49 protein-coding genes and 2 tRNA genes (1 of these 51 running past the window's edge) are annotated in these 56,064 nt (G+C 42.5%); 30 read left to right on the forward strand and 21 right to left on the reverse strand.

Features of this window, described 5'->3' with window-relative positions; translation table 11 throughout:
- A protein-coding gene (locus tag ALKIM_RS0107670; RefSeq protein WP_026474124.1) for a PspC domain-containing protein crosses the window boundary here: on the forward strand, positions 1 to 581 show its 3' portion. It extends 370 nt beyond the left edge of the window; only the last 581 of its 951 coding nucleotides appear in the window; its start codon lies beyond the left edge, outside the window; the stop codon is at positions 579 to 581.
- A gap of 67 nt (positions 582 to 648) precedes the next feature.
- Complete coding sequence (locus tag ALKIM_RS0107675; protein WP_026474125.1) at positions 649 to 2,058, forward strand: PspC domain-containing protein; 1,410 nt, start codon at positions 649 to 651, stop codon at positions 2,056 to 2,058.
- Between the two features lie 183 nt (positions 2,059 to 2,241).
- On the opposite strand, the gene ALKIM_RS0107680 is transcribed toward ALKIM_RS0107675, so the two are convergent.
- The 3 genes from ALKIM_RS0107680 to ALKIM_RS19865 form a co-directional block, all read right to left on the reverse strand.
- Positions 2,242 to 3,483 carry a DUF418 domain-containing protein gene (locus ALKIM_RS0107680; RefSeq protein WP_084555835.1) on the reverse strand — a complete coding sequence of 414 codons (1,242 nt, stop codon included), beginning with the start codon at positions 3,481 to 3,483 and terminating at the stop codon, positions 2,242 to 2,244.
- A 154-nt stretch (positions 3,484 to 3,637) separates the two neighbouring features.
- Positions 3,638 to 4,249, reverse strand: a complete 612-nt coding sequence (locus ALKIM_RS0107685) for a class I SAM-dependent methyltransferase (protein ID WP_026474127.1) — start codon at positions 4,247 to 4,249, stop codon at positions 3,638 to 3,640.
- Positions 4,250 to 4,283: 34 nt separating this feature from the next.
- The gene (locus tag ALKIM_RS19865; RefSeq protein ID WP_157363832.1) at positions 4,284 to 4,436 is read right to left on the reverse strand and encodes a hypothetical protein; all 153 of its coding nucleotides are present in this window, start codon (positions 4,434 to 4,436) and stop codon (positions 4,284 to 4,286) included.
- Between the two features lie 176 nt (positions 4,437 to 4,612).
- Here ALKIM_RS19865 and ALKIM_RS0107695 point away from each other — a divergent pair, with 176 nt between their 5' ends.
- Positions 4,613 to 5,029 (forward strand): Dabb family protein, encoded by a 417-nt coding sequence (locus ALKIM_RS0107695; RefSeq protein WP_026474128.1) that lies wholly within the window; start codon positions 4,613 to 4,615, stop codon positions 5,027 to 5,029.
- Between the two features lie 112 nt (positions 5,030 to 5,141).
- On the opposite strand, the gene ALKIM_RS0107700 is transcribed toward ALKIM_RS0107695, so the two are convergent.
- Positions 5,142 to 6,344 (reverse strand): L-lactate MFS transporter, encoded by a 1,203-nt coding sequence (locus ALKIM_RS0107700; RefSeq protein WP_026474129.1) that lies wholly within the window; start codon positions 6,342 to 6,344, stop codon positions 5,142 to 5,144.
- Positions 6,345 to 6,589: 245 nt separating this feature from the next.
- On the opposite strand from ALKIM_RS0107700, the gene ALKIM_RS0107705 reads away from it, so the two are divergent.
- Positions 6,590 to 7,408 carry a metallophosphoesterase family protein gene (locus tag ALKIM_RS0107705; RefSeq protein ID WP_044117809.1) on the forward strand — a complete coding sequence of 273 codons (819 nt, stop codon included), beginning with the start codon at positions 6,590 to 6,592 and terminating at the stop codon, positions 7,406 to 7,408.
- Positions 7,409 to 7,459: 51 nt separating this feature from the next.
- Positions 7,460 to 8,125 carry a hypothetical protein gene (locus ALKIM_RS0107710; protein WP_235714394.1) on the forward strand — a complete coding sequence of 222 codons (666 nt, stop codon included), beginning with the start codon at positions 7,460 to 7,462 and terminating at the stop codon, positions 8,123 to 8,125.
- Here ALKIM_RS0107710 and ALKIM_RS0107715 read toward each other — a convergent pair.
- Positions 8,106 to 8,840, reverse strand: coding sequence for a response regulator transcription factor (locus ALKIM_RS0107715; protein ID WP_026474132.1), 735 nt, complete (start codon positions 8,838 to 8,840; stop codon positions 8,106 to 8,108). The genes ALKIM_RS0107710 and ALKIM_RS0107715 overlap by 20 nt on opposite strands.
- On the reverse strand, positions 8,803 to 10,086 hold the full coding sequence (locus ALKIM_RS0107720; RefSeq protein WP_026474133.1) for a sensor histidine kinase: 1,284 nt from the start codon (positions 10,084 to 10,086) through the stop codon (positions 8,803 to 8,805). Before ALKIM_RS0107720 ends, ALKIM_RS0107715 begins: the two co-directional genes overlap by 38 nt.
- Before the next feature lie 177 nt (positions 10,087 to 10,263).
- On the opposite strand from ALKIM_RS0107720, the gene ALKIM_RS0107725 reads away from it, so the two are divergent.
- The 3 genes from ALKIM_RS0107725 (at position 10,264) to ALKIM_RS0107735 (ending at position 12,548) form a co-directional block, all read left to right on the forward strand.
- On the forward strand, positions 10,264 to 10,488 hold the full coding sequence (locus ALKIM_RS0107725) for a hypothetical protein (RefSeq protein ID WP_026474134.1): 225 nt from the start codon (positions 10,264 to 10,266) through the stop codon (positions 10,486 to 10,488).
- Positions 10,489 to 10,778: 290 nt separating this feature from the next.
- Entirely contained in the window at positions 10,779 to 11,777 is a 999-nt protein-coding gene (locus ALKIM_RS0107730; RefSeq protein WP_026474135.1) for a methyl-accepting chemotaxis protein, read from the forward strand.
- 129 nt (positions 11,778 to 11,906) lie between these two features.
- Positions 11,907 to 12,548, forward strand: a complete 642-nt coding sequence (locus ALKIM_RS0107735; RefSeq protein ID WP_044117811.1) for a class I SAM-dependent methyltransferase — start codon at positions 11,907 to 11,909, stop codon at positions 12,546 to 12,548.
- A 1-nt stretch (position 12,549) separates the two neighbouring features.
- Here the strand turns inward: ALKIM_RS0107735 and ALKIM_RS0107740 are convergent, their stop codons facing one another.
- From ALKIM_RS0107740 to ALKIM_RS0107755, 4 genes are all read right to left on the reverse strand, one after another.
- Positions 12,550 to 13,374: a hypothetical protein gene (locus ALKIM_RS0107740; protein WP_026474137.1), complete on the reverse strand. Its 825-nt coding sequence runs from the start codon at positions 13,372 to 13,374 to the stop codon at positions 12,550 to 12,552.
- A gap of 130 nt (positions 13,375 to 13,504) precedes the next feature.
- Positions 13,505 to 14,530, reverse strand: coding sequence for a branched-chain amino acid aminotransferase (locus ALKIM_RS0107745; RefSeq protein WP_044117812.1), 1,026 nt, complete (start codon positions 14,528 to 14,530; stop codon positions 13,505 to 13,507).
- 118 nt (positions 14,531 to 14,648) lie between these two features.
- Positions 14,649 to 16,490 (reverse strand): ATP-binding protein, encoded by a 1,842-nt coding sequence (locus tag ALKIM_RS17970; protein WP_052345475.1) that lies wholly within the window; start codon positions 16,488 to 16,490, stop codon positions 14,649 to 14,651.
- A 271-nt stretch (positions 16,491 to 16,761) separates the two neighbouring features.
- A tRNA-Leu gene (locus tag ALKIM_RS0107755) sits at positions 16,762 to 16,845 on the reverse strand.
- Between the two features lie 414 nt (positions 16,846 to 17,259).
- Between ALKIM_RS0107755 and recO the strand changes: the two genes are divergently transcribed.
- From recO to ALKIM_RS0107770, 3 genes are all read left to right on the forward strand, one after another.
- Positions 17,260 to 17,985, forward strand: coding sequence for a DNA repair protein RecO (recO, locus tag ALKIM_RS0107760; protein ID WP_044117813.1), 726 nt, complete (start codon positions 17,260 to 17,262; stop codon positions 17,983 to 17,985).
- Positions 17,986 to 18,607: 622 nt separating this feature from the next.
- Complete coding sequence (locus ALKIM_RS0107765) at positions 18,608 to 19,747, forward strand: aminotransferase class I/II-fold pyridoxal phosphate-dependent enzyme (RefSeq protein WP_026474140.1); 1,140 nt, start codon at positions 18,608 to 18,610, stop codon at positions 19,745 to 19,747.
- Between the two features lie 82 nt (positions 19,748 to 19,829).
- Positions 19,830 to 19,901: transfer RNA gene (locus ALKIM_RS0107770), tRNA-Arg, on the forward strand.
- Between the two features lie 235 nt (positions 19,902 to 20,136).
- On the opposite strand, the gene ALKIM_RS0107775 is transcribed toward ALKIM_RS0107770, so the two are convergent.
- The 3 genes from ALKIM_RS0107775 to ALKIM_RS0107785 form a co-directional block, all read right to left on the reverse strand.
- Positions 20,137 to 21,534, reverse strand: a complete 1,398-nt coding sequence (locus ALKIM_RS0107775) for an ABC transporter substrate-binding protein (RefSeq protein WP_084555836.1) — start codon at positions 21,532 to 21,534, stop codon at positions 20,137 to 20,139.
- Between the two features lie 123 nt (positions 21,535 to 21,657).
- Positions 21,658 to 23,124, reverse strand: a complete 1,467-nt coding sequence (locus ALKIM_RS19235; protein ID WP_052345476.1) for a methyl-accepting chemotaxis protein — start codon at positions 23,122 to 23,124, stop codon at positions 21,658 to 21,660.
- 503 nt (positions 23,125 to 23,627) lie between these two features.
- Positions 23,628 to 24,038, reverse strand: a complete 411-nt coding sequence (locus ALKIM_RS0107785) for a PAS domain S-box protein (RefSeq protein ID WP_026474142.1) — start codon at positions 24,036 to 24,038, stop codon at positions 23,628 to 23,630.
- Positions 24,039 to 24,401: 363 nt separating this feature from the next.
- On the opposite strand from ALKIM_RS0107785, the gene ALKIM_RS0107790 reads away from it, so the two are divergent.
- Entirely contained in the window at positions 24,402 to 24,929 is a 528-nt protein-coding gene (locus tag ALKIM_RS0107790) for a hypothetical protein (protein ID WP_026474143.1), read from the forward strand.
- A 2-nt stretch (positions 24,930 to 24,931) separates the two neighbouring features.
- Here the strand turns inward: ALKIM_RS0107790 and ccsA are convergent, their stop codons facing one another.
- A complete protein-coding gene (gene ccsA, locus ALKIM_RS0107795; RefSeq protein WP_026474144.1) occupies positions 24,932 to 28,042 on the reverse strand; it encodes a cytochrome c biogenesis protein in 3,111 nt (1,036 codons plus the stop codon).
- A gap of 79 nt (positions 28,043 to 28,121) precedes the next feature.
- The gene (locus ALKIM_RS17980; protein WP_044117814.1) at positions 28,122 to 28,529 is read right to left on the reverse strand and encodes a GxxExxY protein; all 408 of its coding nucleotides are present in this window, start codon (positions 28,527 to 28,529) and stop codon (positions 28,122 to 28,124) included.
- Positions 28,530 to 28,759: 230 nt separating this feature from the next.
- On the opposite strand from ALKIM_RS17980, the gene ALKIM_RS0107805 reads away from it, so the two are divergent.
- The 7 genes from ALKIM_RS0107805 (at position 28,760) to ALKIM_RS0107835 (ending at position 36,260) form a co-directional block, all read left to right on the forward strand.
- Positions 28,760 to 29,986, forward strand: coding sequence for a hypothetical protein (locus ALKIM_RS0107805; RefSeq protein ID WP_026474145.1), 1,227 nt, complete (start codon positions 28,760 to 28,762; stop codon positions 29,984 to 29,986).
- Between the two features lie 201 nt (positions 29,987 to 30,187).
- Positions 30,188 to 30,652: a DUF4268 domain-containing protein gene (locus tag ALKIM_RS0107810; protein WP_026474146.1), complete on the forward strand. Its 465-nt coding sequence runs from the start codon at positions 30,188 to 30,190 to the stop codon at positions 30,650 to 30,652.
- A gap of 20 nt (positions 30,653 to 30,672) precedes the next feature.
- Positions 30,673 to 31,692 (forward strand): agmatine deiminase family protein, encoded by a 1,020-nt coding sequence (locus ALKIM_RS0107815; RefSeq protein ID WP_044117815.1) that lies wholly within the window; start codon positions 30,673 to 30,675, stop codon positions 31,690 to 31,692.
- Between the two features lie 182 nt (positions 31,693 to 31,874).
- Positions 31,875 to 32,669, forward strand: a complete 795-nt coding sequence (locus ALKIM_RS0107820) for a hypothetical protein (protein WP_044117816.1) — start codon at positions 31,875 to 31,877, stop codon at positions 32,667 to 32,669.
- 11 nt (positions 32,670 to 32,680) lie between these two features.
- The gene (locus tag ALKIM_RS0107825) at positions 32,681 to 34,357 is read left to right on the forward strand and encodes a hypothetical protein (RefSeq protein ID WP_157363834.1); all 1,677 of its coding nucleotides are present in this window, start codon (positions 32,681 to 32,683) and stop codon (positions 34,355 to 34,357) included.
- 184 nt (positions 34,358 to 34,541) lie between these two features.
- A complete protein-coding gene (locus ALKIM_RS0107830; RefSeq protein WP_026474150.1) occupies positions 34,542 to 35,426 on the forward strand; it encodes a carbon-nitrogen hydrolase in 885 nt (294 codons plus the stop codon).
- Positions 35,427 to 35,453: 27 nt separating this feature from the next.
- Positions 35,454 to 36,260 carry an HAD family hydrolase gene (locus ALKIM_RS0107835; protein WP_044117817.1) on the forward strand — a complete coding sequence of 269 codons (807 nt, stop codon included), beginning with the start codon at positions 35,454 to 35,456 and terminating at the stop codon, positions 36,258 to 36,260.
- 2 nt (positions 36,261 to 36,262) lie between these two features.
- On the opposite strand, the gene ALKIM_RS0107840 is transcribed toward ALKIM_RS0107835, so the two are convergent.
- Both ALKIM_RS0107840 and ALKIM_RS0107845 read right to left on the reverse strand, forming a co-directional pair.
- On the reverse strand, positions 36,263 to 36,928 hold the full coding sequence (locus ALKIM_RS0107840; RefSeq protein WP_052345477.1) for a DUF6048 family protein: 666 nt from the start codon (positions 36,926 to 36,928) through the stop codon (positions 36,263 to 36,265).
- The gene (locus tag ALKIM_RS0107845; protein WP_044117818.1) at positions 36,897 to 37,361 is read right to left on the reverse strand and encodes a DUF6452 family protein; all 465 of its coding nucleotides are present in this window, start codon (positions 37,359 to 37,361) and stop codon (positions 36,897 to 36,899) included. Before ALKIM_RS0107845 ends, ALKIM_RS0107840 begins: the two co-directional genes overlap by 32 nt.
- Positions 37,362 to 38,063: 702 nt before the next feature.
- Here ALKIM_RS0107845 and ALKIM_RS0107855 point away from each other — a divergent pair.
- Both ALKIM_RS0107855 and ALKIM_RS0107860 read left to right on the forward strand, forming a co-directional pair.
- Positions 38,064 to 39,392, forward strand: coding sequence for a M16 family metallopeptidase (locus tag ALKIM_RS0107855; RefSeq protein ID WP_026474155.1), 1,329 nt, complete (start codon positions 38,064 to 38,066; stop codon positions 39,390 to 39,392).
- A gap of 49 nt (positions 39,393 to 39,441) precedes the next feature.
- Positions 39,442 to 41,499: a M16 family metallopeptidase gene (locus tag ALKIM_RS0107860; RefSeq protein ID WP_026474156.1), complete on the forward strand. Its 2,058-nt coding sequence runs from the start codon at positions 39,442 to 39,444 to the stop codon at positions 41,497 to 41,499.
- A 98-nt stretch (positions 41,500 to 41,597) separates the two neighbouring features.
- Here ALKIM_RS0107860 and ALKIM_RS0107865 read toward each other — a convergent pair whose 3' ends face one another.
- A complete protein-coding gene (locus tag ALKIM_RS0107865; RefSeq protein ID WP_026474157.1) occupies positions 41,598 to 41,849 on the reverse strand; it encodes a DUF2007 domain-containing protein in 252 nt (83 codons plus the stop codon).
- A gap of 514 nt (positions 41,850 to 42,363) precedes the next feature.
- On the opposite strand from ALKIM_RS0107865, the gene ALKIM_RS0107875 reads away from it, so the two are divergent.
- The 9 genes from ALKIM_RS0107875 to ALKIM_RS0107915 all read left to right on the forward strand — a co-directional run bounded on the left by ALKIM_RS0107875 (position 42,364) and on the right by ALKIM_RS0107915 (position 52,761).
- Entirely contained in the window at positions 42,364 to 43,752 is a 1,389-nt protein-coding gene (locus ALKIM_RS0107875) for an MATE family efflux transporter (RefSeq protein WP_026474159.1), read from the forward strand.
- Positions 43,753 to 43,756: 4 nt separating this feature from the next.
- Positions 43,757 to 44,155, forward strand: a complete 399-nt coding sequence (locus ALKIM_RS0107880; protein WP_026474160.1) for a VOC family protein — start codon at positions 43,757 to 43,759, stop codon at positions 44,153 to 44,155.
- 29 nt (positions 44,156 to 44,184) lie between these two features.
- Positions 44,185 to 44,958 carry a class I SAM-dependent methyltransferase gene (locus ALKIM_RS0107885; RefSeq protein ID WP_026474161.1) on the forward strand — a complete coding sequence of 258 codons (774 nt, stop codon included), beginning with the start codon at positions 44,185 to 44,187 and terminating at the stop codon, positions 44,956 to 44,958.
- A gap of 71 nt (positions 44,959 to 45,029) precedes the next feature.
- Positions 45,030 to 46,388: a dGTP triphosphohydrolase gene (gene dgt / locus ALKIM_RS0107890; protein WP_026474162.1), complete on the forward strand. Its 1,359-nt coding sequence runs from the start codon at positions 45,030 to 45,032 to the stop codon at positions 46,386 to 46,388.
- Between the two features lie 46 nt (positions 46,389 to 46,434).
- Positions 46,435 to 47,202, forward strand: a complete 768-nt coding sequence (locus ALKIM_RS0107895) for a sensor histidine kinase (RefSeq protein ID WP_026474163.1) — start codon at positions 46,435 to 46,437, stop codon at positions 47,200 to 47,202.
- Positions 47,186 to 47,884: a LytR/AlgR family response regulator transcription factor gene (locus tag ALKIM_RS0107900; RefSeq protein WP_218916684.1), complete on the forward strand. Its 699-nt coding sequence runs from the start codon at positions 47,186 to 47,188 to the stop codon at positions 47,882 to 47,884. Before ALKIM_RS0107895 ends, ALKIM_RS0107900 begins: the two co-directional genes overlap by 17 nt.
- A gap of 244 nt (positions 47,885 to 48,128) precedes the next feature.
- Entirely contained in the window at positions 48,129 to 48,290 is a 162-nt protein-coding gene (locus ALKIM_RS19870) for a hypothetical protein (protein WP_157363838.1), read from the forward strand.
- Positions 48,291 to 48,417: 127 nt separating this feature from the next.
- The gene (locus ALKIM_RS17985) at positions 48,418 to 50,448 is read left to right on the forward strand and encodes a cation:proton antiporter (protein ID WP_044117819.1); all 2,031 of its coding nucleotides are present in this window, start codon (positions 48,418 to 48,420) and stop codon (positions 50,446 to 50,448) included.
- A 42-nt stretch (positions 50,449 to 50,490) separates the two neighbouring features.
- Positions 50,491 to 52,761 carry a cation:proton antiporter domain-containing protein gene (locus tag ALKIM_RS0107915; protein ID WP_026474166.1) on the forward strand — a complete coding sequence of 757 codons (2,271 nt, stop codon included), beginning with the start codon at positions 50,491 to 50,493 and terminating at the stop codon, positions 52,759 to 52,761.
- Between the two features lie 88 nt (positions 52,762 to 52,849).
- Here ALKIM_RS0107915 and ALKIM_RS0107920 read toward each other — a convergent pair whose 3' ends face one another.
- The 3 genes from ALKIM_RS0107920 to ALKIM_RS0107930 all read right to left on the reverse strand — a co-directional run bounded on the left by ALKIM_RS0107920 (position 52,850) and on the right by ALKIM_RS0107930 (position 55,923).
- Positions 52,850 to 54,331 (reverse strand): phosphoethanolamine transferase, encoded by a 1,482-nt coding sequence (locus tag ALKIM_RS0107920; RefSeq protein ID WP_162148803.1) that lies wholly within the window; start codon positions 54,329 to 54,331, stop codon positions 52,850 to 52,852.
- A 665-nt stretch (positions 54,332 to 54,996) separates the two neighbouring features.
- Positions 54,997 to 55,617, reverse strand: a complete 621-nt coding sequence (locus tag ALKIM_RS0107925) for a hypothetical protein (protein ID WP_026474168.1) — start codon at positions 55,615 to 55,617, stop codon at positions 54,997 to 54,999.
- Between the two features lie 123 nt (positions 55,618 to 55,740).
- The gene (locus ALKIM_RS0107930; protein WP_157363840.1) at positions 55,741 to 55,923 is read right to left on the reverse strand and encodes a hypothetical protein; all 183 of its coding nucleotides are present in this window, start codon (positions 55,921 to 55,923) and stop codon (positions 55,741 to 55,743) included.
- Between the last annotated feature and the right edge of the window lie 141 nt (positions 55,924 to 56,064).

Here is a 56,064-nt window from a genome sequence, read left to right on the forward strand (position 1 = left end):
GGGGTGTATGTTCCGGTATTGCTGCCTATTTCAACATTGATCCGGTTTTGGTGCGGGTGATCTTTGCAATTCTGCCGTTTCTCAGTTTTGGTGTAATCATCCCAATCTACATCATTCTATGGATTGCCATGCCTGCTGCCATCACCGCAGCCCAAAAACTTGAAATGCGTGGCGAAAACATCAATGTGTCGAACATCGAAAAGGTTATAAAAGAGCAGTATCACAATGTGAAAGACAAGTTTGAAAATTTCACAAAAAAAAACGACACACTTAACCGGATGTCCCAAAGGGACAGAAACGTGCTGATTTTTACCGCCATTCTGGTTGGCATACTGGTTCTGGGAAGAATAATCAACAATGTGACACCATTTTTGGGGATGTCTCTGGTACATTTTCCCTTTGGACACATAATATGGCCGGGGTTTTTCCCGCTGATGATAATTCTCCTTATTCTAGGACTGATTTTCCGCTCAGCCATGAAAGGATTTTTAATTGCCATCCTGATACTGTTCGTGCTCACACTGTTTTTAAAAATAACAGGGTTTGCAGCAGGATTTCCCTGGATGATAACTTGTTGGTAAAAGCAGCGTACTTTAATTGATTATGCACTAAAAGTGGATTAACGAACCAACACAAAACCGTAACGTGATGAAGAAAACCATTCATATCAACCTCTCCGGCATGGCCTTTAGAATTGAGGACGACGCTTACGACCGTCTGAAAGCCTACATGGATGCCGTAGAAGCCCGACTAGGCGCCGACGAAGCGGCGCGCGAAACACTGGATGACATAGAAGCACGCATGGCCGAGCTTTTTATTCCGGTAACGAGACAAAACGAGATTGCCGTAACACTTGCCGACGTGGAAGAAGTAATAAAAATACTCGGAGCCCCGGAAGATTACGCAACCGACACAGAACCGGACGATGATGAGCCTGTTCGCAAAAAGAAGGCTGACACACCTATTGTGGTTCCCAAACGCTTATACCGCGATCCACATTCGCGAGTGCTTGCAGGGGTTTGCAGCGGTCTGGGCGCATACTTCAACATTGACCCCATACTGTTCCGTTTACTCTTTATTCTTGGACTGTTTTATGGTATCTCCATCTTACCATACATTATTCTCTGGATTGTGATGCCCAAGGCACTTACCATGGAGCAACGAATGCAGATGTATGGTGGCGAGCCGGCATATTCCAAAACGCGTCAGGCCTGGGCTGGAGGGCCAAAACCTGATTCGGGCATAAACAAGTTGCTTCGTGTGTTTGCCGTTATCTTCGGCATCATACTCATAGGTTTTACCTTTTTAGCCATGATGGTCATGGCCATGTCACTGATGTTTACAAACCTCTTTGTAAGCATCTTCCCCAACAGTCCCGATTTGGGTGGTTTAATGGAGATTTTCCTTGCACCGAACCAATCACTTCCTATTCTTATTGGATTGGCGCTTACAATTGGTATTCCTTTAATAATGATTTTCTATCTGGGACTTCATTTGGTATTCCAGTTTCGAAAGGGAGGTAAAACCATCGGTACACTCGGGCTTATTCTGTGGCTCTCCGGCATCTCCCTTTTGGCGTATGGCGGATTTAAAGTGGCTGAACTGTTCAAGTCTTATGCCTACGTAGAGGAAACTACTATTCTGTCAGATATTGGAGGCAGCAAACTCTATCTGCAAGCTTCAGACTTTCCGGAAGTTGACTATTATCATCGCAACAGAAACATGATAAAACTTAAAAACATGGAAGTTGCCATACGAAACGGTGATTTCTGGGTTGAAGGCCGCTCCCGAATAAGAGTAGTGAAGAATGCACCACGCTTGGCAATTACTTTGGAGCGACAGGGTCGTGGTAAAAATGAGGCCGATGCAGAACATAACGCCTCAATGACTGAGTATTCATGGCAGCAAAAAGACTCCATCCTCCGATTGGATAAAGTATATACATTAAACCGCACGGCCAAGTTTCGGGATCAGAAACTAACGGTAAGAATTGAAGTTCCGGAAGGTACTGAAGTGGAGATAGATGAGTCGGTGCGTAAAATCGTTTATATGCGCTAACCCCTTGGAGTTTAATTCCTAGACTTCACGACAAAACATCCGCAACCATGCAAAATGTAGTAACTGCCTGGTTGCGGATCTTTTTTATGAATGCCAACCGCTGTAAACTTCTCATGGTTTACACATCTGCTCCAAAAATGACCCTGGCATTGATGTGTCATGTGGTTACTTGGTTGATTATGCTTATTTCATCGGTTGAAACTTCAGGTAAGTAAAGCTACGCCATAACCATTCAAATGGCCCAAAGCGGAAATTACTCAACCACCAGATGGAGAAAGGTACTTGTAAAGCAAAAATCAGAATGGTTAAAATCATACCCTGCCAGACAGTTACCTGCCCATAAAGCCCTAACCCATAGCTCTGAAACAAAAATGCCACAACAATACTCTGCAACAGATAATTTGTGAGTGCCATACGACCTACGGCAGAAAGTGAACTCAATACTTTCTTTATGTAACCACCATTGAAAAGTAACACTATTGCAGATACGTATCCAAGCGTGAGAAGCGGCCCGCCAAAACCAATGAGCAGAGTGGAAACAACAGTGCTTGCATCCATGCTATTCATGGAAGCGTTCATCGATAACATACCGTAGCAGAGGTTTAAGGGTATGCCAAGAAACAATCCCCACCGCATCAACTTTTTAAACAAATTTGCATTTGAAGCCACATCCATCAGGAAGCCTTTACGTGCTGCATATTGCCCCAATAAAAACATGGCCAACACATAAGGGTAAAAGAAGAAAATGGCCGGTAAAAGCAGTTTGTACTCTTTTAATCGCATTGCCACTAAATCCCAAAACGTACCAGAAGGATAAACTTGCATGGCCTCATTGATGAGCGCTTGACTTACGGCATCCCTTTGTTCCATCGCCAAATTTACAGCCGCTTGCCCTTCGGCACTGAATGAAGCCAAATACATCATCAACACCGAAAGCCCGGTTAATGTGGAAGGTATGAGAATGAAGCCTACAGCCCACTTAATTAGGCTTTTATCTTTTTTCTTTCTGAAAAGCAGCATCACCAGCCCCAAAAGGCCATAAAACACCAATATATCGCCTGGCCAGAGAAACAAAACATGTGCAGCCCCAAAAAATATAAGTAATATCAAACGCCAGGCGTATAATTTTACTACTCCGGAGCCTTCGCTTACAGGTTTTTGAAGAAACAGCCAAAATCCATATCCAAACAACATGGAAAAAAGGACAAAAAACTTGCTTTCGAACAACGCATGAATAATAAATGAAGCCGCACGATCGGGCGGTGTGTCCCACAATACTTCGGGCGAAAAGGAGAATGCGACAGGGGCATTCATCCACTGCATATTAACCATTAATATGCCAAAAATGGCAAAACCCCGTAATGTATCAAGAATGGCAATACGTTGCGCGGGTGCTGTTGGTGAAAGGGTTGGTTTCATAGTCATAATCCTTAAATATTTATTTATTGATAAAAATGGGAAATCCAGAAATGAGGTCGAATTATCAGCGAATCTCCATTCAAAACGTTAAGATGTTGATATAAACCTTTTGGACGTGCTATACCCGCCATCATTGCATACAATTAAGCGCAGTTTTTCTTTATTTCTCATTGTTCTTCCTGCATTTTATTAAGTAAAAAGGAAAATTCTCCGTTACTTCAGTCACCTCAAAGAGGCCTGCAATCCCAAATTCGATATCTATTGTTTCTTTGTCGTAAAAGAAAATTTTGACCCCTCCAAACATTTCGAATCGATCTTTGCCTATTTTTTTTCCTTGACCATAAGTTTCGGCATCTTTCGATATAACAGAAAATACCATAATACCTCGGTCTGTCAATTGGTTATAACAATCACGAATCAGCTTTTTCCTCTCCTTTTCATTTAACAAGTAGATCAATCCGTAACAAAATACTCCGTCATATAATTTGCTGTCAAAAGGCATCTCAGTTACCGATCCTTTATAAATTGTCAAGTCATTACCAAAGTGCTTTCGGGCTAAATCAATGGCAGTTTGAGAAATTTCAATTCCTGTCACTGTCATCCCACTCTCGATAAAGATTTTTGCATTCCGTCCATATCCAATTCCCGGAATGAGTATATTTCTTACTTTTTGCTCAATAAAAAAGTTCTTTGTCAAAACTGTCGACTTTGCAGGCTCAAACCCCCACATTTCTTGCTTGTCCTTATACGCCTCATCCCAAAACTCCGTCATTGTAAATAAGTTATTTAGTTTGTAACAACTTTTTTTAAACTAGTCCGCACTCTTTGTTAAAAAATCCTCCCTGATTTTCCTCCATATCTGGTATGCGAACCAGGTGAGCAATTATACGAAGGAACTGAAGAAGTGAAAAAAGCAGTTCGGTGCCATTCATGCTTTGCATATCAATATCTCCTGCCATATAACTGATTTTGAGCGCATCATCAAAGATAACCTATTTCAGAAATATAAATAACATCACAGCTACCGGAATGTTACCTGATAAAAAACAATTGCCCCTATGGCCTTTTATTTCAGTATGTATTAGTTTTGATAAATAAAATTACATCAACAACACTTCATCACAATCAATTGTTTATGAGAGACATGTTTAAAGTAATTCTTCGTACCATCTTATTGGTGCTATTGGCAATGTTGTGCATTGCCCCGGTGAAATCACAAACGCCACCACATCAGAGGATGTTTGGAACTTTGGTTCACCATGTATTCTTTTGGCTCGAAGAACCGGATAACCCGAGAACCAGGGCACAGTTTGAGGCAGCCATTGAAAAGTTGTTGCAGGTAGAAACCATACGACGAAGCCATTTTGGTGTTCCGGCAGCTACCGAGGATCGCGACGTAGTAGATCACTCCTACACCTACTCACTCATCCTCTTTTTTGAATCGAAGGAAGATCAGGACATCTACCAAGCCCACCCGATTCACCTTAAATTTGTAGAAGAGAACCGGCATTTGTGGAAAAAAGTGCGTGTGTACGACTCGTCAGATTTTTAGTACATCTACACCCACATACATGGATATTAAAAAGAGAAACCGCAGGCAAAAATTAATGATGCTTGCGGTTTCTCTTTTTTATATATTCAGCGCTTAGGCTGAAAGTCAATAACTATGCAACTTTGTGAGGCGCTTTGATAAATTTAACAATCATTGCAGCCAGCAGAAGCATTACACCAGCCACCACATAAGAAGCGCTGTAAGTTCCGGTAATGTCAGCAACCATGCCGCCAAGGATGGGGCCAATGATACCGGCAATACCCCAGCTGGTGAACACAAATCCATAGTTCACACCAAGGTTTTTAATGCCGAAGAAATCGGCTGTTGTTGCGGGGAACAGGGCGAAAAGTGCGCCATAGGAAAGTCCGGCAACAGCAATACCCGCAGCCAATGTTGGAACAGTTGTAAGGAACGAGAAAGCGAACATGTTAATGGCCTGAATTACGAACACCATCAACAATGCTGTGGTACGACCCATCTTATCAGAAAGGAAACCTCCAAGAACACGACCAACAGTATTAAATATGGCAAAGATCACCACAATCCAGAATCCCTTATCTGAATTGGTCTGCACCTTCACAATACTCACAATGTGACCAATGAGCATCAACCCGGCGGTGGCGCTTAGCAGATAGGTCATCCAGAGCAGATAAAACGGACGCGCCTTCATCATCTCTTTCCATGTGTAGTCATCAGACTGTGCCACAACAGGGCGTCCTTGCTTGGCAACGGGCACAAAACCTGCAGGCGGATTACGAAGAATAAGCGCGAATACCACAAGAAAGAATATTGCAATAATTCCCAGGATTAGGAACGTATTTTCAACCGTGCTAAGTCTTAACAGATAGTTGGCAAGTGGCGCCATATACACCGATGACAGTCCGATACCAGCCACAACAATACCAGCAATAAGTCCTTTTTTACGAGCTTCGAACCATTTGATGGCGCTAGGCGTGGCAGATGCATAGGCAAACCCCATTCCAAGTCCGCTGATTACACCAAAGGTAAGTACCATGGTAAACGGAGTGGTGGCAAACATCGACAACAGGATGCCAGAGCCAAACAAAATGCCACCGGTAAGTGCCACAATGCGAGGGCCAAATTTATCCTGAAGACGACCACCAAAAACAGTCATAAACGCCAGCAATGCTACGCATACGGTATAAGGCAGTGAGGCTTCAGTATTGGTCCATCCCCAATCCTTCACAAGAGCTGCCTTTATTACACTCCAGGAATAAATCAACCCCAGAATCAGATTGATACCGGTAGCTGCCATGGTGACAACCCAACCGGAAACATTACGATTTGAACTCATCTATTTAGGTTTAAAAATTACATTATCGGGCGTGCGAAAATACATCATTTATTCTTTATTTCTTATTGTCCAGATAAAAAAGCATTTGCGCAAAACGTTTCGGTCACCGCTTTTGGCCTTCCGGTAACAAAATTGGGCTTTCTACCTCATTCATTTACCCTCCCCGCTCAATATGTTGTAAATTTGACAATTGGCTCAAATTGGCCAAAAGTCTTTTGTCAACAAAAGTTTGAATTGATACTGATATGGTTCAGAAACATACATATATAAAACGCTCGTTGTTTTTGATTGTTACCGCCTTTGCTGTTGTAAGTTGTGATAATTTATTTGAGTACAGCCCTTACAAGGCAGGCGTAAGAGCACCTGATAAAGACCTTAACATAAAGGCCATTAGAGAAATAGAAAACCTTAACAGTTCCGGGTTTAGACCTTTTACCATCGGACTGGTTGGCGATTCGCATACCTATTATGATTATTACGAAAAACAGGTGGCTCACTTGAACAAAAAGGATGATCTGGATTTTGTAGTCCATCTTGGCGATATCACGCTAAGCGGCATCTACAGAGAATTTATCTGGTATAAGGAGATCTCCTCCAAGTTAAAACATCCACTGATCACAATCATTGGCAATCACGACTACCTCTCGAACGGAGAGTTTCTTTACAAGGAGATGTTTGGCCCCTATAACTTCTCAATTGTGCACAACAATTGCCTTCTGGTATTTCTTGACAATGTGATTTGGGAAAAAAATGTACAGGATCCCGATTTTGAGTGGCTGGAAGAGGTGCTTAAAGATAGTGAAGATTACATCTATCGCCTGGTGTTTTCACACATACCTCCCTGGAGTGACCAATTCAATACCGGGAATGAATTCTATTTTAACATGCTCATGGAGAAGTATAACGTTGATTTCTCGATTCATGGACACACACACCATTTTTGGCAGGGCAGGCCATACAAAAACGGACCGCCTTATCTGACCATCTCGAGCAGTCAAAAGGGTGAAGTTTTCTTTCTAGATGTAAAGGCTGACACGTTGCAGGTAAGAAGGGAGCATTACTGATTGTGTGATACTCAACTTTTTTGATTTTTAAATTATAACAGATTTTAAGCGGTGAAAAGCATCAATCTTCTATCTATATCATCCCTATTATTGTTTTTATCCATAAGCAGCTTTGCCCATGGCCCCGATGAAAAGGTTCATAAAAGTTTTATGGAAAGGATGGATATACCAAGGGAACTCATTATTGGCAGCGATACAATCACCTATCGTCCAAAATGGTTCATACCTTCACATTATTCGGCGCAGTATGCAGGATTAGTCGGCTTTATGTCGATTGGTGCCGGATATGATTTTGGCAGGCGCTATAAACCTACCTTGTATTATGGATTGCTGAGCCACAATTTTGGCGGCAGTTCCGTCACGGTGCACACCATCTCCCTTAAAAACAGCTGGGATCTGTTCAAGCCCGGCATGTTAGGCAACCTTACCCCGCGAGCAGGGTTCTCAATCAACTGGGGGCATACCAATAATACATTTCACAGATTACCGCCCCACTATCCGGACAAATATTATTTCCAGAATAAGGTTCACCTGGTGCCTTTTTGGGGTGGTGAATACAAAATTTCACTCAACGGGAATGGATTGCTTAAAAAAATGGGTATCTATGCAGAAATGAGTACATTGGATGCGTATGTGCTTGAGATGATAAGAACCAAATATGTAACCCCTTTCAAAATTTGGAATCTATCAATGGGTGTTACGCTTTATCTGAATTAGTGCCTACCGCATCGTGCAGTACGTAGCCAACCTTGGGTATGTTCTCGATTCTGATAGACGCATCATTTGCCAATCGCTTACGCAAACGGGTGATAAAAACATCCAGGCTGCGCCCGTTAAAATAATCATCTTTACCCCAAAAAGTTTCAAGTAAATCACTGCGGCGAATGATGTTGTTTTTGTTGGAGCAGAGCATTCGCAACACATCACTCTCGCGATGGGTAAGCCGCTGAACCTCATCGTTCAATATCAATGCCTGGTTTTTAGCGTCAAACAGGTACTTGCCAATCTCGCACGATTCAGGCAAATCCTCTTTGTCGGATGTTGAAGCACGACCAGCCGCGCGGTTCAGAATGGCATGGATACGACATAACAGCTCCTCCTCATCAAAAGGTTTGGTAACATAATCGTCGCTACCCAGATTAAAACCCTTTAGCTTATCCTGTTTCAAGGAGCGGGCTGTCAGAAAAATGAAAGGCACTTCTGGATCCTCTCTTCTTATGCGCTCTGCAAGGGTGAATCCATCAATACCGGGTAACATCACATCGATGATACAGAAGTCGATGCCGCCATCTTTAAAAGTAGAGAGACCACTATCGCCATCGGTACGAAGCACCACATAAAAACCTGAGGCGGAAAGAAACTCCCGAAGTAAAAAACCCATGTTTGGGTCGTCTTCAATTACGAGAATGCAGTTTCGTTTGGCTGGCGTCATGGGCAATTGGGATTTTAATGGTAAAAGTACTGCCTTTTTCTGGCATACTCTCAACCGAGATTGTGCCGTTGTGCTGTAAAGTTACTTTTTTCACGTAAGTTAAACCAAGTCCAAACCCCTTAACATTGTGAACATCTCCTGTCGACACCCTGAAAAACCTGTCAAATATTAACTCCTGATCCTCTTTTCGGATGCCTATTCCATTGTCCCTCACCTTCAAAACCATCATGTTATGCGCAATTGATGTTGAGATAAAAATTTCTGGTGTTTTACAGACATACTTCAATGCATTGTCGATAAGGTTGGATACGGCCAGAGTAAGTGGACCCCGCTCTCCATTCACAATGATGGATGGCTGCGCCGGAGAGAAATGAATGACGGCACCGGTATGATCCAACCGGTATCTGAAAGTTGCTATGACCGACTCAATAAGCTCGTTAAAATCTATGGCTTCGGGTTCCAAATCGCCGCCATTTGGACATGCCACTTTTAGAATGGCTTCCACGTGATTTTGCAGTCGCTGTGTCTCTTCAAGAATTACACCAGAATACTCATCGGTTTTTTTCTGATGCTCCTTGGTGCCCGATACCTTTTTCAGCAAATTGGTAGCAAACCGAACATTGGCAATGGGCGTTTGAAACTCATGTACCATATTGTTGATAAAATCGGTGGTGCGCAGCAGCAACGCCTTTTCACGTTTAAACATCCGGTATGTAACAAGAAATGAGTACATCACAAAGATGATGAACAATATCGAAAGGCCCAGCTGACTTCTAATTTGTCCGATGATAAACTGGTTACGTGTTGGGAATAGTAATTTTATCTGCACGCCATTCTGATCCACAAGGCCGTTGAGATTCTGAAGGTAAGATGCAGACGAAAAAAAGCGCCCTTTGCTCAGATGTAAGATAGAATCAGTGACTTCGAAAGTGTAGGGCAAATCGATGTTATAAATACTCAAGTTTGACTGAATGATACTGTCCACCTCCTTGTATTTCTTGGTATGCACGGGTTCGGCGCATTTGCGTCCGCACAAAAAATCAGACATGTCGCTACAAAGCGGCACACGAGCGCCTATTTCATCACGTGCTCCCTTAAGTGCCATAGCCACCCGGTGGTTAAAATTCTGCTCCTCAACTTTGGCCGCACGGAAAATTAAACTCACCTGCATCACGATAAGCACAACCAGGATAATGAACGTGAGCACCGGTAAAAAACTTTGTTTGTCGATAATTCTTTGACCCATAGGCAGCAAAAATAGATAAAAACATCATCGTGCCTGACATATTAACATTATATTAACGCGCTTTAACACAGCAGTAACTTGATTTTATCTGGAATGGTTCTAAGTTTGTATATGATTTTAAGGTAGCATCTACCTAATCAAAATAAACTATAGTTTAATTCTTAAAATTATCACATTATGAAAAAATCATTTGTAGCTTCCGTATTGTTTGTTTTTGCTCTTGCTATTGCTGCTCCTGCTTTTGCTGAGGTAATGCCACAAGAGCCTGCAAAAAAAGAGACTTGCGACAAAGCTAAAAAAGCTGAGTGTGCTGAAAAGAAAGCTGAATGCACTGAGAAAAAAGCCGAGTGCGCTGAAAAAGCTGAGAAAAAAGCTTGCTGCAGCAAAGGTGATAAAAAATAAGCATCACATTGTTTGTTTAATATCTAAAAGTCCCCGGGCAAATTGTCCGGGGGCTTTTTTTATCATAGTAAACCAAGTAACTATTCTGGGTGCAATAGCACAACACCAACTCCTTGGCTAATAAAAGCATAAGCCTGCACAGTACGCCAAATTGAAGTATGAGACTTAGAAATATACTACCACTTACGGCTACCATCCTTTTATCTTGAAATCACAATTTATAGTTGTTATGGGCTAATTATTTACGATTATTTCTATTTTTACATCGCCTATTTACATACCAAAACCAAATGAACCTAATTACTTTCATTTTAACTTCATCATCTATTATCGGATGGATTCTTTACATCATCGAAAAGAAAAAGAATAAACCGACTGAAACAGTCGAAGTCACATTAAATGATGAGCCTGAAGGCACATTAATTGACTCAACCCAATCGAATAAAGAGATGGAACGGCTTTCGATAGTTGCGCGCCAAACTGAAAATGCCATTATGATAATGGATCCGGATGGCAACATCGAATGGGTAAACGAAGGCTTCACAAGAATGTATGGTTATACCTACTCCGAATTTGTTTCGAAGCTCGGCAGCAACATCAGACAAACGAGCTTCAACGGAGCCATTGAGGAGCGGCTCTACTCCTGCACGCACCTTGGTAAACCTGTGTTTTACGAAGCCTTAAACATTACTAAAAGCGGTGATTCAATATGGACACATACTTCACTCACCCCAATTTACGATGACACCGGCAAGCTGGCTTATCTGGCCACAATTGATTCGGACATATCGAGACGAAAAGAGAGCGGTGACGAACTACTAAAGGCCATTGAGCACCTATCATCGCGTATCAACAGCTTGTCGGTTGAGCAGAAAAAACTCATTCACCATACCGCCAAAATGATGGAAGACATAGGTGAGTCAGCTAAATTGCTCGAAGAATCAACCTACATTGCACGTTTCATTAACGACATTTCCGATAAAGTGAAAATTCTTGGGCTAAACGCTTCCATTGAAGCTGCCACCATTCAGACAAACACAAACGGCTCACGACATGCAACAAACGGTTTCAGGGTAATTTCAGGAGAGATCATTAAACTATCGGATGATTCAAAAAAACAGGCAAGTAACATTGCGAACGTGATGGGAAGGCTTCAAACAGCCTTTGGAAACCTTGAAAGCAACCGCACAATGGTCAACGAGGTGGCATCCTCGTTTTTTGATACAGTGAAAGAGGTGAGGCAGGAACTTGTGCGAGTGGAACATGTTGCCGACCAACTCAATGCATAAGGGTTGGGTAAATGCTAAATAATTATAATTCAACCGTCTAAAATCAAATATATCCGTATAGATTGCCTATTTTTGCACCCTCAAAGCCTAAAAAGCTTATCTATCAGAAAATTACGAAACAGTTTTATTATGACTTGTACCCTATGCCGAGAGGATGTTCATAAATCATTTAAAGGCATTAACGACATACTTTTCTGGCAATGCAACAATTGCAATCTGATTTTTAAGGACGTTGAATTTCTACCCTCTCCAGAAGCAGAAAAACTCCGCTACAGCCAACACAATAACACCCCCGATTGCAAAGGCTATGTAGAACATTTGCAGCAAGCCATTGAACCTACTCTGCCATTCATATATGAAGGTATGACAGGGCTCGATTTTGGTTGCGGGCCAAACCCGGTTTTGTCGCAGCTGATGTCTGATTCGGGCTACGAATGCTACCACTACGACCCATTCTTTTTCCCTGAACTGCCCGATGAGAGATTGGAGTTTATGTTTGCGACTGAGTGTTTTGAACATTTCTTCAACCCGGGCAGGGAGCTCAATCTCATCACCTCACTGCTAATTCCTGCCGGTGTGCTTACCATCATCACCGAGCGATGGAAGGATACTACCGACTTCAACACGTGGTGGTACGCCCGTGACAACACACATGTGTGCTTTTTTCACGACCGTACCATCGAATTTATATGTGAGCATTACGGCTATGAGACCATGCACGACGACGGAGAGAAACTCGTCATCCTCAAAAAATTGGTTGTTGGCAGATAAACTAAAAAGAGTACCTTACCCCAAGCGAAAAATCGAATCTGTAGAGGTTCTCTCCTTTACCTGTTTCAAATTTTTCGGTGGTTGTGGTTCCTTGGTAGGTTTTTTCAAAACGATTAATAATACCGCCATAATAAGACATTTGCAGACCCAATGCCAATTGAGGCATTACCATCAAATCGTAAGAAAAATCACAGAAACTCGAAACTGTTGACCCTTTATAAGTGCCGGGAGTCATCAATACAAACTTATCCTTATAACCCAAATAGCCAATACCATAGTTTATCACAAATGTAGATTCTGAATTTCGGATTGGCAGTCGAATACCCAGATATGGACCATAAAAGTCAACTGAAATATTATCGCTGGCAACACCTCTCTGTCCATTGTCAAAACGCACATGTATGCTGTTGCTAGACTGATATTTGGCATATTTGAATCCGGCTCCCAATACCCTCGAAAAATAGTACGTTCCGTCGAAAGAGTATGCCATTCCGGATTTTAAATCTCTAACATAATCGTGAAATTGAGGATCAACATCCTTATTAACTCTCGCAATGCGATAGGAGTAACCAACACTCGCCGCAATGCGATACTTTGGATAATCGACTACAGGTTTTTCTGTTACATCCACTTCTTGCTTGTATGCGCTATTTGACGTGTTGATTGAATCTGATGCGGCAAAGGCCGGGTAGGGAGCTTCATTTATCTGGATACCAACTGCATCGAAAATGTTACTGGCATTTGAGAAACCGATTGTGAATAAAAACAGGGATGTAAAAAGAACTTTCAATCCGTAGGTGTGGATTGAATGGATTAAGGTTTTCATGTTTTTAATTGAATTTGGGTTTATAAATAATAAATATCGAAACCATACATCTGCTATCCAAACAAAAAACGCCCCATGAAAACAGCACGGCCGTCATGGGGAGTTATATGTTTGGCTTATTGAATAGGATTTATTCTTCTATAAAGGTAATCCAGCCGAATTTATCAGGCTCTTCACCATATTGAATTGCGCGCAATTTGTTATACAATTTCACAGATATCGGACCGGGTTCCCCATCTTTACTGTAGAGATAACTCTTTCCTGTATCGATGTCGTCGATACGGGCAATGGGACTAATAACAGCAGCAGTTCCACAGGCGCCAACTTCTTCAAATGTTTCAAGCTCCTCGAGTAATACAGGACGGCGTTCGGTTTTTAAGCCAAGCTCCTGAGCCAGTTGTAACAAACTTTTATTAGTGATGGATGGCAACACCGACTTTGATTCAGGCGTGACATATATGTTGCCTTTTATGCCAAAGAAATTGGCGGGGCCACATTCATCTATATATTTTTTCTCTTTGCTGTCGAGATAAAGCACTGCGGAATAACCCTTTTCTCTGGCGATACTACCTGAACGCAAACTGGCTGCATAGTTTCCACCCACTTTAATGTGACCAGTTCCATTGGGAGCTGCCCTGTCGTACTGGCGGGTAATCATCAGGTTGGTGGGCTTAAAACCCTCCTTAAAATAAGGCCCAACCGGTGTTACAAACACCATAAACAGGTATTCATCGGCAGGTGACACACCCACTTTGGGTCCGCTTCCGATGAGCAATGGCCTGATATATAGTGATGCGCCCGAGTCCATTGGCGGCACAAACCGACTGTTAAGTTTCACAGCTTTCTTCACAGCCTCAATAAAAACCTCTTCGGGCACGCGCGCCATCATAACCCCATCGGCCGATGAAATCATGCGACGAGCATTTTCTTCAAGTCGGAAAATGCGTATTCGCCCATCCTTTCCACGGAATGCCTTCAACCCCTCAAAAGCTTCCTGTCCATAGTGCAAACAGGTTGCAGCCATGTGAAGATTAATCATTTCGGATGAGCTCACTTCAAGCTCGCCCCATTTGCCATCCCGAAAATAACACCGGATGTTATAATCCGTTTTGGTGTAGGTAAAAGATAAATTACCCCAATCAATATCGCCAGTCATGATACTATATGGTATTAGAGTGAAAATGAAAAGTAAAAATAAAAATATCTTTCCAATATTACACTTGGAAAACCTCAGAAATAGCTATAAAACATGATTTATGCTTGATGCGGCGGTTTTAAGAACCCACACCGGAAGCAGTACTTCGCAACTCAGAAGATACAAACCTGTCTATTAAATCAATTAAATCGTTGTAATTAACAGGCTTGGCAATATATCCGTTACATCCGGCCTGAAGCGCTGTTTCGCGTTCACCCAACATGGCGTAGGCCGTCTGCGCAATGATTGGTACATCGGGATTAATCTTACGGATTTCGCGTGTGGCTGTGTAGCCATCCATAATTGGCATTTTAATATCCATCAATACCAAATCAATCTGGCGCACCTTGCTCATGATATCAAGTGCTTCCCGGCCGTCGCGCGCCCAAATAAGACTGGCATTGAAAAGGGACAGAGCCACTTCCAGATAGCGGAAATTATCCTCCTCGTCTTCAGCTATCAGGAAAGTTTTGCCCTCCCAATTAACTTTTCCGGATAATCTGGGTCGCATTTTTTGTGCCGGTGTTACCACAATGCGCTGGAACGGTAAAGTGAAACTAAACGTTGTGCCCACAGTGGTTCGGGGCTCAACCCAGATGCTGCCGCCCATGTAATTTACAAGGTGACGTGCGATGGTAAGACCTATCCCTGTTCCGCCATAGAGCTTTTCATCGTTGTTGCTGCACTTGTAAAACCGGCTAAAAATCTGCTCTTCCACACCCTCAGGCAAGCCAATTCCGGTATCTTTCACATAAAACTGTAGCAGATGCTCACTATTTACCGTATATCCAAACTCCACATAGCCGCGATCAGTAAACTTTATGGCATTGCCCACAAGATTTACCAGCACTTTCTTTAGTCTGGGGCCGTCGGTAAGTATCTGTACACCATCATCTGACAAGCCGGTTTTCATATAGAGCTTTACGGTGGTGATACCTCGCCTGAAGAGCTCTTCGGTAAACATCTCATAGACTTCCTTCAACACAAGATGTAATTGGCAGGGTGCATTGCGCACCTCAAACTGTCCGCTTTCCATCTTTGAAATGTCGATTATATCTTCGACCAACGACATCAGATTATTTGCATTGATGCGAATGAGATCGGTAAATTCCTTTTTCTCGTCGTTGCCTATGTGGTTATGCGTGAGTAAATTGGAGAATCCGAGAATGGCATTCATCGGCGTTCTGATTTCGTGCGACATGTTTGACAAAAAGGCAGTTTTAAGCTTGTCTGACTCCTCAGCTTTTTGTCTGGCGTGTACCAGATGTTCCTGTTCCTGTCGCAATATTCGCAGATAACGCTGCTCCTTTTTTACATTAAACATCAGTCCGTTCAGTAACGACATCAATGGCGCAAGTGTTATCACTGTCAGTACAAGAAAACTAATGGACAAGTTAACGTAGGTAGTCATTGAAATGTCTGCTGGGTTGCTGAGTTCAAAAAAACCTGAATACCAATAAACCCCCACTGCAGCCAGAGTGGCTACCTGCAATAAAAAAAACATGATGCCTGCAAAAGCTCCTGACATGGTGATGGCCATGACCGAACAGGCAAAAAGAAATATCATCCCAATATTGGTGTGTGGCCCCAGAAATAGTAGGAAGGCGCCAGAAAGATAGAGCATAAACAACACCCAACCCACCTTAAATGTAAGCGAAATGCGTGGCAGGCTCACAACCAACAGCAAAGAGACAAATGTGAATGTTGAAAAGGCAAAAAAATGATGCTGACCGGCCAAAAGAAAAAACAGACCATAATAGAGATATACTGCTACCCCTAAAAAAACCACGGCCAAAGAGAAGTAATGAAAAATACGTTCGCGCCAATAGCCGATGCCATCGCCTGGCAGGGATGAAGGCCCAAGATGCCGGTTAATAAAGGCGCGTATGCGCCTGACTATATTGTGTGACAGCTTAAACATGCAAGGTATAACCTGCTATAATTTTAATGAATTCATTTTTCGTTAAAGATATTTAAATTCTCCAGACGCCATTTATAAAATTGAGAAAAAAACAGTGCTTGTTGATAAAAAAGGAGATGTAGCTATAAATAGAGACAAAAGGCCGCTATTGCCTCACTTGAAGGGAATAGTGAATCTCAGAATTTCCGAATTTAATCTTAGGATTTGAGGAGAATCACGGATAATTTGACATAATAAAAAAACCTCCCCGTTTCCGAGAAGGTTTTAAGCGTACCCAGAGCCGGGGTCGAACCGGCACGACATTGCTGTCACTGGTGTTTGAGACCAGCGCGTCTACCAATTCCGCCATCTGGGCAAGCAACTATAAGAACTTTTTTGCGCTGCAAATATATAATAAAGGGCTTTCCCTTCCAAAAAAAGTAGCGCTATTGTTTCGCTGTAGCGAAAAAAACATGCTGACATAAGGCTATCTCCATCTCTTTCAGCACTTGCCATATGGCTACATGACAAGTTAAAACAAACCGCAAATTTAAACCGCAAAAAAAGATTTAACGACGCCAAAAAACACGATGCCCTGAAATAAAGCTTTTTACACGTGATTACAAAGATGCATTGATAATTAAACAGCCATCTGCTTAAAACATCTAATTACGCATCCGGATGCAGATTGGTAACCCAAAATACTGCCAACTTTTCAACTAAATCCTAAAATTCGGTATCACTTTTAACTGTTACTCGTTATTTTTGAAGCCGGAAAGCGAACATACCAATGATTGTAAAAACAGAAGGCATCGTATTAACACATACACGCTATGGCGAATCAAGCGCCATCATCCACATCTATACGCGTGATTTTGGGATGCAAAGCTATATGGTTAACGGTGTCTACGGAAAGAAGAAAAAGAGCAATATTATATTGATGCAGTCTCTTAATTTCTTAGATATGGATGTATGTCACCGCGCCGAAAAAGAGATTCAACGCATCAAAGAATTTAAATTAAGCTACCCATTATGTACCATTCCCTTTTCTCAAACGCGGCGCGCCCAGGCATTTCTTATAACTGAAATACTGACACGCATACTGCGCAACGAAGGCCCCAATGAGAACCTTTTTAATTTTGTTGCAGAGTCCATCGTACATCTTGACTCAAACAGTCCGGGACTGGAAAACTTCCACCACTTCTTTCTGTTTAACCTAACGAAGCATCTTGGATTTTTCCCTCACAATAACTTTGATGATTCTCACATGTGGTTTGACCTCTCAGACGGTTATTTTGTGAGTATGGAACCCGCACACCCCAACCACTTAAATCAGGCAACATCAAGCCTTTTTGCAAAACTGTTTGGCACGACCAAAGACCAACTCGCCATGCTGGCCTCAAACGTAGAGCAACGTCGTAGCCTGCTCGAAGCCCTAATTCTGTTCTATGAACTTCACTATCCGGGCATAGGCAAAATCAAATCAGTATCTGTGCTTGAAGAGCTTTTCAGATAGAATGGGGTGTTAAAGCCAATGGTTTAAACCGGCACTTTATCTTTTTATTTGAAGAGCCTGCCCGAAAATTTGACCAGCGAAGCTTTTCCTATTGCTTATGCATCGTTTATGATGGTAGAGAATTAAATAAAATCCTATCTGTTTGAAAAAATGGGGTTATATTTGGTAGAGAGGGGAAATATCAAGGGAATTTTCACATATATAAAAAATAAAAACAGCATTCTATTATTAAAAACCATCCAAATTTGGTGTAATAGAAGCAGTTGCTAAGTTTTTATCGAAGCTCTGGTCTTTGGAATAAATTAAATGTACTGTTTAAGTTTAGTTTGTAAAACAAGATATAAATGCAAAAAGTGTTAGATTTTAGATAGATAGCATAGTTGAGAAAGATGATTGGATTTATCTTATTTTCTGTTTTATCGTGTCTATCAGTCTAAAAATCTTAAAGCAGGTGTTATACAAATTTCAAACAGTCTCAAAAATATACTGTGAAATGAAAACCTATGATATGATTTTATCAGATGTCAGTATTTAAGGCAACTGAACCTCTTCTCAAAAAAACAAAACAGTTAATTCGAGATATTTACATACTCATTATACGAACCATTGATATTTGACCCATATGTTTATCACTAAACTATCCTCTCTGGATTCCGGATACATCACATCCATCTGCGAAGTAGCCACATCAAAAGGAGCCATTGATTTAGCTGCCAGTCATGCCATTGAAGAACTTCCGTCTTATTTATCTGGTGCTCTTAGTCAGATGGCTGATTTGGAATTAAACGCTCCATCACCATTATACGGTTTGCCTAAGCTCAGAGAGCAAATATCGGAGAAAACAGCCCGGCTTCATGGTCATGTATATAATCCCCAGCACGAAGTGACCATTACCACCGGCATTAATCAGTCCATTTTTGCTGCCATGAATGCCTTTTTAGACGAAGGTGACGAGGTAATTCTTTTTGAGCCTGCGTCCGAAGATTATCTGCCTATTATTCTTCTAAGTGGAGCAAAACCAGTATATATTTCGCTAAAGGAACCAAACTATTACATCGACTGGAATGAAGTTACGCGAATGATAAATGGCAACACACGCCTTATCATCATCAATACACCCCACAACCCCACGGGAATGGTGCTCAACGAACTCGACATGCTGCGATTGCAAAAAATAATAAACAGCACGCGCATTCTGATTTTAAGTGATGAGCGCTACGAGCACCTGGTTTATGATGGCCATGGGCATCAGAGTGTGGCCATGTATCCCAAATTGGCAGAAAAAAGCATTCTTATTAATTCTCTAAGCACAGCATGCCGTGTGTCGTGGCCGGTGAGTTACTGTGCAGCACCTGCTGCGCTTATGGCTCAAATGCGAAAAATATTAACATTGATTGATGGCAACTGTTTGAGCATATTCCAGACAGGTCTCGCCAGTTGCATCGGAAACAGAGAACAGAACAAGGCGACAACAGAGCATTATCGTCGTAAAATGGAGTTCTTTCAGGAACTGATGACTTCAAAAACACGGTTTATCCCCTTACCTGTTTGCGGCACGTGGTTTCAGCTTTACAGCTATTCGGCTATATCTGCAGAATCTGACAAAGAGTTTGCCATCCGTATGCTCAATGAAACAGGGGTAGCAGCTGCGCCATACAGCAGCTTTTTTCACGAAAAGCAAAAAAAGCAACTGTTGCGCTTCAACTTTGCACGTCCCGATGCAATCCTCGAGAAAGCAGTTGAAAAACTCAGCCACCTGTAAAGGTTATGACACCATAATTTGATAAGTTCTATTTTTCCATTAATTTTGCCATCCGAAAATCGGGTTACATACCCGTAAACACGGCCTCATAGTTCAAGGGATAGAACGGAAGTTTCCTAAACTTCAGATTCAGGTTCGAGTCCTGGTGAGGCTACAAAGCGCTCTGATTATCAGGGCGCTTTTTGTGTTATACTGCCTGAATTAACTATCCGGGTGTCGCTCTACTGCTTTAATTTAAAGGTTCGTAATTTTGGATGTTTTTGGCCAAGGATGAGATATCAATGAAAAGCGGCCAACCCGGTGAACTTACCCCAATAGTATTGACTATTATCCTATTTCAAGCACCCTTGACTAAAAATTATGCGCCTTACACTCAATTTCAAAAAAACTTACGGCACAATAGCTACATTATTATTTGATAGCGCGGTACGAATCTGTCGCACGGCTTCGGCGGGCGTAATCTCCCCAAGTAAAACCTCGTGGGCGAAATAGTGGTTCCAGCGGTTGTTAAAACCAAAAACATACTGACTTCCCAAGGGATTTATCTTGTTCTTTCCATACTTCTGATCAATTTGAAAAGTAAAATCCTCAAAATGGTCAACGCCCATCGAAACAGTGGCTAGTTTGCCTTGTATGCCTGTGGGGCACTTGGTATATCTCACCCACTTTTCGGCCACGCGGGCATCGTTCATTGCAAGGAGAAACTTTACGGCTTCGTCGCGGTTTGGGGCATTTTTGGGAACTCCCCACATTATCTGATATCCCCCGATATAGTTGTTTACCTGTCTTGTAACGGGTAACTCCACCGGCATCATATTCATTAATTTCTGACGATCCACATTTTGCCAGAAACTGTACATCCAGGAGCCATTAATAAAAAAAAGATATCTATCATCGAGAAACTCATGAAAAGAATCATTCCATACTTTGCCACTGTATTGAGGATTCAGCGGCTTATAAGGTGCGAGGGTTTGAAGCAGTTGCAATGTTTGATTCCATGCTCTGAGTTTACGTTCCGATGGCCTGTCTCTGAAGTACTCCTCGTCATCATTTAGTATCGACATGTACAGCTGGTTGGTCAAATAGTTCATGGTACGCCAGTCGCCGGCTTCAAAAAGTGCGTACTTGCGGTCGTCGGGGTTGGTTTGTTTCTCATTGTAAGCGTGCACAGCCTGTATATAGGTTCGGAAATCGTCGAAAGTCATGCCCATTTGTTTCACTTCCACTCCCACCTGATTGGCCACATTGGTATTGCACCAGAGTGTATAGTAAAAGCCCTCCACAAGAGGTCCGGGAACAATTCCTCCCCATAATCCAATTATTGAATCGTTGATAAGTCCCTTCACGGTGGTTTCTCTGAATTGCGGAATTTCGGCAAAGTCAACCAGATACTTTTTTGCCCAACCCGGTTCATCTGCCACCAGTGCATAGTCATTGTTTAGCAGTAGAATGTCGTAATCTGTAACTCTTGAACGTAATTGCTCTGTTACAAACACTTCCAAATCCTTATCACCACGCCGGTCGCCCATTATCTCTTCAGGAAAAACGAGTTCAACCCGCACATGTTGGTTCCGGAAATTATATTCTGTTACAAATTCACGAATAAAACGCTCTCTGTCGCCTTGCTCGAACCATTGACCCATAAACCGGATAACCGTTTGTTCGGTGCGGTTAACAGTGCCAGTGGTTCTATTTTGTTGCTGCTGCTGATTCCATTGCCGACATCCCGAAAAAGCCACCATCGCCATCAACAAAATCATTCCTGTTATATATCTTTTACAACTCATTTGATATGGTTTTAATTCATTTGACGGTTATCACCCGGTAGTAATTTGGGTGAGTTTTCGTCTGAAAAACACATTTATCTACTGATGAATTGGATAAACATGGTCATTAAAAAAACAAAAGAACTACTCATTGTCAAAAAAGCTAACCCTCTTCCTGAGTTCGAGCGCTTCGTTCTCAAGGTCCGATGAGAACTTCGAGAGATTGTCAGCAAACTGGCTATTTTTTTGGATGACATCATTAAGCCTGTATATGGCCGAAGTGATTTGTGATGCACCCTGTTTTTGTTCCAGGCTCGACATAGAAATCTCCTTTATCAAATTGGTAGTGAGTTCAATCTCGGGAAGTAGGGTAACCATTTGGTCGTATGAACTTTCGGTAATGGCCACACAATCTTTTGCCAGCTTATTGATTTCATCAGCCGCCACCTTACTGCGCTCTGCCAGCTTCCGCACTTCCGATGCCACCACGGAGAATCCCCTCCCATGCTCTCCTGCTCTTGCCGCTTCCACTGCCGCATTTAATGCAAGAATATTGGTTTGGAAAGCAATGTCATTGACGACGGTAATTTTTTCAGCAATTTCACGAATATAGCGTAGGCTGAGCTCCGCCTCTCCACCCATTTTCTTCAATCCTTCATAGGTGATGACCGACACTTTTTCGGTGCGGGATGCATTATCAGAATTGTTTTCAATACTCGACGACATCTCCTCCACCGACGCCAGAACCTCCTCGACAGAAGATGCCTGATCACCGGAACCATCCGCAATCAAATGAGACACTTCGTTAACATTTGAGCTGGAATCGTTTAGCTTATCAGAGCCTTGACGTATATTGCTCACAATTTCGGACAAATTGCTGCCCACCTCCTTCACCGACTCGTATAACCTTCCCAATTCATCGTCAGAAAACAGCGCGTGACCATCGTTCTTAAGTCTGCCTTGACGGATGTTAAAGAGAATTTTGAGAAGAACATTTATTTTTCTGGTTATAAACCTGTTAAAGAGATAAATAATCACAACCGAAGTAAGAAGCAGACAGAACAATGAACCAAGAATCAAGATTAGGATGATGCTGCTTTTCTGACGTGCCACTTTATCGGATTGCGCCATGATTAAAAGCGTTCCCAAACGTTTGCCATCATCGAGACGAATTGGTGAGATTCCGGCATAAAAAAGTTGACCATTGATATATAGACTTCGGAACAGAGATTCACTTAGATCCTCCTCCAATTCAGGGAAATTTTTTAACTCTTCTATCTGATCGACATACTTGTCTCTAAATGTATCGTTGAGCGAGTAATAGATGTATCCGTTGGCACCAACTATCACACATTCTGCGATGGTCTCACCTACGATGTTCTCTATGATTTCCGCATCCTCTGCCGATTCGTATGCCAAAACGCCCTTTGACATCATCAATCCGGGCGTCTGAATTTGGTTCTGAATTCTGTTCTCCAGCTCTCCGGTAAACCGATTGATATAAAACACCCCTATGATAGCCAGGGCGATGATTTCGGTCACAATAATGATTGCACCAATTTTAAAGGAAAGCTTCCTAAAGTAATCTCTGTTACTGAAAATGGAACTCATATAAACGCTTTATTGTTCGTTGATATTGTACTACGCACACTATTCTGTTCTGTAATGATTTTTTGGGCGAAGATTGACAGCTATTTATTTCAATACCAAATAAAAAGCTGTACAAATCGCGCTTTTGAAACATTAATTAACAAGTCAAATATAACAATTAGTTTAAATCTCTCTTCAAAAAACTAAAAAAATCGTCGTTTACTTCAATTCATGTTGTCATACAGCTTCTTTCAATAATTCAATAATGATATTGTTATGTTATATGAACATTACAACGAAAAAGCAAAACAATCAAAATTTTATCATTATTTAACATGGTGATACTGCCCCGATTAAAAATTATCAGGTGATAATAAAGCAGTCTTAAAGATTATAACCATCAGAAATTTATCATAGTTACTATCCTGTAAAACTGCATCGATATATACAAAAAATGGCCTGTAGTGAGAATACAATCTCACTACAGGCCATTGGTTGGTTTCAATAAACTTCTAAGTAATCGGTTATCCCTCGTAATAAGCAAAGGTCACTTTTCGTCCTTTACCGCCGGCGCCCAAAATATTGTCAAAAAACGCGGCAGCAGCCTGAATTTGAATTCTCTGTCCGCCCTTGCGTACCACCTCCCAAAAACGTACTATCTCATACTCATTCTTGATGAACATATCGTGCGCTGTCTGAAGTTTTGAGTGGTTCTCTGGCGGTACAACCACCGTAAAATGCTTCCCAATAAGTTCACCTTCTGCGTAACCGTAAATCTCATTGTAACGCTTGTTTACGTGAATGTAATTGCCAAGCTCATCAGTCACACAAATACCCAACTCGGTTTCGGAATTGATGATTTGTTTTGCGTTTTCGGGATTTGCTTCAATAGCTTCCTTAATTTCTTTTGTTCTGAATACGTTAATCCTGCCCATATCGTTTATATTGTTAAAACTTTTTGTTTATGACTTAAACAATTTGAGCCATTAAAAGTTCGGTCGGAACAAACAGAGGCGAACTTAGATTCTGTGCTTCATTGCGTTATACAGATTTGATTCATGTTAATTTTGCAATTCACTTTTAATTATACTATAATTATAGTGCCCGCATGGCGCCCTTCGGATTAATCCAATCAAATACCGTCTGTTTGAAACTTTAAACCAGACATAAACTTTTGGAGTTATCAATCTGAATGTCAAACATAAACACCAGAAAACCAGACGACTTTCATAGAGTTTACAACAGATTAGAACTTTAATTCATTATTTGTGCGAAACATGAAATAGTAAAGAGAAACGATGTCAACATTCAGGATATATGGCTCCGGAAGATTGTCGCTTCAATTGATTGGCCAGTTGAACAACTTCCTTTATGTTGCGGCTGTATTGTCAATCGCATTTTTGATGATGTTCAGCCTGATGGTGGCTCTACTTGCTCTGTCTCATCAAATACTGATGTATGCAATACTTGGCTGGGTGTTCCTGTTTTTGGTATATACAATATTCTCCATTTATGCCAAGCAGGCACTTCACCAACTTGGCACGCTTGAGGTGAGTAAAGAAGGTATTACAAAATCGATTGGCAGCTATGTCGAGTTTTTTGAATACAACAAAATAGAAAAAATCCGAATACGAGATCACCTTAAAGGCATTATGTATCCAGGGAAATATAGAACCTACCTCGTAACGCTAACCTACAGAGGCATTGCTCCCGAAACCTTTGTAGTCGGCGCCCGTTCGCCAGATGACAAGCCGGGAGCCGATTTTGAAGATTTTCTGAAAGTGATGTCCTACATTACCGGAACGCCCATTAACATTACAGAGTAGTATCATTGTGTTAGCTCAGCTTCCTCCTCATTTTGCCGCAAGGGCAGATGTCTTTTTTCGTTCTTTCGTGCCAGATAAATCAGCACTGTTACTACTGCCAAAGTATACCAAACAAACGCCGGGATGGGTACAGGATCACCACCGGCATAGGAATGTAATCCAGCCAGATAATAGTTCACACCCAGATAGGTCATTATAACGGAGCTAAAGGTTATTAAAGAACCTGTATTAAATGCCATTGAGCCTTTTAATCCGGGCACAAAACGCATGTGAAGAATAAATGCATAAAGAACAATTGTTATGAGCGACCATGTTTCCTTAGGATCCCATCCCCAGTAACGCCCCCATGACTCATTAGCCCATACACCGCCAATAAACGACCCGATGGTCATCAGATAGAGGCCTACTGTAAGCGCCATCTCATTTATGGCTGTAAGCTCATCCACAGTAAGCTGTAGGCGAATAAAGTTTCTATTTGTTCTGAATACCATTATTATCAGGTTCAGGAATCCCAAAAGAGCACCAAGCGCCAAAAAACCGTATCCACCAATGATAATCGACACATGCAGCGTTAACCAATAAGATTGAAGTACTGGAACCAGGTTGGTGATGTGCGGATTCATCCAGCTCAAATGAGCTACCATCAGCACCACTCCCGTGAACACACCGGTAATCGGCAGCACCATGCTGCTTTTACGAGCCATCACAAAACCGGCAAGCAGGATACACCAGCCAATAAAAATCATAGACTCGTAACCATTACTCCACGGCGCATGACCTGCAATGAGCCATCTTAAAATAAGCCCAAAAGTGTGATAGAGAAATCCTGCAAATAATAACGCATATCCCACCCGCATTATCCACTTAAAGTTCAGCGATGGCCGCAGAAGCGAAGTAAACTGAAACAGTAACAATATCGCCCCAAGCCCAAAGAAAAAGGTGGCAAGCCACATAAACACATTCAGTCGGTTGTATAACAGCTCTAGCCTGAGCGTCAGCTGTGTTGGCAGAATCTCTTCCGAATGGCTCTCCTGATAGGCACCAATGAGCTTTAGCTGCTCAAGCGCAGCAACCGAATCGCCTGAACGCACATAAGCAACAAAATCAGAGAGAGATGAAACAACGAAAAGACTGTCAACAGTTGATATGGTGGTGGGTTGTGAGGCCGGTGTGTACCAGGGCAGTTGCAAATCGCGCGATGAAGGATACAGCTTATGTAGATGTCCCATTTGCGTGAGATAAAACACATTCACCTGTTCATCAATTTTAATCACTTCCTGCTCCAGCTTGTTACGCATGGATGGATTTTGCCGGTTGGCAGCATCTACCAACTGATGTATTTTGTAGTGGCGATTGCCATCAAAGAAATCAGAAAAGGAGGCTTTTTTATGGGTAATACCTAACAAATTGCGTAGCTGAGGATCCTTCACAGTGATAAGCGGTACATGTTGCCATTGCATCGGGTGGGTGAAAATACCCAGAATCATCTGGTCGGCAGTCATACCCTGAAAGGTATTGTGCTTTACCAACTTGAGAGCTATCTCCTGATGCAGTGAGTTCAATGGTTTGATACGTCCACCATTGTCCTGAACCCATAGCGCCCCAAAAGCAGCGGATAGCTCTTTGTCGGGTGCAGGAGGAAGCATGCTGTTTTGAGCCGAAATGGGAAGCGTTACTAAAAGTAAAATCATTGCAACCAATGATTTCCGCTTGCGGTGTATTCTGTCCACCTGATTCATAAGTATTCGGAAACGCGTTTTGCGTGCAAAAAGAGCCCACATCATTCCCAATGACATTAAAAAATACCCGAGATAGGTCACAAAAGTTCCCAACCCGTCATGGTTCACCGATAGAACGGTTCCTTTCTCATCCTTGTCGTAAGAGCTCTGATAGAGCCGATAGCCGCGATAACCTAAGATGTTGTTCATAAAAATGCGGTATGGCTTTTCCACGCCACGCGTTGCATCAAGCAGGGTAACTTCGCTTATGTAGCCTGATGGACTCTGAGAACCCGGATAACGCTCAAGGATGAATTTGTTCAATCGGATAGCAAACGGCAACTCAATGGGCAGAGCACCGTATCGCACCACAAAGGTAGCGCCAGGTAGCTGAAGCGTGTATGGCTCACCCACCATGCCACTGCGTCCGTATGCTGTTAACTGATGCGTTACACCACGGTGACGCACATCAAAAACAACTGCGTGGGGCAAGCCCTGATCGCTACCACCGGGCATGGCCACAGGTTGCATTACGGCTGATGCATGGTATCGACTCAACGCCAAACGCACCCTGCCAAAATCGTAAAGTTGACCTGGCGCAAACGGATAAAAAATGCCTGCCTCCATCTCCTGCTCACCCTCCTCGCCCATATGGCGGGCTATAAAGTTACGACCCGAAATGAGCTCCACGCCCATGCCATTGGCAGCCCTGCGGATGATGACATCGGGACGAAGCGTGGTGTCGGGCTCAAAAGCCACAATAAAGCCAGCTCGTTCGGCAAACTCACCGGGTGATAGAAAAGTCTCCTGACGCTCCATCATACCTGAAAAAACAATCCCGGCCAATGGCTTACCTCCCGGCATCTCTCTGGGAGCAGCCGTGGCGTTTGGCACAAAAGCCACACTCTTTATCTTCACCTTTTCACCGCCGGCCCGCAGCGTGCTCCGGTAATGCGTTGGTGTAGCAGGCGAAGTCAACGAGAGCGCTTCATCCACCTCAGTAGATTCGGGTGTGATGAGTGTAGCTACCACGTGTGGATCATAAGACATCATAACACGCGCCTCCTCACCTTCGCGGATATGCAACAAGCCTTCGTACCCAATATATCGGGTAATAGCGGCACCCGCCAGTATCAAAAAAAAAGAGACATGAAACAGCAAAACAGAAGCTTTCTCCCAACGCCATAGCTTATAGTTGAAAATATTGCCCAACATGTTCACTGCAAGCACAAAGAAAATAAGCTCGAACCACCATGCATTGTACACCAGTGCCTTAGCAGCAGGCGTGCCATAATCGTTCTCAACAAATGTGGCCATGGCCATTGCAGCAGCCAGGATAATAAACAGTGCCCCCATCAACCAAGGCGCAGATAGCACTCTAATAATCTGTTTCATATACAAAAAAATACGAGATTCAACCACAAAGTCACTAAGACTCAAATTTCCAATAAAGATATGATCCGCCACTACTCATTTAACATCTATTACATTTTCGCTTAATATAAATACGGCCATTAATAACCCTTTTTATTCCTGACTTGATAAGTGGTGTATTGAAGTTAATTAACAAACCTAACATATTATCTGCCAGTTTAAGATAAGGAATAAGTTGGGCAATATGAATATCTGATACTGCTTCAACAGATTTAACCTCGATGATTAACTTCTTTTCGACCCATATATCTAATCGATAACCACCATCCAATAGTACATTTTTATACCTAATGGGTAAATGAACTTGTTGATCAACTTGCAATCCATTAAGACGTAATTCATATACTAAACATTTTTCGTATGCAGATTCCAGTAAACCCGGGCCTAAAGCTTTATGAATCTCAAAAGCTGCGTTTACTGCGATTCGCGATAATTCATTCTCATTCATTTTGCAGGTAAGGTAATAATGGTTTGAATGCGAAACTTACGTGCCTTTGAACCTTTGTGGTTATGCACATTCAGACTTTAAATATAAATGAATTAATGGTTTCGCTAAACAATTGTTTGCTCGTTTCAGGAAGATTTCGTTTTTTCGTGGTCGAAAAGAGATTTTCAAGTTCGACCTAAAAACCTAAAAAACAACTCTTTCTAAGCACTCATCTAAAGAACTAAGGAATCATGCAAAAAATTACTCTTTTACTGTTTTCGCTTTTGGCACTGGCGACTGTACATGCTCAGGATGCTCAGGAAAAGCCTTTTGATATCTCTTTTCACGGCTTTGTGGCTGTGGATGCGGTTCATAACACCCGGGTGGGTCGTACCATCAGAAATGAGCACATCTTCATGTTTCCTCTGCCCGCCAGCATCGATGAGCGAACTGGAAAAGACCTGAACGATAGGGGTAACATTGATATTGACGCGGCTCATTCACGTTTTGGCTTGCACATCAAAGGCCCTACAGTTAATGGTGTTACTGTTTTCGGTTTGATTGAAGCCGACTTCTTGGGCGATGCACGTGCGGCAGACTCCAATTTCAGATTGCGTCATGCGTTTGTGCGTTTCGGATATCAAGACTTCACTCTTACCGCCGGACAAACGTGGCATCCGCTGTTCTTAACCGAGATGTTTCCCCAAAAAGCAAATACCGGCGTGGGCGTTCCAATGCACCCGTTAAGCCGTAACCCTCAGTTACGTTTTGCCTGGAAAGCAAACCAGACCACCGAGCTAAGTGTGTCATTTATTGAGCAGAATAACTTCAGAACCGCAGGATTTCCTAAGGGAAGTGAGTTCTCTCAAATGCCTGAGATTACGCTTCAACTAAAACTTGGAGGAACAGGTCCTGCTTTTGCAGCCCTTACTGCAGGTTACAAACGTTTGGCAATACCTGACGCTGTTGACACCCTCAAAACCAATGCGATGGTGAATGGTGTGCATGCCCAGGCATCGTTCAGATACAAGTTTCCACAGTTTACACTTCGCACCGCTGCTCTGTATGGCGACAATCTATCGGAACTGGCTATACCGGGAGGGGTGGGCAGAGTTAAAGGCTCCACCAATGAAAACCCCGAATTTGCTTCACTTGCAACAGGCACCCTTTGGGCCGATATTAACAGCGACAGAGAAAAATGGGATCCCGGCTTTTTCATAGGTTATATGAAGGCTTTAGGCGCCTCTAAAGAGGTTACTGTTGAAAAATCCATCTCCCCATTTCATCCGGATGTAACCAACGTGTTATCGGTAGCGCCACGTATAAAATACCACGTAAATAAATATACCTGGATTGCATTTGAATACATGTACACCGAAGCAGACTGGGGATCGACGTATGACAACTACGGTGTGCCGCAAAACCTGAAATCCTACGTAAACCACAGAACGCTTTTATCATTTAGATATCATTTTTAAGATGTCAGAACTTAGACCATTCTAAACTGTTACTGGTAAAGATGGGTAGAAAACTTGCACTGCTAAACCTGTTAGGTTAGCAGTATCCGGTCATTAATTGGTGAAAAGATTCTGGGATTATTTGAATATATGCATTCGTTTTTCTTTGTGTTAGCGCTCATCTATGACATCAGAAAACGAGAATAATATTATTTCTAACCGATGTACGACAAGGACGAAATCAAGAATTTAAGAGTTGAGTTCTGGCAAAAGCTCAACAATCGCACCCGAAGGTTGCCGGGGCAAAAAGGTCGTAAGAAATTCTGGATTTATGACAGCACAGGCATCAAGGGGTTGGATTTGCGATTTGACGTGGACAGACAAAAAGCTCAGGTAGCCCTTGAGATAAACCACCGCAGCGAAGAGAGGCGACTTCAATTGTTTGAGAAACTGCAAGCTGCCAAAAGTATTTTTGAAGCGGAATTTGGAGAGCCTCTGATATGGGATTTTGCATTCGAAAAACCCACGGGTGAACAGGTGTGCCGAGTTTACACCGAGATGGAAGCCGACATTCACGATCAGGAGAAATGGTCTGACCTTATGTACTTTTTAATAGACCGCATGATTCGTCTCGAGAAGGCTTTTCTGGAGGTGAAAGAGTATATGCAGTCAGACATCAACGAATAAAGATGATAGAATTGAGCACGATGAATAACATTGTATTACCGGCAGAGTGGGCACCCCAAAGTGCAGTAATAATGGCGTGGCCACACGAAAACAGTGATTGGGCGTACATTCTTGAGGAGGTGCAATCCTGCTTCAGGGAGATTATTGCGGCCATTGCCCGCTTCGAGAAAGTTGTGCTCATAGTGCCGGACAATGGTGTGGCAGAAGCATTCAATACCATCCATGGCAACAATGTGATACCAGTGGTTGCCTCTACCAACGACACCTGGGCAAGAGACTTTGGCCCGCTCATGGTTTTTAAGGATGGTAAGCCCGTATGCCTCGACTTTAAATTTAACGGCTGGGGACTCAAATTTGCTGCCGACAAAGACAACCTTCTGAATCGGGAGCTATTTAGTAACAACATTTTTCAGTCCCAAGTGACGTATGAAAATCGCCTCAACTTCGTGCTCGAAGGCGGCGCCATTGAGAGTGATGGATTGGGGACACTGCTTACAACCTCGGAGTGTCTGCTATCGCCTAACCGCAACGGGCAGTTGAGCAAAGCAGAAATTGAGGCCTACCTGAAAGAAGCTTTTGGGCTATCACGTGTGTTGTGGATTAATAACGGATATCTGGCGGGCGACGACACCGACAGCCACATCGACACGCTGGCGCGTTTTTGCTCACCAGACACCATTGCATACGTAAAATGCACCGATGAAACAGATGAGCATTTCATCGCTTTAAAAGATATGGAAACGGAGTTGCTGGCGTTTAAAACTGCCTCAGGTGAACCTTATAATCTCGTCGCGCTTCCCATGGCCGATGAAGTAATATTCGGTGGTGAGCGACTGCCGGCAACTTATGCCAATTTCCTTATCATTAATGGTGCCGTTTTGGTGCCCACCTACGATTCACCTAAAGATTCAGAAGCCATTGCGCAGCTGCAAAAGGCCTTCCCAGACAGGGAGATTATCGGCGTCAACTGCGTACCACTTATTAAACAGCATGGGTCGTTGCACTGCGTGACAATGCAGTTGCCGGAGTCGGCACTCTAAAAAAAAGAAAGGTCTGCGGGTTTTCCTCAGGCCTTTTTCTATCCCTCCAACTGAATAAAGAGCTGTATCAACCATACTCAACTCACCCATCCCAAACACACTAAGGTTTAAAAGGCTACAATACGGCAGTTATATTTGACAACCCACCACTATCATCGTAACTTTTAGTGTTTAGTTTTAGATTGGAACATTCACCTAATGTGCCTTTGGCTTACACCATGAATTCCAATCGTCCCATCGGTTCAGCACAAAGATGCAGCATCTGTTTCCTGTTATTTTTATTTGCGTTAGGTAATCTCAACCTGACGGCACAATCTACTATTTACAAAAAAGATGGTAGTATAATCGAAGCCACGGATGTGGATCGACAAGGCAAAGTTCGTTCCTTTCGTCCATTTGGTTCGGACGATGGTATTGTTTACTATATTTCACGGAATGAAATTGACAGTATCAAATACGAAAATGGTGAAATGGAACACATTCCTCATTTCATTAATATTGATGATTCTAACACGGATGCATCTGAATATAAAAACCTGATAGGTATTAACATGTTCTCTGTGTTAGCAGGCCAATTGCATACGTTTTATGAAATCATGTTATGGCAAGATAAATTGGGTTTACGCAGCACCTTAATTATAAACACGGTTGAATATAACGAGGCAAGCTATGCTAACTTTTTAAATGCATCCTACTGTCTTGGATTAGGATTCAACTACTACTTTCTCCGCTCGGATTTAGGCCGGTTTGGCATAGGCATGTATGCTATGACAGGCAGGTTTAGCGAAGGATACCAAATAATGGATATGTACGAGCCAACAAAAAAAACGCAGCGGAGCGGATTTATCTGTAGCTCATCGTTTACTTCCAGACTTGTCGAAAACATCTACTTTACAGCAGGTATTGACAATCCATTAGGATGGCACTCTCCAACCTCTAAGGTTATTATCAGAACAGAAATCTCCTGGCATTTCTAAACCACCCGATCATGAAAACAAGACTCGTTCAGAACAGATGGAGAATCAGAACAACAACCACAAACTGGTCGTTGCCAATGAAAACTATATCATGGATATTGATACTGGCTATGATTCATTTATCACAGGGCTGCATGTATTATTTCAGGGTTCGAAGCATTCCGAATCCCTCATCACAAAAACTCTACGAAGAAACATTTCTGAAAAAAACCTTCGTGATTCATCTGGAGGACAAATCCTGGCTTTTAACTGGAGCTGATCTGACTGAAACCACGCTTACTGGGTCATCCCTGCGTGAATACAATGTTGAGTTTCCGCGTACCATTAAAAAGCATGGCAGCACAAGATATAAACCAGGTAAATCGCATAACGAAAGCTACATTCTGAAGGAAGTACACATTTATGTAACAGAGCTCGAAAAACAAGGCGTAAGGGCAGTAATACCGCTCAACGCTATTGAGAAAATCGAAATTCATGAAAAAAACCCAAACGCCACAGCGGCATCCTGGATTGCAGGTTTCATTGGAGGTACAATTGCCACCTTTTCCATCATTATAATCATCGCACTGCTCACCAAAACCTCCTGCCCGTTCATCTATGTGTATGACGGGGAGGAATTTCAGTTTGCGGGTGAGATATACAGTGGTAGTGTACAACCCGGTTTGGAGCGTCACGACTATCTGAAGCTTCCGGTATTCAGGCTTGAACAGGTTGCTTATCAGATTAAAATCACCAACGAAATGCAGGAAATACAGCATACCAATTTAATGGAGCTGTGGGTATTTGATCATCCGTATAACCAGAAAATATGGGTAGACAAATATGGTGTTCCTCACACAGTGTCGAAATTGACTTCAGCAGTTAGAGCCACAAATCTGGCTGGTGAGGACGTCACCGATTTACTGAAGCACAAAGATGAGCGCTTCTATGCCAGTTCAGAAACCAAAGAAGCATTCGCTCTGACGGATGGCATCATCCTTGAATTTCCCATGCCCCAAACAAGCAATATTGCCAAACTGATAATAAATGCTAAGAACTCATCAGTACTCGATCATATGGTTGGACGGTTCCAAAATTTATTCGGCGATGCGTGGCATAAATGGGATAAAAAACAACGAAAAGCCTCAGGGGATCATCTAAAAAATTGGATGCTGAGCCAAAACATACCCCTTTCGGTATATGTGGAGCGTAACGGTGAGTGGCACAAAGCTGACTATTTTGAGGTGGCCGGGCCCATGACCATGAAAGAGGACATTCTGACTTTGGCTCTGGATGGCTCTGAAACGGATCCATTGCGGGTTAAGCTGGAATACGGCAATTTATTTTGGGAAATAGATTACGCAGGCATAGACTATTCCGAAAATGTTGCGGTAAAAAAAGAAATCGTTGCCATTGCAAGTGCCATCGATGAAAAAGGAAAGGATGTCACCAAAAAACTCTCTCACGACGATAAAAAATACTACGTACAACCCAATGTGGGTAACAATGCTATTGTAGCATTTAACCTGCCAGAACCAACTAATGAAATCCGCACGGTTTATCTGCACAGCAAAGGCTGGTACCGGGTGCTCCGAAACCCAACAGGTAAACCTGACCGTGAGTATCTGGAATCTTTCCGGGAACCTGGACGTTTCAACCAATTTGTGAATGAACAAATTCAGATTATGAACCAGATAAATGAAAACTGAAGGCATCCAGACTGCTGAAATTCTTACCGTTAATGATTGTTCACACTTTCTCGTCCCGCTCCATTTGAATATTTAAGTATCTTCGCATATTGAACCTGTGTTTCGGGTAAACTATGCACAGATGGCTTCTGCTATCTGCTGAACCATGCATTTATGCAGCATCAGAAAAATAATCTTGAAGTCCATGAAAACCATAAAAACCGCTCTCATTCAGCAGTGTAATACGAACGACATCACGGCCAATCTGGATAAACTGGAAAAGAATATCCGCGCCGTAGCAGCGCAAGGTGCCGAATTGATTGTACTGCAAGAACTACATAACAGTCTCTACTTTTGCCAAACGGAAGATACGGATGTGTTTGACCTGGCAGAACCTATACCCGGACCATCCACCGAGCGGTTTGGGAAATTAGCTGCTGAAATGAAGGTTGTTATCGTGACATCTCTTTTTGAGCGCCGGGCACCCGGACTATATCACAACACCGCCGTGGTAATGGAAAAAGATGGCTCCATTGCAGGTAAATACCGTAAAATGCATATCCCCGACGACCCGGCCTACTACGAGAAGTTCTACTTCACCCCGGGTGATTTGGGCTTTGAGCCCATACAAACTTCGGTGGGCAAACTGGGCGTGTTGGTATGCTGGGATCAGTGGTATCCTGAAGCAGCCCGACTGATGGCCATGCGCGGCGCCGATCTGCTCATCTACCCCACTGCCATTGGATGGGAAAGCAGTGACAGTGAGGATGAAAAAAACCGCCAAAAAGAGGCCTGGGTAATATCACAACGCGGACATGCAGTGGCCAATGGATTGCCGGTGGTTTCGGTGAATCGCGTGGGTCATGAACCCGATCCTTCAGGCGTGACCAACGGCATTCAGTTTTGGGGCAACAGCTTTGTGGCAGGTCCCCAAGGTGAGTTTTTAACACATGCCGGCAACCACGACGAAGAAAACCTGATTGTTGACATCAGCCTGACACGCTCTGAAGCCGTACGCCGTATCTGGCCTTTCTTCCGCGACCGTCGCATCGATGCTTACGGAAACATCATCAAACGATTTATTGACTGATTTTTACGCTGATACTACAAAATTATTATGGATATAAAACTGGTCATAACCGACCTTGACGGCACCTTACTGGACGCAAAAAAAGAGATTCACCCGGATTTTTGGCCGGTACACCGCCAGCTTACCGACAAAGGCATTCTCTTTGCTGTAGCAAGCGGCCGACAGTTATCGAGTCTGGAATCTACATTCACAACCATTGGTAACGACACACTTTTTATTGCTGAAAACGGCACCATAGTTCGATACAAAGGGGAAGTTATTCATGAGAATGCCCTGGAGATGGCTGCCGCAAATCTGTTCATACATACAGGCCGATGCATTGAAGGTGCAGAAATTGTGCTCTGTGGAAAAGATGCCGCCTATGTGGAATGCACCAGAAAACAATTTCTGGAAGAGGTGTCAAAATATTACAACCGTCTGCAAATTGTGGATGATCTCACGCTGGTAAATGACACCATCCTGAAAGTGGCCATTTATGATTTTTATGGCGCTGAAACCAATAGCTACGGCCATTTTAAAATCTATGAAAACGACTATAAAGTAGCCGTGTCGGGACCGGAGTGGCTTGATTTGACACACCCCACCGCTAACAAAGGAACGGCCATCGAAAAAGTACAGGAAAAACTAGGCATCAGCAAAGAAGAGACGATGGCATTCGGCGATTTTCTGAATGACCTGGAGATGATGGCAGCCGCAGGCCATAGTTACGCCATGAAGAATGCACATCCCGACATACTTAAAGTCTCACGCTTTATCACCCAGTTTGATAACAATGAAAACGGTGTGGTGCAAACAATAAGACAAAAGTTCAACCTCACATCTGGCATCTCATAACCCTATTTACGAAGGGGTAAAAGATACTCCAGTGTATATGAAAAACCTGCATTCAGTCGTCTGTCGCCATTCCCAAAACCAGGTACTATATACGGTTTGAGCAACTCGGAATTGTTAGTGGCTATGAGCGTACGAATGTGAAGTTTCCAACTCATATAAAAGTTCTTGAAAACTTCTGTGCGTGGCCCCATCGAAAACTCAACCCAATGTGAGTTTAGGGTATAAGAGGATACATTTCCGGAGTAATCCTGCCAATAGCCGTTTCTGATGGTATAACCGGATGCGCCATGTTCATGTAATGCAAAACCATATTGCAAACCCATCAAAAGGTTGTCGTTGGTTTGATGCTTTCGTGGCAGTATGTCCTTCTCAATACCTATTCGCAAAAACGTACCGTTTGAGTCATAAGTATATCGCTCCTTTCTGAAGTTTACATTCTCGAATCCGGCTTCCCCTAATAAATACATATCCTCTCCAAAATTGACTCTGGTGAGGAAGGATATGCCGGTACGGTTGTCGTCCATCAGCCTGTTGATAGGACCTGCCAGGTTAACACCCACGGTTATGCCTCTGGCCGGCACCCATTGGGGCAGTGGCTCCTGTCCCTGAACAGCGGCAGACATCAGCAGCCAAAAACTAATAAAGAAATATCTTGATGTTTTCAACATTCTCGCCATAATTAACTTGGGGATAAGAAATAGAAACAGAATCTACAAAAGTATTTGTGTGCCATACCGAATCAACAATGAAATTCCAGGTGAAACCACAGTCTCTGGATATAAACTCCAGCGATTTAGAATGGCGAAACCAAAGTGTATCGAGCAATGTATTGTTATCAATGATAAAAATGGTCGTATCAGCGGAAAATGACAGGGTAAGAAACATTTTCCCGATACGCGCATCCTTATACACCAACGAATCCTGCCCGATGCCATAAACCGATGCCTTCGCCAAGGTTGTGTCTTTTTTTACCGAATACGCTGAGTAAAACCCGGTTTGCACCGAGTGTTGGTTCGACAGGCATATTTCCTCGGGTGCGCACGATGTGGGAAGCACCATCAACGTCAGAAATGAAAAGATTATCAATACGATGTATTTCATCTGCTTATATTTTGTGTTTCAGTTGCCAGAACTTGTCCCAATTTATCGGGATGGAACTCGCCTTATTAATCATGCCCCTAAGTGAGTAACAATTACTCATGGCTCATTTCATCAGTACGCATTCAAATTCTTGTTTAGCCGGCACATTTAAAAATGAATTACTCCTTTGCAGCATGCCAGAAAATAAAATAAGAACAGAAGACAAAAGTAAAAATAAAAATTGTCATCATTCCCATAAGGGTTAGAATCATTATCCAGGCAAGTGGCGATGATGCGGTAAAATTTAACCCAATTCTGGTTCCACGATTAATCTCAACATCCGGGTTAAGGCTCTGCATTAGATCATAGCTGATATTAAAGTGATTGCACTAACATACAAGCAATATAACTTGAATAGTGCAATAATCAGCACATCTAAATTCGATAAAAATGTACGCTATCGGACACCTGCATGTCCGATAGCGTACAGCACCTGCCCTCAAACAATCCAATTCTCTATCATAAACGTTTTGCATATCAGTTGTTAATCTTAAATGGCCTGTGATTTGTTAAACGCATCAGTCGGAAGTTTTCATCCATAAATACCTGAGGTGCGTTTATAAAACTATGGGTGCATTTCTAGAAATTATTATTGATATTTACATTTCCTTTCTAAAATCTGAAGAGAGAGGTCCATTTTTCTAATCTTAACTCATAATTTTTATGATGCAATTAAAAAAAAGAGTGATGTTCCTGCTTGCCGCATGCATGCTTGCCGGAACAGGAATGTTTGCCCAATCGGGCAGGATTGACTTCACTGAGTTTAAACTTGACAATGGGTTGCATGTTATCCTGCATCAGGACAATTCAACGCCAATAGTCACTGTATCGGTGATGTACAATGTGGGCTCCAAACACGAAAACCCTGAACGTACTGGCTTTGCCCACTTTTTTGAACATCTCATGTTTGAGGGAACGAAACACATTCCCCGTGGTGAGTATGCCAAATTTGTGGAACGTGCCGGAGGTACGCTCAATGCCTATACTTCGGCCGATTTAACCTACTATTACCAGACGCTTCCGTCGAATCAGCTGGAGCTTGGCTTATGGCTGGAGTCAGAACGGATGTTGCATGCAAAAGTAGACTCTGTGGGTATTCAGACACAGAAGCAGGTGGTCATCGAAGAAAAAAAGCAGATGTATGACAACCGCCCTTATGGTACCATTCTAATTGAGACGCTGAAGAGAGCCTTTACAGTACACCCCTATCGCTGGCCAACCATTGGCGACCCGGATCACATCATGGCTGCCCGCGACGAAGAGTTCAAAGAGTTTTATGACACTTTTTATGTGCCCCAAAACGCTGTGCTGGTAGTGGCTGGCGACATCAGCCTGAACGACACTAAAAAGCTGGTTGAAAAATATTATGGAGACATTCCTGCGGGGGAACGTCCAATCTACCGTCCAAACATCATTGAGCCTCCTTTGAGCGGCGAAGTGCGTGACACCATTTTTGACAACATACAGATTCCGTTGGTTCTACAGGCTTATCGTACACCAGCCCTGGGTACCAAGGATTATTATGCAATCGACATGCTTGGCACATTGCTGTCGACCGGTCAGAGCTCACGTTTATACCGCGAGTTGGTGGACAACAAACAGATGGCCATTCAGGTAGGTTCTTTCCCTATTCCATTTAGCGAGCCTGCGCTCAACCTCACCTATGCATTTACCAACATGGGCATTGACCCTCTTGCACTGGAAGAGGCTATGAATGTGGAAATCAAAAAACTTCAGGACGAGTTGATACCTGAAAATGAGTTCCAGAAACTTAAGAACCAGTTCGAAAACCAAATCATTGGCAGCAACGCACGAATAGCAGAAAGAGCTGGCAACCTCGCCACCTTCTATACACAGCTTGGCGATGCATCGCTCATCAACAACGAATTGGAAAAATACATGGCTGTGACACGTGAAGACATTCAACGGGTGGCACGTGAATATTTCATTACGAACAACCGCGTGGTGCTTTACTATCTGCCCAAAAACTAAATCTTAACCGGCACTTGTTTTTATGTGCATAAACTCAAATTCGTATAAAATGAAACGCATTCTTTCTATCATATTAGTTGCCTTTATTGCCGGGAACCTGTTTGCCCAGCTCGACAGGAGCACGCCACCACCTGCCGGTCCGGCACCTACAATCAACATTGGCGAGTATAAAAAATTTAAACTGAAAAACGGCTTACAGGTTTTCGTAGTTGAGGATCATAAGCTTCCGTTTGTGGCATACAGCCTTAACCTGGAAACCGACCCGGTGTTGCAGGGTGAAGCAGCCGGTTATGTATCACTGGCCGGATCGCTCATGCGGTCGGGCACTTCAGCCCGCTCAAAAGCTCAAATCGACGATGCCATTGATTTCATCGGTGCCACATTGAGCACTTCTTCTCAGGGGGTTTATGCCCGCTCGTTGAAAAAGCACAGTGAAACCCTTCTGCAAATCATGTCAGATGTGGTAATGAACCCATCGTACCCGCAAGATGAGCTGGAGAAAAGCGTACGTCAGTGGGTATCGGGTATTCAGGCCGAAAAAAATGACCCAAATGCCATCGCCAATAACATTGCCACAGTACTTCGCAACGGTGCAAACGACCCTTATGGCGAAATCGTTACCGAAGAAACGCTTGAGCGCATTAATGCCGACATGCTGAAAAACTTCCACAGCACCTACTTCAGACCCAATGTGGCCTATCTGGTGATTGTGGGCGACATCAGCATGAAAGAAGCTAAAGCGCAGGCAAACAAATATTTTGGCAAATGGAAGAAAGCGCCGGTACCAACCCATAACTATCAGTTACCGGCCTCATTTGAGGAGCCAAAAGTAGTCATTGCCAACCGCGATGGCGCCAACCAATCCACCATCCAGGTTACCCACGCAGTGGTGCTTACTCCAGGTGATGCAGATGCCATCAAAGCCTCTGTGATGAATCAGGTTTTGGGCGGTGGCTCATTTAACGCACGTCTGTTTCAAAACCTGCGCGAAGAGAAAGGTTACACCTATGGCGCATACTCAAGTCTGCGTACCGACAAACGCATCGGTAGCTTCTCAGCTTCGGCCTCGGTGCGTACCTCAGTAACAGACAGCGCGCTGCATGAGGTGCTACATGAAATGACACGTCTGCAAACCGAACTGGTAAGTGATGAAGACCTGGAACTGGTTAAAAACATGATGATGGGCAGTTTTTCGCGTTCGCTCGAAGACCCGCAAACCATTGCCCGCTTTGCCCTGAACATTGAGCGTTATAAACTGCCTGCCGATTACTACAAAACCTACCTGGAAAAAGTGGCGGCCGTTACACCTCAGGATGTGATGGATATGGCAAATAAATACTTACGCCCCGAAAATGCCATTATAATGGCTGTAGGTGAGGCTGATAAAATCAGAGAGGTGATGAAAGCGTTCTGCCCGAGTGGTACCGTAACACAATACGATTACTACGTGAATAAGGTAGCGCCACCAAGAAATGTTTCCAACCTCTCGGCCCAGGATGTAATAGAGAATTACATCGATGCTCTGGGTGGCCGCAATGCGCTTAAGAATGTGAAGGATATGACGATGAATGCCTCTACTTCCATGCAAGGGATGACCTTTAAGATTGTAACCCGCCAAAAGGCGCCCAACAAAATTCTGGTAGAAACCCTTATGGGTGGCAATCCCATCTCCATGCAGGTTTTTGATGGCACAAGCGGTAAAATAGTTTCCCCAATGGGAGAACAAAAACTGGAAGGCGACCTGTTGAAGGAGATTGCCGAAGCCGCAGTGCTCTTTCCCGAATTGTACTACACTACTGACGGCACCTCTCTGGAGCTTCAGGGCATCGATAATCTGGAAAGCGGCGAAGCATACAAACTGCTTGTAAAACGCCCATCAGGAAAGGAAACAACCGTTTACTTTGATGTGGAAAGCGGTCTTAAAGTGCGTGAAGTTAACACTGGCATGCAAGGTACAGTAATCTCCTCTTATAAAAACTACAAGAAAGTATCGGGAATCAACTTCCCAACAGCCATGACCCAACTTGTGGGACCTCAAAACCTCGAAATCATTGTTGAAAGTACTGAGGTGAATAGCGGCATAGCCGATGATGTGTTTGTAAACTAGAAGAGCATAAAAAACAGGAAGGCGTAAAACAGAAGGATTAATTCCGGATTGTTTTGCGCCTTCTTAATTTGTAGGGATGCCTGACTGATGACGCGTAATCAGATAAATAAATCCCAGTATGGGCTCTGGTTAACGATTTCAACCGCCTGCTTATAATCATCTGCATGCACCTGCAAGGTGAGATTCTCAGAACTGCCCAGGGTTGCTCCGCCAATTATCTGCATGACCGATGAGGCCGGATTATCAGAGGTTAAAAGCGAGTGTACACCAGATTTCTCAAGCAGGAGCTGAATTTCCTCTGCTATGGGTCGGTCGGCAATGGTCAACAGAATTTTCAGGTCATTCTCCATGTCAGATAATTTTGCAATAAAGAGTTAGAATCCGCCCCTTCAACGTCTTACATCACTAATAAATATAAAAAAATCCATTCAATTGGTCAACCCCTGGGGCTAAGTTGAAAATACTTTTTCCTGTGTAACCTGACATTAATTCTAAAATGAATTAATTTTGTGCCTTGTACTGCTTTCTCCCGCAATGAAGCGCACCACGGAACAACTTAAAGCGCGGGGTTATGTCCCTAAAAGTTTGGATAAAGATTTTGAAACCATCACTTACACTTATGCAGTAAAGTTACTAAACAGCTCACTGGCATTGAAAAAATGCTTGAAGCCCGACATCTTGCCAAAGAAAAACAGACCAATCGGCTGTGGCTTTCTGTGCCACACTCATAAAAGAAAAGAAACTCCACAACAAAATTGAAATATGCCATGCACTAGTAAAAACTGGTAAGTTCGCCATCGACAAACTAATCAGTTTATTGGGCAAAATTGATCATAGCATCTCAATCATACACAAACGCAAACAATGAACCTCATCAAGTTATATACACGCGATTATCACAAGGCAGGAGGCATCAAAGAGCTCCTCATACTGGCCTTCCCAATGATTATTTCAACAGCCTGCGACGGGGTAATGACCTTTACCGACCGGCTGTTTCTCTCTCGTCTGGGGCCTGAACACATGAATGCAGCCATGGGCGGAGCGGTAACATTTCAGATGCTCACCTTTTTCTTCATGGGCCTTACAGGCTACTCAACGGCTTTGGTGGCACAGTACTTTGGTGCCGGAGAACGCGCCAACACCACACGAGCCGCATTTCAGGCCATTCTCATCACCCTGCTGGCCTGGCCTGCCATACTGCTGCTAAAAGATGTGGCCATCCGCTTCTTCTATTTTATGGAGATTTCAGAATCACAGATAGGTCATCAGATTGAGTATCTCAACATATTGGTTTGGGGCGGTATTTTTGGAATGATGCGCTACACGCTGGGGTGTTATTTCACCGGCATCGGAAAAACAAAAATTGTAATGAGCGCCACTATACTGGCCATGATGGTCAACGTGGTACTGGATTACATCCTCATTTTGGGAAAATTTGGATTTGAACCCATGGGCGTACGCGGAGCAGCCATTGCCACCATCAGTGGCGCCTTTTCGGCGGTGCTGATGTTATCCATCGCCTATCTGGGACGAAACAACAGACAGATGTTCTTTGTGGCCTCTTCATTTAGGTTCAGTCTGGACATCATGAAGCGCTTGATACGTTATGGCTACCCGGCAGGACTGGAGTTATCGCTCAACTTTCTGGCATTCGGCATCATGATAGCCCTTTTTCATTCGCAGGGCGATGTGGTCGCCACTGCTTCAACCATCATGTTCAACTGGGATCTGGTGGCCTTCATCCCGTTGCTTGGCATCGAGATTGCTGTCACCAGCCTTGTGGGACGCTACATGGGAGCCGGACGGCCTCAAGCAGCACACCGTGCCGCTTTGTCGGCCATCCGCACCGGCATATTTTACTCGGTGGCCATTCTCATCCTGTTCATCACTGTGCCCGAATTTCTGGTACGCATCTTCCGCCCCATGGAATACGACCCAATTTTTGAAACGGCCGTGCCACTGGCCGCCGCCATGATACGCATTGCGGCACTTTATGTGTTGGCGCTGGCGGTGATGGTGGCATTGGTAGGCGCCTTGCGCGGCGCAGGCGACACGTTTTTCACCATGGTGATTTCCGTGTCGGCACACTGGCTTTTTGTGCCGCTGCTTTATGTGTCGTTAAAAATATTCAATCTATCGGTAGTCATCAGCTGGTTCCTTTTGGTAGTGTTTTTCCTTATATTTTGTTTTATATTGATATGGCGGTTTAACACCGGTAAATGGAAAAAGATTAAAGTTATTGGTAATAAATAACAGAATGAAAATAGAACACATTGCCATTTGGACGACCAATCTGGAAGCGCTAAAATCTTATTATGAGACCTATTTCGGCGCAAAATCAAATGATAAATACATCAACCCTACAACCGGGTTCGAAAGCTATTTTTTGACATTTGATGGCGGCGCCAGATTGGAAATTATGCGTAAACCCGACTTATCGGAGAGTAACCGCAACGAAAACAATCAAAACAATTGCGGGCTGACCCATCTGGCTTTTGGTGCCAGCTCTAAAGAAGAGGTGAACCAGAAAGCCAAAACATTGCAGGAGGCAGGATTTCAGATTTTAAGAGGGCCACGCACCACCGGCGATGGATATTATGAATTTGAAACACTGGATCCCGACAACAACCGCCTGGAAGTCACGACTCCGGCATAAAAACGAACATCATACTAAACTAACCTTACATGAAAACCATTGAAGAATCTGTTGTAAAGGCCCTTGATGGCAATCAACCTGAAATTTTTCAATATCTCCCCTATATCCTGCAGGATTTTTGGGAGCTTGGCTCCGACCCCAACACCATCATTCAACTGGTAAAAAAACATACCGATGCCAGACCGGGATTACAGGTGCTCGATCTGGCCTGCGGCAAAGGCGCAGTATCTATTAAACTGGCTGAGGCCACCGGCTGTAATTGCCTGGGCATTGATGCTTTGGAACCATTCATCTGCGCGGCCGCACAGAAAGCAGCCGAACACCATGTGAGCTACCTGTGTCGGTTCGAGACCAGTGACATCCGCACGCGCATCCACTCGCTCCACGGATTTGATGTCATCATTCTGGGCTCCATTGGACCGGTTTTTGGCGATATGCTCCAAACGCTTAACGCCATAAAATCAGCCCTAAACCATTCTGGAATAATAATTATCGCAGATGGATATAACGCCGACGAGAGTTCATTCAGCCATCCGACGCTGATGAAAAAAACCGAAGTGCTGAAACAAATCAGCCAGGCCGGCATGCAACTCGTGGATGAAACTATTTATGAGACAGACCAGGAAACAGAGGCGCTCCATCGCAAGGAATTCGCCCAACTCGAAAAAAGGTGCCATGAGCTGATGCAACATCATCCCGACAAACAATCGCTCTTTGCAGAGTACATTGAAAACCAGCGTAAGGAATACGAATTCATAGAAAATGACCTGATTTGCTCGGCCAAAGTGATTAAGTTCATTTGATGGGTCAAATTGGCCATAACGCCAAAATGCCTAACTTTACCACACAAACCGCATTCAGAAGCCAAAGAAGCATGAGCCAAACAATGAACTGGGAACAGTTACTCTCGACCAAACGCACCGGACAAGCAGTACGGCCAGACGAACACCACGACCGCACACAGTTTCAGCGTGATTATGACCGTTTGATATTCTCATCGCCATTTCGCCGGATGCAGGACAAGACCCAGGTTTTTCCCCTGCCGGGAAGCATCTTCGTTCACAACAGGCTCACCCACAGTCTGGAAGTGGCCAGCGTGGGGCGCTCACTGGGCTCGAACATAAGTCGGTTTTTAAAGGAAACCATCAAAGTAGCCACTCCATTGGTGGATGAACTGGGCTCTGTGACGGCTGCCGCGTGTCTGGCGCATGACATGGGCAATCCGCCCTTTGGGCACAACGGCGAAAAGGCAATCTCGCATTTCTTCAGAAACGGTGATGGCCGTCACTACCGCGACCTCATTAACGACGACCATGTATGGAACGACCTGGTGGATTTTGAAGGCAACGCCAATGCCCTGCGCCTGCTCACCCATAAATTTGCCGGCCGGCGCGCCGGAGGATTCGCACTTACCTACACCACCATTGCATCCATTGTGAAATATCCATACCCATCGGGCACAGCAGGCCGTAAAAAATATGGATTTTTTCAATCGGAAAAAGAGACATGGCTGGGAATAGCGAGTCAGCTAGGTCTCATGGAAGAAACCGATAATCCGGGCATCTTTGTGCGACATCCGTTGGTTTATCTTGTGGAGGCTGCCGACGACATCTGTTATCAACTGATGGACATCGAAGATGCACACAAACTTGGCATCTTATCAACCGAGGAGACCCGCGCGCTGCTCATGGCCTTTTTTGACACGGATGCCGACCGCGAACAAATCAGACGTATCCACGAGGTAAGCAACGAAGTGACCGATACCAACGAGCTCATCGCCTTTCTCAGGGCTTGGGTCATCGGCAAGCTGGTGGATAAATGTTCACACATATTTTGCGACAACCACGATGCCATCCTCAACGGCTCCTTCACCGGGTCACTCATAAAAAAACTGGAAGGACATACCGCCGCCGCCATGCAAAAATGCGTTGACACAGGTTTGCATACCATTTATAAACACCCCTCGGTGGTAGAGATAGAAATTGCCGGCTTCAAAATTTTGGGCTCACTGCTCAAAGAGTTTACCAATGCAGTGATGCATCCGGGCGATTACTATTCCGGACTGCTGCTCCCCTTTATTCCGGAACAATACAGGGTTGACCAACAAGCGCCACTGCACCATAAAATACAAACCGTCATCGATTTCATCTCAGGCATGACGGATGTGTACGCACTGGATTTATACCGAAAGATTAACGGGATAGGACTGACCGACAAACGATTCAAATTATGAAATTGCGCACAATAGATATTATCCTACATCTTAAAATTAGCACTGAATGAAAACTGAACAGACCATGTATTTTATTTACATTATACTGGTGTTTGGCATAATAATGCTGGTAGTTGCTGTTTTTATATACCTCAGGTTTACATCAGTTGCACGTGAAAATAAAAAATTAAGGCACAGACTTTTTGAATTAGAAGAGCAATACAGTGGCATAAAACTTAAAACACTTGAATCAAAACTGAACCCCCATTTATTTAAAAACATTTTAAACTCAATTCAATCACACGCCTATCAGACCTACTTTGCACTTGACAAACTTGCGGGCGTATTGGACTATATTCTTTATGAAAGCCGTAAAGGCATGGTATCAGCAAAAGAAGAGATAAACTTCGCCCTTAATCTCATCGAAATTAACAAAATTAAAGTAAGTCCATTGTTTGAATTAAAAGTGAAGACAAACATTGACGATACAGAGCCTCTTTATGACCAAAAGCTGGTGATCCCCATGATAACCATCGATTTAATTGAGAATGCATTTAAACATGCCGATTTACAAAGTCCCGATGCATTTATCTCCATCGTTTTTGAATTTAAGGAGAACTGTCTCGAGCTAACTGTGGCCAATAAAATTTCGCCGAGGCCTCAATTTAAAAAAGAGAAAAGCGGAATTGGGTCTGAAACATTTGAACATCGACTAAACCTCTTATATAAAGATTGTTACAAACTTGACAGAGTTATAGAAAATGATGTGTATATAGCGTATTTAAAACTGAATTTACTTGAATACAAAACTAAAATGTTTGCTACTGGACGATGAACTTCCGGGGCTCACTTATTTGAAGATGCTCTGCGAACAAATACCCGGACTGGAAGTTGTGAAAGCGTTTGACAATCCTGAACTTTTTCTCAAGGAGATGCCAAACCTTGAATTCGATTTTTGTATAATTGATATTGAGATGCCAGGTATCAGTGGTTTGCAAATCGCAAATCTCCTATCGGGCAAACCAGTTATTTTTGCCACTGCGTATAAAGAATATGCCGCCGATGCGTTTGACCTCAATGCAGTGGACTACCTGCGTAAGCCACTTACCCTGGAGCGACTTGAAAAAGCCATATCAAAACTTACAAAACAAGCTCAAACTCCAACACATTACAAAAACTATATTCATATAAATACTGATAAAGGAAAGGCAATCCTCTTTTTCGACCAGATTGTATATTTTCATACTTCAGATATAGACAGTCGCGACAAAGTTATATACCTACAGGATGGGTCCTTTCTTGTTGCCAAAAATTACTCCTTCAACGCGCTCTTAGGTATGCTCCCATCAAACGCATTCAGCCAGGTCAACAAGAGAGAAGTCATCGCCATCAAAGCCATATCGTTTTTTTCGAATGATGAAATAACAACCAAAATAGTTATGCCAACCGGCAAATCTCTGGCCGTTACACTGAGTGATAATTTCAGGGCCGAATTTCTAAAGAAGGTCACAGGATAATCAGTTATTTTATTTATCGAACAAAGGCTTATCAGCAGACTTCTTCGTGAGTCAGGTTTCTGCCCAATTTCTAAAATCCACCATCCTTCTCAGTGGAGAGGTAACAGAGCTTATCTCATTCAAAACGGCATCATTTAACTACTTCTCCAGATTCAATACAATATTTCACCTGCTCAGTGCAGGATTTGCCAAACTGTGTACAGATCTCCACTTTCACAGGGCATTTCTTCATAAATTGATACTAATGAAGACAAATCCTCTATTTGTAAACGTAAAAACCAATACTATGGAATTCACTGTTTGGCAAATACTTGGATACATCGTTCTGGTAATCTGCTTAACCGGGATGTTTCTATTTGTGCTAAATGCAATTTATAAGCTCTGGAAGGATAAAAACACACATTAAAGGCAGTGACCATTTATTACAATTTATTGCAATTGTATTTCAGAATCCGGCAACTTGGGTTCATACAAACAGTTCAGCTTCCGGTTGATTTATACCTTGCACGTAAAACCATAAAAATAAAATCATCATGGAACGGATAAATATGCCCATTACCGACAATGTTTTACTATTCCTGGTATTACTCCTCATAATCCTTCTGGCACCCATTCTTTCGAGACAAATAAAGTTTCCGGGAGTAGTCGGAATCATCATTGCAGGAGTGATAGTTGGCCCCAACGGTCTCAATATTATTGCCATGACATCTGCGATTGAGCTGTTAGGCGCCATAGGTTTGTTATACATAATGCTGCTAGCCGGGTTGGACATCAATTTGCTCGACTTTAAGAAGAATAAAAACAAAAGCATCATCTTTGGTATTATCACCTTTATAATTCCACAGCTGGTTGGGACATTTTTATTCAGAGCCATGGGGTTTTCCTGGACTGCGTCGATATTAATAGCCAGCATGTTTGCATCGCATACACTGGTTGGATATCCAATCATAACCAAACTGGGGATTGTGCGCAACCGAGCAGTTTTAACAACTGTTGGTGGAACCATCCTGGCTGACACACTCGCTTTATTGGTCTTGGCCGTAGTAGCCCGGTCGGTTAACGGTGCACTTGATTTTAATTTCTGGACAACATTAACTGTGCTGTCTGTTGTCTATTTTCTAGCTGTTGTGTATCTGTTACCGCTATTGGGACGGCTATTCTTCAGGTATGTTGATGATGGCATCATGCAATTCCATTTTGTGCTGGTTGTGGCATTTTTATGCTCATACTTAGCTCGTGTAATAGGAATAGAACCGATAGTTGGAGCATTTTTAGCGGGCCTGGTATTGAATCGCATGATTCCCTCATCAAGTCAACTAATGAACCGGGTTCAATTTGTAGGTAACTCATTCTTCATTCCCTTTTTTCTTTTATATATTGGGATGATAGTGGATGTGGAGGTGTTGCTCAACTCCCCTGCATCATGGATAGTGATGGCCACTATGCTGGCAACCAATGTGGTAACAAAATATGTTTCATCCAAAATCACCCAGAAACTCTTCAAATTTACAAAAGCCGAGGGCATGGTCATTTTTGGCCTCACCACCACCGAAGCGGCTGCAACCCTTGCAGCCACATTGGTAGGCTATCGCTTGGGCATCATCGGTAATGATGTGCTAAACGGAGTGATAATGATGATTTTAGTAACCTGTATCATTGGTCCCTGGATAGTGGAACATTATGGCAAAAAGATTGCAAACGAGAACGCAGGTGAAAAGTTTGTTAACGCCAAACTTCCCCATGTGATGGTACCTCTGTCAAATCCGGAGACTGCACCCCATTTACTATCTACCGCCATAATACTCAAAGACCACACTGTTAGCAAGATTTCAACACTCTCGGTAGTAACCGACCAATCAAAGCTTGATGATGAAATGGATAGAGTTGAAACGATGTTGGCCAAAGCAAGTGATTACGCCATAAGTGCTGGTGTAGAACTCAACACCTTAAAACGAATTGATGTAAACATTGCCAACGGCATTTCAAGAGCCGCTTTAGAGGAACAGGCTGATTTGCTAATCATAGGCTGGAACGGAAAAATTTCGGCCAAGGACCGCATATTTGGCAGCGTTCTCGACCAACTGTTAGAGCAAAGCTCACAATCTGTGTTTGTATGCAAAATGGAAAAATCCATCATGAGCAATTCTCGAATTGTATCATATATACCCTCATCATCAATTAAAGAACCTGGCTTTTACGGCGTACTAAAATCGCTTTTAACATTGGCAAAGGGAATGAATGCCCCCATTATGATTTCGGCTGAGAAAGATGTTGCTGACATTATAAAATCAACCATTAAGAGCGAAAGAACCAATGTGGAGGTAAAGTATCATTTACTTACAGATGACGTGAGTCATTTAAATCAGTTTACATTATTACTAAAACCAAACGACATCCTGTTTGCATTTGGTGCGCGCCGAAACACCATGAGTTGGATGCCATTTGCCGATAGATTACCCAAAAGCATGACCATAAAATTCAAAAATTACAATTTCATCATTGCCTATCCCGGTATTCCATACGACAAACGGAATGTGTTCATCAATGAATTTCCAATAAACTAAATTTTGTATATTGGTGAACTTAAAGCCAAACAATTAACGCGAATGAACGTCTTCAGGTACATTTTGTTTTATGCCACAACAACTTGTATTTTACTTTTGGCTATCTATTGGTTCGTGTTGGTAGGCAATGACATGGGGTATCATGGCCTATCCAACACTTTACTTGAAGAGACAAATCACTCCGGCCACGTCATTCTACCTATAATTAATAATCTCCAAAGTCCACTATCAATCCTGCTTCTTCAAATTGTGATAATTATATTCGCAGCACGCATCATTAGCTGGTTATTCCGTAAGGTTGGCCAACCTGTTGTAATTGGAGAGATAATAGCTGGCATTTTACTTGGTCCTTCTCTGTTGGGTCTCCATTTTCCTGAAATATCAAATTTCATTTTTCCTGAAAGTTCTTTGGATAACTTGCATTTTGTGAGCCAAATAGGGCTGGTTCTCTTTATGTTTACAGTAGGTCTTGAACTGGATTTAAGAGTTTTGAAATCTTCGGCACGCGAAGCCATAGTGATAGGACATGCCAGTGCCATAATCCCATTTATTGCCGGGCTTTTTCTAGCCGGGTTTTTATATCAAAAATTTATCCCGTCCGACATCTCTTTTATCTCATTTGCTCTATTTTTCAGCATCTCTATGAGCGTTTCGGCATTTCCGGTATTAGCCAGAATTGCCCAGGAAAGAGCCATCCATAAAACCAAGACCGGCACAATTGTTATGGCATGTGCCGCATCTAACGACCTATTGGTTTGGTCGCTTTTGGCCATCATTATTTCTATTATCCGTTCGGGCTCCTTTATGAGTGCTTCGTTTACGATGGTGTATGGAATTGCTTTCTTATTTCTGATGATTAAAATAATACGTCCCTTTCTTCAAAGAGTAGGTGAATTGCATCCTTCAAAAGAAAATCTGAGCAAGCCAATTGTAGCAATTTTTTTTGCCACACTAATACTCTCTGCCTTCATCGCCGAACTAATTGGGATACATGCATTATTTGGAGCCTTTCTGGCAGGTGCAATAATGCCTGAAAACGTAAGGTTTCGCATCTTATTTATCGAAAAAATTGAAGATGTGGCCATTGTGCTTCTATTGCCACTGTTTTTTGTTTTTACCGGCCTTCGCACTCAAATAGGATTGATTGACGACCCGGCGATTTGGAAAGCGACTGCGATAGTTGTGCTGGTGGCTATAACAGGTAAGCTTATCGGCACTGCAATAATTGCCAGAATTTTTGGTCAAAATCTTAAGGACAGTCTGGTTCTTGGTACGTTGTTAAATACCAGAGGACTGATGGTGCTGATCATTCTGAACATTGGATATGATCTCGGAGTATTCACGTCAGAGATTTTTACCATGATGGTTATAATGGCTTTAGCTACCACATTGATGACAAGCCCCGTCTTGTCCCTAATCAACAAACTGTTTCGGTCATCTACCACGCACACAACTGATACGTTAAGAAAAAACAGCAACTACAACATTCTGATTTCATTTGCCAATCCGGAAATGGGTAAATCACTGCTAAGGCTGGCTCACAGCCTTGTTAAAAAACTACATGATAATGCATCTGTTACGGTGATGCATCTGGCTCTGAGCAGTGAAATTCATCAATATAACGCTCAACTATATGAATCAGAGGCTTTTGATGAAATTCTGAATGAGTCCAGATATTTGAATCAGAAGATTTCAACACTCTTTAAATCATCAGGAGATATAATTACTGAAATAACGGAAATTGCGAATAAGGGCAAATATGATCTACTTCTAATTGGCATTGGAAAATCTATTTTTGAAGGAACCCTTTTAGGCAAAATGCTTGGATTTACAACACGAATAATAAACCCTGACAGAATTTTCAATCAGGTGATGGGCAGAGAACCTCTGTTTGGACATCATCATTTTGACCCTAAAACAGAAGCAATACTCTCAAAAAGCAATATCTCTGTAGGCATCTTAATTGATAAAGGACTGAACGATATACACCTTGTGGTAGTTCCAATTCTGTGTGATTCAGATTTGTCTATTCTGAAATTCGTACAAAAACTTATTTGGAACACCAATGCACAGGTAACATTCATTGACCCGTTAAATGTGATTGAAAATAACTTTCATCTGAAAGAATCAATCACCAGGATAGAACAAATTGCTCCAAATCACATCCGAATTATAAAAGAGAGCAACTTTACCGATGCTTTTCTCACAAAACAAAACTTAATGCTTATAAGCACACTCAGCTGGAAAAAAGCCATCAACAAAAAAAGTGAATGGTTAAAATGTATTCCATCAACACTTATCATTTCCGGATAATATCTAATTTACAAGCCCCATAATAAAAATTGAAATACAGACAGTTTGCTGTTGTCTTGGCTTACTTGCATAGTGCGAAACTATATTTTTATTTAAACTCAGCAGATACCGTCACGTAATCCACTATGGCCTTTCGCTCAGCAGGTTCTTTAAAGTTCTTATCTGCAAAACTTAAGGAATCAACAAATTGCGGAAAATCTACTGAGGCAAGCTGTGCAAACGTATAAAATGTATTGTCAGCTGACAATCGCTTGTCCATGTTGGCTCTTAGATTCACAACCAAGTCTGAATTAAACACCTCATACAAAGATGAATACCAAACAAAGGCCGGAACATGAACCTGCTCTTTTGTAATAGTAGATGCGCCATGCCCATAAAAATAGGAGGGTTCATCAAACAGACTTTCGCCATGGTCAGACGAGAAATAGACCATAGAAACAGACTCGCGCGCATCGACATGCTTAATTATTTCAGATAGAACATAATCCTGATACAATTCTGAATTGTCGTAAGAGTTAATAAACAATTCTCTGTTGCTTACATTTCGATTGATTGCATTTGATTGTTCCAGATTGGGAGAGAAAACATTGTATTCCTGAGGATGGCTATTTATTCCATAGTGGTTTCCAAACAGATTTATGATGATGAGTTTTTTATCATTGGTGGTATCGCTCAAAACCTCATCCAGAACCGGGAGGATGTGTTCATCCGGGTTTTTATGCGTTTGACTATAATAGTTATCAATCTCATCCAGATACTTATCCGAACCGTAACCTTTAAAAATCTCCTGATTGGATATCCAATAACTGGTAAATCCGGCCTCAGAGAATAACGAGACAATGCTTTTCTCCTTATGACAAAGGTCAAAATTGTCAGAGGTTGCCCTGGTAATCATTAACGGTACTGCCAAAGTAGTTACGTTGGCAGTAGCGTAAAAGTCGTTGAATACAACTAAATTCTCTATCAACGAAAGCCTTGGATTTGTTTCTCTTTGGTAACCGCATATCTGGTAATTGGCAGCTCTGGCAGATTCTCCAATAATCATTACATATATCTGCCCGGAAGAGAACTCTCTGTTTTGAATACTCTGGAACCTAAAATGTGCCATATCTCTCCTGTAGTTATCAATTGCTTTAAAATAGGCATAGCTCTCATAACAGCGATAAACCAAATTTAATGGGTGCTTTTTTACAATCTCTCTTTTAAAAAGATAAAAAGTTCGTTTCCCGCTTGAGTCGGCCGAAGTCTTTAACTGCCCAATCAATGAAGTAAAGGTCATCGCAGCCAGCACAAAAAATGCAGCAATAATCTTTGGCTTTAGGAAGTTTAGCCGAAAAGTTGGAAGTTTACGAAAAGATATCAGGAAAAACAGGAGTAGGCTTATTACAATAACAATAATCCATTCTATTCCTCTTATAAAGGCCACACTCTCATTATAATTTGTTTGTGCTACAGCTATTATGCCCTGTCGGGTCATATAATCATTAAACACCAGCAAATGAACCAGCTCTACGGGAACCACAATTACAAAAAAGACGGCCATGATATAGACTGCCGTTCTGAATTTCACGATGCTGTTTAGTATTAAAAAACTTAGCAAAATCAGTGATAATCTTGACAACAGATAGAACAGAGAATAAAAAAAACCGTTAAAATTTAAAGTGATATCAATTAAAATCGGAGAAACAGAAAACAGTAAAAAGCATATAACAATGGCTTTTTGGATTGGGTTATTAAATAGATTTCCCATGATTCACTAAGTTATTGAGACTCATTCCTGTATTCCAATAAAATTAATCAAAAAGAAATGTAGATAAAACATCTGCAAGGGTAAATATTTGAAGCAAATAACATAAAGTGTCAAAAGCAACCCTAAGAGGTATTTACTTCTGATTATTAAACCTATAGGCCGCCGTTCGCGCATATTTGTACACCGTTCGCGCCGATTTGCAATGGTACAAAGTCGAAGCTTAAAAGTCAGTCAAAAAAAACACCTGAAACAAAACACAAGATTTTTGCATGGAGAACTTTGTGAATAAAAAAGAATATATGTTAAGCGAATGTGGTTGATTTTATGGGTTATTGTGGCCCGAATTACAAATTCGAGCCAACGGGTTATTGTATTAATTGTGCAAATTAGATAGTTTCTCGCGTACTCAAAAATTATGCTTAACTGGGTTCTGGCTGCCGTTATCTAGCCGCGCTAGCTTCCAATTACGCTTAGCTATAACCATATTATTTAAGTACTATAGTTGCAGAATAATATCTGGATTCATTCTCCGACGTTTCAGGAATGAACACATTCCCGTCAAATTCTATACGATAACACTTAGCAAACTTAGAATTATCCCGCAAATATTCTTTTGGAACATCCCAGTAAGTAACAAACTCGTATATCGCATCATCTCCAAACACATGAGCGATTTTTAACTTGTAGATGAGTATTCTCTGATCCGGACATGCATCTGCCAATAAACTAAAACTACTGTTTAAATAACAGTCTCCATTGTTATGCAAAGTGAATATTGGACGATTAACATCTGGGATGAAACCAGGCCGAGCCGGAGAATTATAGATATCATTGTCCCAATTTGTGCAAGGGTCAGAAACAGCAATGTCCAATACATACAATTCGCGGTTTACAGTGCCCGATAGAGCATTCTCCATTGATATATTGGCCGGAATCCACTCTTCCAATCCAATTCCGTTAACCAAATCATTTCCGGAAGAATCCTGAAAATTGAACCCTAAATTATAGAATACTGTTTTTGGAGGAAGGGCGTCGAAACGTAAATCACAGGATATGAGATTCAAAGCAACCATGGCCAACAGTGCGTAAATAATAAATGTCTTCATAGCAGTTATGGTTTAGTGATATAAAAATCTTGTCTTGAATACTTATAATTACCGTTGCCAGAATTAACAATATTGAAAGCAAACCAGCCATCGTGATTACCTCCCCATCCCCTACTAATTATTTCAATTTTTCCATAATTCTTTAATAAGACTTGTTTTTCCACAAGATACTTCAGCTTTAACCTCAATTTCACCGACAATAATTATTTCATTCCCGTTATCTATTTTTGGATTCCCAATAACTTCTATTACTAAATTATAATAAGCACTTTGGCCTAATAAATAGATTGTTGTTGGTATCGACATTATTTGAACTTCTAGTCTTTTGTTGTATGGGTTAGGAATGTGTGAGCTCCCCATTATTAGGACAGCATTAAATTATAATTTTTTCCTCTGACCTTATTTAACCAAGTGTAGTAATTTTCCCTTCATAATCCCCTCCCATAG

This window comes from Alkaliflexus imshenetskii DSM 15055 (assembly GCF_000517065.1).
Lineage (GTDB): Bacteria > Bacteroidota > Bacteroidia > Bacteroidales > Marinilabiliaceae > Alkaliflexus > Alkaliflexus imshenetskii.

Excerpts from the sequence above, each read along its gene's own strand:
- ALKIM_RS17970 (WP_052345475.1), bottom strand. The coding sequence starts at position 16,490 with ATGTTTAAGCTGTCACACAATATAGTCAGGCGCATACGCGCCTTTATT.
- ALKIM_RS0107930 (WP_157363840.1), bottom strand. The coding sequence starts at position 55,923 with ATGTCGATACCAACAACAATCTATTTATTAGGCCAAAGTGCTTATTAT.
- ccsA (WP_026474144.1), bottom strand. The coding sequence starts at position 28,042 with ATGAAACAGATTATTAGAGTGCTATCTGCGCCTTGGTTGATGGGGGCA.
- ALKIM_RS0107675 (WP_026474125.1), top strand. The coding sequence starts at position 649 with ATGAAGAAAACCATTCATATCAACCTCTCCGGCATGGCCTTTAGAATT.
- ALKIM_RS0107830 (WP_026474150.1), top strand. The coding sequence starts at position 34,542 with ATGAAAACCATAAAAACCGCTCTCATTCAGCAGTGTAATACGAACGAC.
- ALKIM_RS0107915 (WP_026474166.1), top strand. The coding sequence starts at position 50,491 with ATGAACGTCTTCAGGTACATTTTGTTTTATGCCACAACAACTTGTATT.
- ALKIM_RS0107685 (WP_026474127.1), bottom strand. The coding sequence starts at position 4,249 with ATGACGGAGTTTTGGGATGAGGCGTATAAGGACAAGCAAGAAATGTGG.
- ALKIM_RS17985 (WP_044117819.1), top strand. The coding sequence starts at position 48,418 with ATGGAACGGATAAATATGCCCATTACCGACAATGTTTTACTATTCCTG.
- ALKIM_RS0107695 (WP_026474128.1), top strand. The coding sequence starts at position 4,613 with ATGAGAGACATGTTTAAAGTAATTCTTCGTACCATCTTATTGGTGCTA.
- ALKIM_RS19870 (WP_157363838.1), top strand. The coding sequence starts at position 48,129 with ATGAAGACAAATCCTCTATTTGTAAACGTAAAAACCAATACTATGGAA.
- recO (WP_044117813.1), top strand. The coding sequence starts at position 17,260 with ATGATTGTAAAAACAGAAGGCATCGTATTAACACATACACGCTATGGC.
- ALKIM_RS0107745 (WP_044117812.1), bottom strand. The coding sequence starts at position 14,530 with ATGACTGGCGATATTGATTGGGGTAATTTATCTTTTACCTACACCAAA.
- ALKIM_RS0107840 (WP_052345477.1), bottom strand. The coding sequence starts at position 36,928 with ATGTTGAAAACATCAAGATATTTCTTTATTAGTTTTTGGCTGCTGATG.
- ALKIM_RS17980 (WP_044117814.1), bottom strand. The coding sequence starts at position 28,529 with ATGAATGAGAATGAATTATCGCGAATCGCAGTAAACGCAGCTTTTGAG.
- ALKIM_RS0107680 (WP_084555835.1), bottom strand. The coding sequence starts at position 3,483 with ATGACTATGAAACCAACCCTTTCACCAACAGCACCCGCGCAACGTATT.
- dgt (WP_026474162.1), top strand. The coding sequence starts at position 45,030 with ATGAGCCAAACAATGAACTGGGAACAGTTACTCTCGACCAAACGCACC.
- ALKIM_RS0107720 (WP_026474133.1), bottom strand. The coding sequence starts at position 10,086 with ATGGGTCAAAGAATTATCGACAAACAAAGTTTTTTACCGGTGCTCACG.
- ALKIM_RS0107805 (WP_026474145.1), top strand. The coding sequence starts at position 28,760 with ATGCAAAAAATTACTCTTTTACTGTTTTCGCTTTTGGCACTGGCGACT.
- ALKIM_RS0107860 (WP_026474156.1), top strand. The coding sequence starts at position 39,442 with ATGAAACGCATTCTTTCTATCATATTAGTTGCCTTTATTGCCGGGAAC.
- ALKIM_RS0107855 (WP_026474155.1), top strand. The coding sequence starts at position 38,064 with ATGATGCAATTAAAAAAAAGAGTGATGTTCCTGCTTGCCGCATGCATG.
- ALKIM_RS0107790 (WP_026474143.1), top strand. The coding sequence starts at position 24,402 with ATGTCAACATTCAGGATATATGGCTCCGGAAGATTGTCGCTTCAATTG.
- ALKIM_RS0107740 (WP_026474137.1), bottom strand. The coding sequence starts at position 13,374 with ATGAAAACCTTAATCCATTCAATCCACACCTACGGATTGAAAGTTCTT.
- ALKIM_RS0107700 (WP_026474129.1), bottom strand. The coding sequence starts at position 6,344 with ATGAGTTCAAATCGTAATGTTTCCGGTTGGGTTGTCACCATGGCAGCT.
- ALKIM_RS0107785 (WP_026474142.1), bottom strand. The coding sequence starts at position 24,038 with ATGGGCAGGATTAACGTATTCAGAACAAAAGAAATTAAGGAAGCTATT.
- ALKIM_RS0107810 (WP_026474146.1), top strand. The coding sequence starts at position 30,188 with ATGTACGACAAGGACGAAATCAAGAATTTAAGAGTTGAGTTCTGGCAA.
- ALKIM_RS0107880 (WP_026474160.1), top strand. The coding sequence starts at position 43,757 with ATGAAAATAGAACACATTGCCATTTGGACGACCAATCTGGAAGCGCTA.
- ALKIM_RS0107765 (WP_026474140.1), top strand. The coding sequence starts at position 18,608 with ATGTTTATCACTAAACTATCCTCTCTGGATTCCGGATACATCACATCC.
- ALKIM_RS0107715 (WP_026474132.1), bottom strand. The coding sequence starts at position 8,840 with ATGACGCCAGCCAAACGAAACTGCATTCTCGTAATTGAAGACGACCCA.
- ALKIM_RS0107705 (WP_044117809.1), top strand. The coding sequence starts at position 6,590 with ATGGTTCAGAAACATACATATATAAAACGCTCGTTGTTTTTGATTGTT.
- ALKIM_RS0107725 (WP_026474134.1), top strand. The coding sequence starts at position 10,264 with ATGAAAAAATCATTTGTAGCTTCCGTATTGTTTGTTTTTGCTCTTGCT.
- ALKIM_RS0107885 (WP_026474161.1), top strand. The coding sequence starts at position 44,185 with ATGAAAACCATTGAAGAATCTGTTGTAAAGGCCCTTGATGGCAATCAA.
- ALKIM_RS19235 (WP_052345476.1), bottom strand. The coding sequence starts at position 23,124 with ATGAGTTCCATTTTCAGTAACAGAGATTACTTTAGGAAGCTTTCCTTT.
- ALKIM_RS0107865 (WP_026474157.1), bottom strand. The coding sequence starts at position 41,849 with ATGGAGAATGACCTGAAAATTCTGTTGACCATTGCCGACCGACCCATA.
- ALKIM_RS0107825 (WP_157363834.1), top strand. The coding sequence starts at position 32,681 with ATGAAAACAAGACTCGTTCAGAACAGATGGAGAATCAGAACAACAACC.
- ALKIM_RS0107735 (WP_044117811.1), top strand. The coding sequence starts at position 11,907 with ATGACTTGTACCCTATGCCGAGAGGATGTTCATAAATCATTTAAAGGC.
- ALKIM_RS0107925 (WP_026474168.1), bottom strand. The coding sequence starts at position 55,617 with ATGAAGACATTTATTATTTACGCACTGTTGGCCATGGTTGCTTTGAAT.
- ALKIM_RS0107835 (WP_044117817.1), top strand. The coding sequence starts at position 35,454 with ATGGATATAAAACTGGTCATAACCGACCTTGACGGCACCTTACTGGAC.
- ALKIM_RS0107815 (WP_044117815.1), top strand. The coding sequence starts at position 30,673 with ATGAATAACATTGTATTACCGGCAGAGTGGGCACCCCAAAGTGCAGTA.
- ALKIM_RS0107775 (WP_084555836.1), bottom strand. The coding sequence starts at position 21,534 with ATGAGTTGTAAAAGATATATAACAGGAATGATTTTGTTGATGGCGATG.
- ALKIM_RS0107895 (WP_026474163.1), top strand. The coding sequence starts at position 46,435 with ATGAAAACTGAACAGACCATGTATTTTATTTACATTATACTGGTGTTT.
- ALKIM_RS0107730 (WP_026474135.1), top strand. The coding sequence starts at position 10,779 with ATGAACCTAATTACTTTCATTTTAACTTCATCATCTATTATCGGATGG.
- ALKIM_RS0107875 (WP_026474159.1), top strand. The coding sequence starts at position 42,364 with ATGAACCTCATCAAGTTATATACACGCGATTATCACAAGGCAGGAGGC.
- ALKIM_RS0107845 (WP_044117818.1), bottom strand. The coding sequence starts at position 37,361 with ATGAAATACATCGTATTGATAATCTTTTCATTTCTGACGTTGATGGTG.
- ALKIM_RS19865 (WP_157363832.1), bottom strand. The coding sequence starts at position 4,436 with ATGGCAGGAGATATTGATATGCAAAGCATGAATGGCACCGAACTGCTT.